The following is a 57,671-nucleotide window of genomic DNA, read 5'->3' as shown; positions in this document are numbered from 1 at the left end:
CGCCATCCCCAAGCTGCCCATCTCCCGCTATCCCTCGGTGGCGCCGGTGTCGGTGACCCTCTATGCCACCTATCCGGGCGCCACGCCGCAGACCCTGAACGATGCGGTGGTGAGCCTTATCGAGCGCGAGCTGTCTGGGGTGAAGAACCTGCTCTACTTCGAGTCATCGGTAGATGCCTCCGGCAGCGCGCAGATCACCGCCACCTTCAAGCCGGGCACCGATCCGGAGCTGGCCCAGATGGACGTGCAAAACCGCATCAAGGCGGTCGAGCCTCGCTTGCCACAGGCGGTGCGGCAAACCGGCCTGCAGGTGGAGTCCGCCTCGTCCGGCTTTCTGATGATGGTCGGCATGACTTCACCGGATGGCCGCTTCGATGAGGTCGCGCTGAACGACTACATGGCCCGCAATATCGTGCAGGAGCTGCGCCGCATCGACGGCGTGGGGCGAGTGCAGCTGTTCGGCGCCGAGCAGGCCATGCGCATCTGGGTGGATCCGGGCAAGCTCGCCGCCTACGGGTTGACCATCAGCGAGGTGGCGCAGGCCATCGAGCAGCAGAACGTGCAGATTGCACCGGGGCGCCTCGGCGACGAACCCGCCCTGCCTGGCCAGCGACTGACGGTTCCCCTCACGGTACAGGGGCAGCTGACCACTCCCGAGGCGTTCGCCGCCATCGTGCTGCGGGCCGGTAGTGATGGCGCCAAGCTGGTGCTGGGTGACGTGGCCCGGGTCGAGCTGGGGGCGCAATCCTACGCCTTTTCCAACCGCGAGAACGGGGTGGCTGCCACCAGCGCCGCCATCCAGCTCTCCCCCGGCGCCAACGCCGTGCGCACCGCCGATGCGGTACGCACTCGCCTTGCCCAGCTCTCGCCAACCCTGCCGGCGGGCATGGCTTACTCCATCCCGTTCGACTCGGCCCCCTTCGTCAAGGTCTCCATCGACAAGGTGATCCACACCCTGCTGGAAGCCATGGTGCTGGTGTTTCTGGTGATGTTCCTCTTCCTGCAGAACCTGCGCTACACCCTGATCCCGGCCATCGTCGCCCCCATCGCCCTGCTTGGCACCTTCGCGGTGATGCTGCTGGCCGGTTTTTCGATCAACTCCCTGACCATGTTCGGCATGGTGCTGGCCATCGGCATCATCGTCGACGACGCCATCGTGGTGGTGGAGAACGTCGAGCGCCTGATGGCCACCCAGGGGCTATCGCCCCGAGAGGCGACATCGCGGGCCATGAAGGAGATCACCGGGGCGGTGATCGGCATCACTCTGGTGCTCACGGCGGTGTTCATCCCCATGGCGTTCGGCAGCGGCTCCGTGGGGGTCATCTACCAGCAGTTCACCCTGTCGATGGCGGTGTCGATCCTGATTTCCGCCTTCCTCGCCCTGACCCTGACGCCGGCGCTCTGCGCCACCCTGCTGCGTCCGGTCAGCCCGGATCACCATGAGAAGCGCGGCTTCTTCGGCGCCTTCAACCGGGGCGTCGAGCGGCTCACGGTGGGCTACAGCGTTCGGGTCACCCGGCTGGTCGGGCGCAGCGGACGCGTGATGGTCACCTTCGCCGCCCTCTGCGCCGTGCTGGCCATCGCCGCCACCCAGCTGCCCTCCTCTTTCCTGCCGGACGAGGATCAGGGCTACTTCATGACCTCCATCCAGTTGCCGACCGGTGCCACCAGCGAGCGCACCCTGGCCGTCATCAAGGAGTTCGAGGCCCATGTAGCCTCTCGCGAGGCGCTCGACACCAACCTGGTGGTGCAGGGCTTCAGCTTCTCCGGCGCCGGCCCCAATGCGGCCATGGCCTTCACCATGCTCAAAGAGTGGGATCAGCGCCATGGTGCCACGGCTGCCGAAGAGGCGGAGCTGGCACAGGCCGCCATGGCCAACAGCAAGGAAGGCACTGTGATGAGCCTGTTGCCGCCCGCCATCGACGAACTGGGCACCTCTTCGGGTTTCACGCTCTTCCTGCAAGACAGGGCCAACCAGGGGGAAGCCGCGCTGCAGGCCGCCCAGGCGCAGCTGCTGGCACTGGCCGCCCAAAGCGAGCTGGTGAGCGATGTCTATCCCGACAGCCTGCCCCCCGGCGAGAGCATTCACCTCGAGATCAACCGGCAGAAAGCCGAGGCCATGGGACTCTCGTTCACCAGCGTGAGCAGCACCCTGTCGGCGGCGATGGGATCGCTCTACATCAACGACTTCCCCAACGGCGGGCACATGCAGCAGGTCATTCTGCAGGCCGACGCCAAGGCGCGCATGCAGCTCGATGACGTGCTCGGCCTGCGGGTGCGCAATGCCAGCGGCGGCATGGTGCCCCTGCGGGAGGTGGTGACGCCGACCTGGCGCCAGTCGCCGCAACAGATGATGCGCTTCGAGGGCTTCCCCGCCGTGCGTCTCTCCGGGAGTGCCGCCCCCGGGGTTTCCAGTGGCGCCGCGATGGCGGAAATGGATCGCCTGGTGGCGCAATTGCCGCCAGGCTTCGCCCTGGCCTGGACGGGACAGTCGCTGCAGGAGCGCCAGTCGGCGGCCGAGGCCCCCCTGCTGATGCTGCTGTCGGGGCTGGTGGTCTTCCTGGTGTTGGCCGCGCTCTACGAGAGCTGGTCCATTCCGCTCTCCGTGATGCTGGTGGTCCCCCTGGGCCTGCTCGGCGCCGTGGCGGCGGTGATGCTGCGCGGCATGCCCAACGACGTCTTCTTCAAGGTGGGCATGATCACCATCATCGGTCTGTCGGCCAAGAACGCCATCCTCATCGTGGAGTTTGCCCGCCAGTTGCACGGCGAAGGACGCTCGCTGCTTGACGCTGCGGTGACCGCCGCACGCCTGCGTCTGCGCCCCATCCTGATGACATCGCTCGCCTTCACCCTTGGCGTGGTGCCGCTGATGCTCGCCAGCGGTGCCAGCGCGGAGACCCAGCATGCCATCAGCACCGGCGTGTTCGGCGGCATGATCAGCGGCACCCTGCTGGCCATCTTCTTCGTGCCGGTCTTTTTTGTCTTCGTCATCGGCACCCAGACGCGCATTCAGGCCTGGCGGGCACAGCGAGCACAGCACCGATCATGCTGACCGCTGCGCGGGTTTGCTGGCCCTGAGGAGGCGATGATCATGCAATGCATGCCTGGCACCATTTTGCGTTCCTTCGAAGAGGATGAGCGCGCCATGGTGCCGGGCCTGTGGTTCATGGCCGGTGCTGCGGGGCGACCCTATCGCGGGTTGCCTCTCCAGGATTTGTGACCAGCCCTCCGTCGCCGGTGCATCCTTGGTCTTCTCCAAGATGGCGATCTGCTATCTGGCACAGGGGGCTTGCACCATCCCGGGTCGGTACCGACCCAGCAGGAACCCGGCCTCAGCATCGCTCTGACGACCGACGCCATTGGCCTCATCGACTGCATGCTGTCTGCCATCACCAGTCAAGGCTGGACACTCCTGGTGCCTGAACCGCTGGAGAGGCCCCCGCAAGGTTGATGACAGCCTGAGTCTCATTCAACACACCATGAAATCGAAGTCAATTTAAGTGTTACTCAGAAATCGACACATCGCAATCACCTCCGATACATTGCAGATCTACTCCGATACTTTCCCTCTGATCGTCAGTCTCAAGATAAAAATAAAATAAACCATTAAAAACAACATCATGAGCTCTTTTTATTTAAAGATAACTCTTTCTTGCACATCCCATCAGCTGGTCATCAGGACACGTTTTCTGTGATTTGAAACACAAACTTTGATCATCACGGGGGATAAGCATTGCATTGGAAATCGATTTCAAGAAAATGAAGTCAGCATGATTTGTCTTGGCATCGATTGCATAGCGTCTGTTTGAGTCTTGACGGTTCATCGCGGTGGATATTTTTCCCATTGATTGGAGTGGTCAGTATGAATGCATCAAAAAAAGGACTTTTGGCGTCGTTGATCGCCGCTGCCCTGCTTGGCGGGTGTGGTGGGGCCGATAATATCGACTCGAATAGTGGCAACACCGGTGGTAATAACGGTGGCGACAACGGTGGCACCACGCCCCCTGGCGACAGCACCCTGATCCTGTTCGGGGTCGGTGCCAATGGGGGTACAACCCCCAGCATCCAGTCAGAGAAGGACAACTGGAGCTTGCAACCGGTCACCGCTTCTCCCGTCGCCATGACCAGCATCAGCGCCGTGCTCATCAACAATGCCGGTACCGATGACACCGCCGATGTGCAGGTAGCCGGTGACGGAGATGGCACCTTCATGCTCAAATCCGCCACCCCTCTGAACCTGAGCAAATACGCCTCCGGTTTCATCGAGTTCCAGTTGCGGACCAAGAGCAAGGTGCCGGAAGTGCTCAATGCCTCCATCGACAACGAGTATCCCAACCGCAGCAGCCTGCCCATTGCCAGCGCCCTGACCGGTTCGGGCGACTGGGAAACGCTCACGCTGCCCATCAACTGCATGAAGCCCTTCCCCGGTGCCACGGCCATCAACCTCGCCACTGTGGGCACACCGTTCCACCTGGCCACCAAAGAAGCCTTCAACTACGAAATCACCAACATCAAGTACCTGCTCACCACCTCGGCAAAGCCCGTTGTCGACCCGGTCACCTGTGAAGCGCCTGGCGGCGCTACCGACCCGGGCACAGACCCAGGCACAGACCCGGGAACCGATCCCGGTACCGATCCTGGCACCAATCCGGACACAGGCTCCGGCGTCAACAATGCCCCCGCGCTGGTGGCCACCGATGCCGCACTCTACTACTCCGGTGACAAGAGCCAGGCCTTGGACCGCAGCGCCGATTACCCGGCAGCCAGCTTCGGCGGCACCCTGACCGATGAAAACCAGGTCATCACCATGGACCTGCCAGGCAATGGCGCCGCCTTCCTCGGGACCGACAGCGCCAATGGGGATCTCTCCGCCTATCAGGACGGCGCCATGCTGCTCGACCTGAAAGTCTCCAGCTACGGTGACTCCCCCAACATCCAGATCCGCATGGACGGTACCGCAGGCCCGGACTTTGGCACCTTCTTCACCATGGACAGCAACATCGTGCCCGATGACGACACCTGGTACCGCTGCATCCTGCCGGTCGCCTCTCTCATTCCGGCGGCCAACACAGGCTCGGTGCAAAAGGCGCTCTACCTGAGCGGGGCCTGGGACTCCATGGCCGGTCTGCGCTTCGCCTTCACCAACGTGGCCCTGAAAACAGCCATCCCGGCAGACTTTGACAGCAATCAGCCCTGCCAGCAGATCAAGTGACAAGGCATTGAATCTTCGAGAAATCGATTGAAAATAATTTTCTACGGATTGGAGCAATAAGATGAAATTGAAGTCACTCGCCTTGTTTGTCGGGGCATGTTGCGGGCTGGCAGCGCCCGCAGTATCGAATGCCGCCGAGAGTTTTGGCTTCCACGGTTATATTCGTGCCGGCTCAATGTTTGACGCCAAGGACAACTTTGCCAAGGCGGGGTACGAATATGAGATGGACAAGACCATGGGGCGCCTGGGCTCCGAGCTGGACAACAGCTGGGAAGCGGGCCTGAACAAGTTGTGGGATCTGGGCAGCAACAAGTCGGTCAACATCCACTTCAAGGTGGAGTCCGATGCCGACGGCCTGCAAACCCGTGCCGCGCCTCGCGAAAGCGGTGTGTCAGAAACCTATGTGGAGCTGGGTGGCATCACCCCGACCGGGACCATGTGGGGTGGCCTGCGCTATTACGACCGCGAGAACTACATCTGGACCACCGACTATTTCTACACGGACTACTCGGGAACCGGCGTCGGCATCAAAGCCATGGAGATGGCGGGTGGCAAGTGGGACTTTGCCTATATCAACAGCAACGACACCAGCCACTCCGACCGCGCCAATGGCACTGAAGCCACCATGCACACCCTCCACACCAGCGCCCTCTACGGTGCCTGGGACATGGAGATCGCACTCAAGCAGATGCCCAGCAACGAGTTCACCGGCGACAACAAGCAATATGCGACCAAGGGGGCAGAAGGAACCGTCATCTATTCCCGCGACGACTTCTTCTTCATGCCGGGCGGCTTCTCCAAGTTCATCGCCCAGGCAGGACGTGGGCTGGGTTCAGGGGACTTGCTGGGTGCCAACCTGACCAATACCGCCATGTATCGCAAGGGCTCCCTGTATCAGAAGACACTGCAGGACAAGGCGGATGGCTATAAACCCTACCAGTCCAAGGTGATGGAAGGCGATCAATCCTACCGCCTCTTCCTCTGGGGTGGCTGGTATGGCGCCAATATTCATCTGCTGCCGACCCTCTCCTACCAGTACAACGATTACGAGCTGGGTGGCCATGACTCCTGGTATGCCGCATCTCTGCGCCCGGTATTCCCGATCAATGAGTTCTTCTCCATCCAGACGGAAGTCGGATATGTGAAAAACAACCTGATCATCGACAACGTCGAACGGGGTGGCACCTCTCACAAGGTCAGCATAGTGCCGACCTTCACCGTCAATACCGGCATGGGGCCCTCACCGGAGATCCGCATTCTGACGACCTATGTCGATCACAACAACGAGACCCCCTGGCAGGAGGACCGGGAAGATTTCCTGGTCGGTGTACAGGCGGACATGTGGTGGTAGGTTAGGTCGCGATACTTATCTGCACTATAATCTCGGGTCCCTTGGGGGACCCGCATTGCATACGAGGAAACACGATGAAGGGAACGAAGCAGTGTCTGCCTTTCCTGGTCAGTCTGCTGATGGCCGGATGCGCCGGCATGGGCCCGGAGCATTCGCCAGGATCGGCAGTCTCCGCCCTGCAGCAACAGGTTGAGCAAGGTCGGGAACAATTGTCGAACAAGGTGGCGGTCGAGTCGTTCAAGGAACTTCGCTTCCAGTCCCTCGGGCAGGAGAGCCGCTGGGTCGATGTGAGCACCGACAGCCAGGTCTATGCATTTGATTCAGGCAAAAGCTATGTAATGGCCTTCTCGCTGCCCGAAGTCAGCCAGGCAACTCGCGTCAAAATAACCATTCCGGTCGACTATACCGTCTTCCTGCCCAGCATCCTGTTGCTGGACGAGCAATACAACGCCGTTCAAACCATTCCCGGTTCCACATTCAGTTATGACGGTCGTTCGTTAATTTCAGGGCAGAACATTCAGGGGGAATTCACCATTCCGGCCCCCATCGGCAGCGCTCGGGCCGCCTATATGGTGATCTATTCCACGGCGAAGGACATGCAGGGCAGTACCCGGCTCAACCCGGACGATCTCCAGCGCGCCATGCAATATGATCGCACCACGGATGTCGCCCGCCTCATCAATGTGGAAGTGCCTCACTCTGCTACCGGACGCCTATATTTGACGCTGGACGCAGAGCCTGCTGCGAATGCGACACAGATCGCAAAAACCATATCGCCCGTGATGGCCTCACCAGATAAATCGTTGGGTGAACTGGATTATTATCAGCATATTCGAACTGCCGTTCAGAACAAAAACTATGAGCAGGCACTCGCCTGGGTCAAAGCCGCCGAGCAAGCCGGTTTTACCAAGGCAAAAGAGGTCTTTTTTGCCGTCCAGCAGTAGCATTCCCTCCCCTGGCAAGGCGCATCATCGCTTGTCACCACCAGGGGAAACGGGTATCCTAACTTGCTGATTTATTAAGAAGATATTCATATAACACTGGCCATGACCAGGGGTTTTCACAGTCGAGTACGGAGGGGGGATGTCGAAGTCAGCTCAGGAGAAAAAAGCCACTGTCTATGATATCGCCCGCCGAGCCGGTGTCTCGGCAAGCACTGTATCCCGGATATTGAACGGCTCGGCCAAAGTGGCCGCAGATAAACGTCAGGCGGTGGAAGATGCCATTCAGGAATTGAATTTTCGTCCCAACCTGATGGCGCAATATTTGAAAACGGGTCAGTCCATGACCCTGGGTGTTTTGACCCAACATGTGGAGAGTCCATTTTCCAACGAAATGTTGCGGGGTGTTGAACACACTCTTCAGGGCATGGAGTATGTGCCGCTGATTGTCAGTGGTCACTGGAATGCGGAAGAAGAAGTTGAGCGGTTGCGCCTGCTGGTAGCCCGGCGGGTTGATGGCCTTATTATTTTGACCGGCCACGTCAATCAGCAAACACTGCTCGAGTTTTCCCAGCAAATACCGATTGTGGCCACAGGTCACAATATCATGACCGAGCGGGTACACTCCTTCAGCATCAATAACCGGCTGGGTGGCTACATGGCGACTCGCTATTTATTGGATCTGGGTCATCGTGACATCGCCCATATCGTCGGTTTGCCGGATCATAACGATGCCATCGAGCGTCATCATGGCTATCGCCAGGCCCTGGTGAGCGCAGGTATCGAATATGACCCCTCCCTGGTCATCCAGGGGGATTTCGCCGAGGTCGGCGGGCTCAATGCCGTCAAGAAGCTGGTGGAGAGCGGCCGGAAATTCTCCGCCATCTTCTGCGCCAACGATCAGACCTGTTACGGGGCCATTCTGGGGCTCAAGCAGTGCGGCTTGCGGGTGCCTGAGGATGTCTCTCTCATCGGTTTTGACGACCTGCCCTTCTCTACTTATTCCAACCCGCCATTGACCACGGTACGCCAGCCCATCTACGAGATGGGGGTCAAGATGGTCAAGACTCTGTTGGGTTTGATCGAGAACACGGAGCTGAACTCGGACGAACTGCCCGAATTGAGCATTGTGGTGCGTGATACCACACTGCCCTACAAGGGGTGAACACAGACCGGGGCAGTTCCCTGCGCAGCATCAGATCCCTGCACAGCATCAGCGTAAAGCGGCCTTCGGGCCGCTTTTCTTTTGTCAGCCACCTGTCCAGCGAGCGACGAGTCCCTGCCGCCACTTCCACCTTGACTCTCTGACATAGCACAGAGACCACACACAACCTGGCGTCCCTCTTCTGCCGGCCCCCAATCCGGCCTGGCCCCATGACACCAGCCAAAGCCTGGCAATGGCAATGGCAATGGCAACCCGATGGACCCGGTCGACCTGAATGAAACAAGGCGCCTGAAGGCGCCTTGGGGTGTGTGCAGATCCCTGCGGGAGCGTGGCCACCGTCAAGGCGCTGCGAAGGGGGATTCCGTCCCGGTGGCCGCGCTGGTTGCCGGCGTGGGGAGAGGCTCGTCCGCTTCACACAGACTGGCTCTTCTCGTGGCCGCCTTCTGGGGGGGATACCAGCTTGCCAACCCCTGCTGGATGCGCGCGGCGGCCGCTTCCGGCGTCATGGTGCCGAGCACCACGGATTGCGATACCTCCGCAAGCTCTGTGGTAAGCGATGGCTCACCCCGGGTGAGGAACTGCGCCCCCAAACGCAAGGTGGAATCGCAGGTATCCCGCCAGCCCATCATGGTGCTCGCCACCGGATCCTTGAGCTCGAAGAAGTGGTTGGAGAGGGAGAAAAAGCCGGGCACCGAATTGGAGAAACGCTCGGCAAAGTCGGCGTTTGCCATCCACTCCACCAGTTTCAGAGCGGCCTCCTTGTTCGGGCTGGCGGCATTGATGCCGATCCCCATGTCGGTGTGATCGGTGAAATAGCAGGTGTCCCCCTCCCGTGCAACGGGGGGCGGGAAGGCACCAAAATTGACCTTGCCGGTGAACTGGGCCAGCGACCAGGAGCCCGCCACTATCATGGCGGCCTTGCCCGCGGCAAAGACACCCACCGCCTGTGCTTCGGTGGCATCGGCCGGATGATCCCCTATGTAGGGCCGCCAGCTCGCCAGCTCACGAAACGCCGCCACATAAGGGGTATCGGTCACTCGCGCCTGACCGTTGATCAGCGCCAGGCGGCCATCTTCCCCATGCCAGTAATTGGGACCGATATTCTGATAACCAAGCTCGGAGACCACCCAGCTGTCGTGAGCCGCCAGTGCCAGCGGCAGATAGCGGCCATCCTGCTTCACCTTCTCCAGCACGGCGAAGAAGTCGGCACGGGTTCGCGGCGGTGTCAGCCCAAGGGCGTTGAAGATATCGACATTGAAGTAGAAACCCTGGATCACGGAGGCAATGGGCAGGCAGAAGGTCTGGGCCCCGGAGTCGGTCTGCCAGGCGGCCTTGGCAAAGCTCGGGAAGTTCTCCATCCCGGGCAGGTCCGTCAGATCCAGCAGATGCCCCTGCTGGAACAGCCGCAGGGACTGATCATAAGGACGGCAAGTGATGAGATCCCCTGCCTTCCCCGCCGCCAGCCGCTCGGCAAGCTCCCGATCGTAATCCGCCGAGCGCTGCGAATGCAGCTTAAGGGTGATCTCGGGATGGATCGCCTGAAAACGGGGCAGAAACTGCTCCTTCCAGAGCGCCTCGTCATCCACGCGCCAGGTTTCCAGCACCAGCTCCTGGGATACCGCCGCCGTACTCAGCCCCCAGACCAGCAGGGCACTCACAGATTTCCACATCGCCTCTCTCCTACACCTTGAAACGGGCCACCAGACTCTGCTGCTGGCTGGCCAGCCCCGACAACACCTCACCACTGCTCGCCGATACCCGGGACGCCTGCTCGGTCTCGTGAGCCACGTCTGCGATGGCCGCCACGTGCTGGGCCACTCCCTGACTCACCGAAATCTGCTCCGCTGCGGCATAAGCCATGTGATCCGCAATCTCCTTGATGGCCTCCATGCGCGAGGCGATCCCCCCCAGGGCACTCTCGACATCCCGGGTCTGCTGCACACTCTGCTGGGTCTGCTCATGGCTCTGGGCCATCACGCTCGCCACATCGCGGGCGCATCCCTGCAGGTTGTCGATCATCACCTGGATCTCCTGGGTCGCCCCTTGTGAACGGGTAGCCAGCGCCCGCACCTCCTCGGCCACCACGGCAAAGCCCCGCCCGGCCTCCCCGGCACGGGCCGCTTCGATGGCCGCATTGAGGGCCAGCAGGTTGGTCTGTTCAGCCATGCCACGGATCACCTCGAGAATGTTGCCAATGTTGCTGCTGTAGCCTTCGAGCTTGCGGGTGATCGCCATGGCCCCGGCGATGTCGGTCGCCAGTTGCTCGATGCCATCCCGATTGGCCTGCATCAGATGACGTCCGCGCCGGCTCTCGTCATTGGCCTCCCCCACCTCCCGACGAACATGATCGCTCGAGCGCGCCACTTCGGTCGCACTGGTCTCCAGCTCGAAGATGGCGGCCGCCACCTGATCGGTCTGGGCCTTCTGCGCCTGCACCTGCGACATCACCTGCTCGCCGATCTCCGCGGTCTTGCGCGTCTCGCTCACCAGGTACTCAGAGCCGGTCTGGACCTCCATCAGAAGCGTCTTAGTGTGGTGGGCCAGCTGGTCGATGGAGTTCGCGACCTCACCAAGCTCGTTCCTGGCGGGGTAGCGAACCCGCAGCGTCATGTCCCCTTGTGCCATCAGACCGAGAACCCGATTGATCCGCACCAGCGGCACCTGGATGCTGCGGGCCGTACTCCAGGCAACAATGAGGGCGATGAGCACGGAACACAGGGCCACCATCACGATCCAGGTGCGGGCGCTGTCAACCGCGACGTCGGCACTCAGCCTGTCCTCCTGCATGCTCTGGTTGCTGATGGCGATAAGCCTGTCCAGGACCTCCCCCAGTTGCTGGCTCTGCGCCTCCTGCTGTTCACGCAAGCCATGGAGTTGCTGGCTGATTTGCTGACGGCGCACCAGGGTGGCAATCAGCCCCTTGTCGCCAAATACCAGCTGGGGAATGCGCGCCACATGGCGGGTGAACCTGGCCTTGACGTCATCGGGGACAACAATCCGCTCCAGACGCTGGTTCGCAATGTCGATGTCTTTGGCCAGCACCCCCTGTAGCGCCACCAGATCCGTGTTGCCGTCGGCACGCAGGATCAGCTTGAGATCCCGTGCAATACCGCTGGTGATGAGCTCCGCCTTGTTCTGCAAAGAGCGCCGACCCGCCGTGTAACGCACCAGCAGGTCTGCCGCCGAACGGTAGTTGTCGTCCAGGTGCAGCAGCTCGCTCCGCATCCGTGCGAGCACCCGCTCCAGCTCGACCGACTCTTCGTGCAGGCTCATCAACTGCTCAGAGATGGTAAACAGCCGGGGGGCCTGGTCGGTGACCCGGGCGAGTTGCCGCTCACTCTCGGTATCGAGTGTCAGGGCCGCGAATGCCTTGATGTGCTGCTCATAGCGGACCTTGTCATGGGCAACACGCTGACGGGACTCGGGGAACGCCGACGTCTCCCGGATGGCGAGATGCGCCAGGCTGTCCCTGTCAGCCATCAGCAACGCGGCGCGCAGCCGGCTGGCGGTCAGGGCCTGAGGCGTCGCCTCCTCGGTCACCTGCTGGAAACGACCGTGAATGGAGGTCGTCTTCAGGTAACTGATGGCCCCGAGCAATAGCAACAGGGCCAGCAGCAGCGTAAAGCCCAATCTGATCCGCTGTACGATCGACATCCTTCTCTCCCACCTCTCCCTCCGCATCGGGGCGGAGCCGGTTATCAAGGCACCAGGAGCCCGACAGGCATCCTGGTGCATCTGGCTGACGGCTTATCGACTCAACCTGCCCTGGCAATCGAGCCTGACCACTTCCCCTGAGGCCCCCAGCAGAGAAGCCGGTACCCAGCGTACGGTCGCCATGTCGATGCGTGCCTGTCCACTGGTGCCCAGGATGAAGGGGGTATTGACCTTCGCGAAGTCCATGCCCTCTTCGAGGCAGCGCAGGGGCAGACTCAGGGTCACCCACTTCTGCGGGGGCAACTGGCGCAAGGCCGGAGCAATCTCGATAGACTTGCCGCAGGGCCAGCCACACTGCAGCCCCAGCGTCATGTCCCCCGCTGGCGCCTGCTGCACCCGCAGCGTCACCTGCAGCTCGCTCTCTCCCTTCAGGTAGGTGCGACGATCCGCCCCCTTGACCTGGGTGGTCTGCAACTGGATCGTGGCCCCGGAGTCGACACCCGGCTTGTTCGCCCCGAGGAAGGTGACCGCTCGCGCATCCTGCTGGCGCAGGTAGTCGATGGGCTGAACCTTGATGAAGGTCATCTCGGTCACGCTGTTGCCGGAGACTTCAGTCCCCGTCCAGTTGCTGGCATCCCCCATGCGCAGACGGTGTTCTTCACCCGCCTTTGGCCCGAACAGCTCGAGCACCTTGTCAGCGGCGCTCAGTTTGGCGGGGTCGCTCTCGTTGCAGCCGAAGGTACGATTATCCAGGGTCAGGGTATTGAGGTTGCTGACCCGGGCCGCCACAGGGGAAGGCTTGCCGTAGCTGAGCCCGTAGCCATAGGGGAAGAGCGGTGCGTACTCACCCGCAGGATCCTGCTCGAAGGCTGGGCGCTGCCAGCCCGGGATATGGGTGGGCGTGCGATTGATGGTGGTGGCGCACTTGCTGAAGGGCCATGAGAAGGAGAGGCGTCCCTGGAAGTCATGGGCCACCTTGCCCTTGGCATCCTTGAACAGCAGATCGGTGATCCCCTCCCCCTCGGTGCCCGGCAGCCAGGCGGCGACAAAGGCGGAAGAGAGATTGAGCTCCTCATTGACGTAGAGCGGACGTCCGGAGAAAAGCACGGTCACCACGGGGATGCCGGCCGCCTTCAGCCGCTTGAGGGTCAACAGGTCCTCGTGATAGCTGCTCTTGAGATCCCCATAGGCAAGGGTCTTGTTGTCAGGAATGTCGCCGAACCACTCGGCATAGGGATCCTCCCCCATGACCAGGATGGCGACATCGGGCTTGGCTCCCGCAAACTCACCGGATCCCGTGCTCACCTGCACATGATCCGCACCGACGGTGGCGGTCACCGCATCCAGCACGCTCTGGGCACCGGGGAAATCACCGCGCCCGTTCTCGCTGCCTTGCCAGGTCAGGCTCCAGCCCCCCACCTGCTTGCCCAGATCGTTGGCGGCGCTCCCAGCCACCAGCACCCGGCTCTGCCGGCTCAGGGGCAGGATCCTGCCCTCGTTCTTGAGCAGCACCAGCGACTTGCGTACCGCCTCCCGGGCCAGCGCCTTGTGCGTCACGGCACCAAGTTCACCCTGCTTGCCCGCCAGCTCACGGGCCGACGGCATGGGTTTCTCCCACAGCCCGGCCCGCATCTTGACCCGCAGGATACGCGTCACGGCATCGTCGATCCGGCTTATCGGGATCTGCCGGCTCGCCACGCCATCGAGCAGGCTCTGGCGAAACTCCATCCAGTCCTTGCGCGCCGTGACCATGAAGATGTCGACCCCGGCCAGCACCGCAGGCAGGCAGCTCCCCATGGTGCAACCGGCGATCTCGCTGTGACCGTTCCAATCAGAGACGACAAGGCCATCAAAGCCCATCTTGCCCTTGAGCACGTCGGTCAGCAGATAGCGGCTGCCGTGCAGCTTGCCGTTGTACTCAACCCCGTCTTCTGGCAGCACGTCGCGGTTGAGCTCGTTGTGCCAGCTGTTGAACGAAGCCATGACCACCTGGGCACCGGCATCCAGCCCCGAGAAGTAGCCCACCGCGTGCAGGTTGCGCAGGTCCTCTTCCGAATAGAAGTTCTGACCCCGGTCGACCCCGTTCAGGGTACCGCCGTCCCCCACGAAGTGTTTCACGTTCGAGATGACATGGCGCTGGCCGCGCAGATCCGTCGCGGAACCTTGCAGGCCACGCACCATCTCGCCAGCATAGTGATAGACGATGGCGGGATCTTCGGAATAGCCCTCATAGGTCCGGCCCCAGCGATCATCCCTCGGCACCGCCACCGTCGGGGCGAAGGTCCAATCCAGCCCGGTGGCGGCCACTTCCCGCGCCGTCACCTGGCCGATACGGTAGATGAGATCCGGATCCCGCGCCGCCCCCAGGCCGATATTGTGCGGGAACAGGGTCGCCGCGAAGACGTTGTTGTGGCCGTGCACCGCATCGGTCGCCCACATGAAGGGGATGCGATACCCCCTGCCCTCAAAGCCCGCTTCTGCCGCCTGCCAATAGGTGTCGGCCTGGTGTGCCCAGTCCTGGGCCGACGCGTGTTTGTTGTTGCCGGGCCAGCCACCCCCCCCGTTGAGGACGGAGCCAATCTTGTAGCGCGTCACCTCCTCAGGTGTCACTTCACGAAAGTCGGGCTGGATCATCTGGCCCACCTTCTCCTCCAGGGTCATCCGGGAGAGCAGAGCCTGGATCTGGCGCTCCATCCCCTCGTCCCTGGCTATGGCGCTGTGGATCTGCGGCCAGGTGGAAAAATAGGGCATGGTCGACAACTCATCCGCCATCCCGGCACTCCAGATGCCGCACCCCACGAATAGGCAGGTCATAGACCTGGTGAGACCTGTAGTTTTACGCATTTTCCTTATGACTCTCCGGATGTTCTCGTTCATCGCCTGGACTCATCGTTCATGGCGAGTCGTCTTGAAAAACAGTCAAATTTGAAATCGATTGCAAGAATATTAAATGGTAAACAGAAATCTCTTCGTCATTCCAGCAGTATCTTTGTCATGCCATGACAAAGATCCCGCTGAAAGAGAAAATAGTGATGCAACTCACAAACTCGGGGGCGTGCCTCATCAGCAGAATACCCAGGAAGGAACAGAGAGAACGGGTAGACTCATGTCAGAAAAATCAACAAAATAAAATTAAAACAATAATTTAAATGCAATCCACCACATTGATTTGCCGCATGATCTGCCTGGAACGACACCGATATGGCCAAACGGCTGGGGAGTCAGAGGAATGTTGAAAGGATTCAATGGAATTCAATTCAAGTGCATGAATATATCAATAAACGAAAATTTGCCGTCTCCATCACATTTCATAAAAGCAAACTTGATCTGCCAAAAAATTTACTGTTACCTGAATCATGAAATCGATTTCCACTCAAGGATTGTGTGTGAATCTTGACAGTGAAATGCGGGCCGCAGGATGACTCGGTCATTTTCTGCGTGAGTGCGAAAATCGACGCCATTATTTCCGTCTGTGATCAAAGGGGTAACAATGAAAACATCTCGGCTTAGTGCCCTGACGCTTGCCATGTCTTGCGTCATTGGCTTGCATGGCTGCTCCCTGCCCAGCGCAGGAGCATCTGGTTCAGCTACCTCCTCGGCATCTGCCGGACCTGTGGGTGAATTGCTGACCAATGGGGGCTTCCAGGGAACCGATGGATGGTGGACGGCCGGGGGGACCCTGAACGCCGAGAACCAGATGGGCTGTATCACCTTCACCGAGTCGGGCTCCAATCCCTGGGATGTCATCCTGGGTCAGTCCAATCTCGGCCTGGTGCAGGGGCAAACCTACAAACTCCATTTCACTGCCATGGCCAAGAGCGACATCAACGTCAAGGCCCTGATCCAGCATGATGGCGCCCCTTACACCAACTACATGGTGCAGGACCTCGCCCTCGGCAGCACGCCCAAACCGTTCGATATCCAGTTCACACCTTCTGCCACTGACGAGAAGACCCAGTTCCAACTTCAGATGGGCACCCAGACACCGACCACTGTCTGTATCGGTGAAGCGACGCTATCGGGCCCCTCCTTGATCAAGAAATCGGAGCTGGGCAGCGTGCGCGTCAACCAGGTCGGCTATCTGAGCAAGGCTCTGAAACGGGCGACCATCGCCACCGACAGCAAGGACGCGCTCCCCTGGACCCTGCGCAATGCCCAGGGTGAGACCATCGCGGAAGGCAAGACCACGCCCTTTGGCCTGAATGCCGCATCCGGCGAGAACGTACAGATTGCCGACTTCAGTCAGGTCACCACCCCGGGCACCGGCCTGGTACTGGAGGTCGCCGGCCAGAAGAGTCATCCGTTCAGCATCGGCGATGACATCTATCACACCATGAAATTCGATGCCCTCTCCTTCTTCTATCAGCAGCGTAGCGGCATCGACATCGAAGCCAAATATGTCCAGCGCCCCGACCTTGCTCGCCCGGCAGGACACAAGCCCGAGAACGTAACCTGCTTCAACAAGCAGGACGCCAAGGGCAACCAGTGGCCTGGCTGTGGCTTCACGCTGGATGTGACCGGCGGCTGGTACGACGCCGGCGATCAGGGTAAGTACGTGGTCAACGGGGGGATCTCGGTATGGACTTTGATGAACCTTTATGAACGGGAGCAGCTGGCGAAAGAGGGTGACAAGAGCGCCTTTGCCGACGGCAAGGTCAAGATCCCGGAACAGCACAACGGCTACAACGATCTGCTGGACGAGTCCCGCTGGATGATGGAGTTCTTCCTCGCCATGCAGGTGCCCGAAGGCAAGAAGGCCTGGGTGCCGGTAGGCGATCAGTCCAAGCAGCTCGACAGCCTGAAACTGACCGAGATCGATGCCTCCGGCATGGTCTTCCACAAGGTCGCCGACGAAGCCTGGACCGGGATGCCGCTCCCGCCCCACAAGGATCCACAACCCCGTTTCCTGAGCCACCCCAGCACGGCTGCGACTCTGAACCTGGCGGCCACCGCCGCCCAGTCCGCTCGCGTATGGAAGGAGCTGGATCCGGCCTTCGCACAGCGCAGCCTGCAGGCAGCGGAACGAGCCTGGAAGGCGGCCAACCGCCATCCGGACGTCTATGCCTATGACAACTTTGTGGGATCCGGTCCCTATGATGACACCAACCTGAAGGACGAATTCTACTGGGCTGCCGCCGAGCTGTTTGCCACCACCGGCAAAGCCGAGTACAAGCAGGCCGTCCAGCAGTCCCCTCTCTATCTGGCCGCCCCCAAGGGGGATCGCAGCGCAAGCGGTGATCTCTACTGGCAGGATCTCAGCAGCGCAGGGACCATCACGCTGGCCATGGTGCCCAACAAACTGGGCAAACAGGAAGTGGAGAAGGCGCGCGCCGCTATCATCGCCGCAGCTGACGGCTACCAGAAGAGCGTGGCGACGGAGGGTTACCTTATCCCCTATCAGGCGACCGAATACCCCTGGGGCTCCAACTCCAACCTGATGAACCGCAGCATCTTCCTCGGGTTGGCCCATGACTTCACGGGAGAGCGCAAATACCTGCAGGCCATGTCCGATGCCATGGACTATGTGCTCGGCCGCAACCCCCTCGACCAGTCCTATGTGTCGGGCTACGGCAGCCGTCCGCTGAAGAATCCGCACCACAGGTTCTGGGCTCACCCCATCGACCCCGCGTCTCCCCTGGTACCACCAGGTGTACTCTCGGGCGGGCCGAACTCCATCAACTTCAGCGATCCCGTTGCCTCCACCCTCAAGGGCAAGTGTACCGGCCAGACCTGCTGGAAAGATGAGATTGGTGCCTGGACGCTGAACGAGGTCACCGTCAACTGGAATGCCCCCTTCTTCTGGACGGTCAGCGTACTGGATGAAGGTGGATTGACCCGCTGATCACCCTTCCAATGCTCCGTCCCCGTGACGGAGCATTGTTTTACTCCCCTGCCGACCTTCCCCAGGACAGCTCCCGCACCGGTCGCCGCCCTCCGCTTTACGTTTTCCATTCCCCTTTTCCGTCATCATTCAGAGGCTGACGGCAGCAGAACCCTCTCTTATCGATCATTTCATTGCATCTGACCGCACCTTCGCAACCCTGCCTTTTACATGTCCGTCTCTTGGCCACCTTATTTGCGCATCCACTTGATCCCTCATTTGCCATCAGATCTGCTGACGCCATCTGGGCATCACCCGCTCCCCGCCTCTTCTACAGTGCCCCGCGCGCGAAGCAGGCGGGAAAGCAGGATACCCGGCTCCTGAATCGGGTTTCGTGACCCTCAGCGAGAACCACAAGGCAACCCCAGGCTGAGCCCGCCATCTGAGCAAGACACTGTACAGAGCCCCTTAGCCGCCACCATGACCCCCTGCCACAAGAGGGTGAAGGAGCACGGCGATGGGCTCGGTTACCCGGGGTTGCTGGCATGGGCGCCGGATCGACACCATGCCGGAAGCGCCCCCTGCATCATGCAGGGGTGCAGGAGTGCAGGAGTGCAGGAGTGCAGGAGTGCAGGAGTGCAGGAGTGCAGGAGTGCAGGAGTGCAGGAGTGCAGGAGTGCAGGAGCAGCATGAAAACCACGACAGATTTGAAATCGATATTTCAAAATGCCAAGTCGAATAAACATGGCGCAAACCACATCATAAAAACAATTACAATTAACTGATAAATAACGATATTTTACTTTATCGACCTTATACCAGATATCCATCAAGTGATCGCGATCACAATTACAAAACCCTACTCGTGAAATCGATTTCCCACTTTGTTGCATCGATCTATAGTGAGCCCAGCTTAATAACTGAGGAATGATCATGAAAAAAATCATGTTGTGCTGCTCTGCCGGGATGTCCACCAGCCTGCTGGTGAAAAAAATGCTGGTAGAAGCCGAAAAACGGGGCCTGGCTGCCGAGATCAAGGCTTTTGGCGCATCGGAGTTCGATGACCAGATGCCCCATTACCAGGTGGTCTTGCTGGGACCGCAGATCAAGTACATGCAACCGGAGTTGCAAGCCAAGGCGGCGGCTCACGGCATCAAGGTACAACCTATCGACATGATGGATTACGGCATGCAGCGCGGCGACAAGGTGCTGGACTACGCCCTGTCCCTGATTGGTTAAGCGTGCTCACAAGGAAGGACACACACTATGAGTTCACTCTATGGGATGCTGGTCAAGTTGATCGAACAACGGATCGGCCCATTGGCAGGAAAACTGGGCCAGCAACGCTATGTTCTGGCCATCCGTGACGGTTTTATTGCCGCGCTGCCGTTCATGATCGTCGGCAGCTTCATGCTGGTCTTCATTTTCCCACCCATCTCCAGCGAAACCACCTGGGGCTTTGCCAGAGCCTGGCTGGACTTCTCCAACACCTATCGTGCCGAACTCATGTTGCCCTTCAACATGAGCATGGGGCTGATGACGGTCTTCATTTCGGTGGGCGTCGCATCCAGCCTGGCCAAGCAATACTCCCTGGACCCCATCACCACAGGTCTACTCTCCCTGATGTCGTTCATGCTGGTGGCGGCGCAATATAAAGACGGCACCATCTCCACCCAGTATTTCTCCGGTCAGGGCATCTTTACCGCACTCATTTGTGCCATCTATTCGACCGAGGTCTACGCCTGGCTCAAGCGCAACAACATCACCATCCGTCTGCCCGAGCAGGTTCCGATGGGAGTGGCGCGGTCCTTCGAGGTGCTGATCCCGGTCCTGGCGATTATCCTGACCCTGCACCCCTTCAACATGCTGCTGCAGGAAACCACTGGCATGATCCTGCCCGAGGCGATCATGTCCATGCTCAAACCGCTGGTGGCGGCTTCCGACAGCCTGCCTGCCGTCTTGCTGGCGGTGCTGTTGTGCCAGATCCTCTGGTTTGCCGGTATCCACGGCACCATGATCGTCACCGGCATCATGAACCCCTTCTGGATGGCAAACCTGGCCAGCAACCAGGCCGCATTGGCCGCAGGTCAGGCCATTCCCCACACCTTCCTGCCCGGTTTCTGGGATCATTTCCTCTTTATCGGCGGCGTGGGCTCCACCTTGCCACTGGCATTCCTGCTGATGCGCAGTCGTGCCGTGCACCTGCGCACCATAGGGCGAATGGGCGTGGTCCCCGGGTTCTTCAACATCAACGAGCCGATCCTGTTTGGTGCTCCCATCATCATGAACCCGGTCTTCTTCCTGCCCTTTATCCTGGTGCCGGTGATCAACGCCATCCTGGCCTGGTTCGCGGTGGATCTGGGTCTGGTTGAGAAGGTCGTGATGCTGACCGCATGGACCACACCGGCCCCCATCGGCGCCTCCTGGGCGACCAACTGGGCCTTCAGTCCGGTCATCATGTGCTTCATCTGCATGGGGATCTCCGCCCTGATGTATTACCCCTTCGTGCGGGCTTACGAACGCACCCTGCTCAAGCAGGAAGCCGAGACGGCTGAAGCGGAAGAAGCCGCCAGATCAGAAAAAGCAGACACAATCACACCGATTCAGAGTCAGGCGTAAGCGCCAGGCGTGCGGGCGCCACGCCGCCTGCACGCCGGTCATCAAGAGGAAACTGCAATGCAATATACATTCCCCGAAGGCTTCTGGTGGGGTAGCGCCTCGTCGGCCGCACAATCGGAAGGGGCTGCCAATGTGGGCGGCAAGGCACCGACTATCTGGGATCACTGGTTCGAGACGGAGCCACACCGTTTCCACGGTCAGGTTGGCCCGGCCAACACCTCCACCTTCTACGATCGTTATCGTGAAGACATCGCATTGATGGAACAGATTGGCCACAACAGCTTCCGCACATCCATCTCCTGGGCCCGGTTGCTGCCGGATGGTCACACCGTCAATCAGGAGGCCGTCGACTTCTACAACAAGGTTATCGATGAGCTGCTGGCCAAGGGGATCAAACCCTTCATCGGCCTGTTCCACTTCGACATGCCGATGTACTGGCAGGAGCAGGGGGGCTGGGAGAGCCGCGAAACCGTGGCGGCCTATGCCGAGTACGCAGCGCTCTGCTTCAAACTGTTCGGTGATCGCGTCGCCTGCTGGATGACCTTCAATGAGCCCGTTGTGGTAGTGGAAGGAGGGTATCTGTATGACTTCCATTACCCGAACCAAATGGACTTCAAACGGGCAGCCCAGGTGGCCTATCACATGATGCTGGCCCACAGTCTGGCGGTGAAGCGTTATCGCACACTCTCCCTGCCCGGCCAGATCGGCATCGTCCTGAACCTGACCCCCTCCTATCCGCGCTCTTCAAACCCGGCAGACTTGAAGGCCTCGTTCATTGCCGACCTGTTCTTCAACCGCGCCTTCCTCGATCCTGCGGTAAAGGGGGTTTATCCCCAGGAGCTGATCGATATCCTGCGCGAGCACGATCAGATGCCCGTGGTGCAAAGCGGCGACTGCGAACTGCTGGCCGCCGGCAAGATCGATCTGCTCGGCATCAACTACTACCAGCCGCGGCGAGTGAAGGCACGCATGACGGCCATCAACCCGGACTCCCCTTTCCTGCCTGACTGGTTCTTCGAGAATTACGAGATGCCAGGCCGCAAAATGAACCCTTATCGCGGTTGGGAAATATATGAGCGCGGTATTTATGACATATTGATCAACCTGCGCGACAACTATGGAAATATCCCAAGCTATATCTCCGAAAACGGTATGGGTGTCGAAGGGGAGCACAGATTTATTGGTGAAGATGGTCAAGTAAAAGACGATTATCGTATCGACTTCATTCGCGGCCACCTCCAGTGGATTCATACCGCCATTGCCGAAGGAAGTAATTGCCGTGGTTATCACCTGTGGACCTTTATTGACAACTGGTCCTGGATGAATGCCTACAAGAACCGTTATGGATTCATCAGCCTTGATTTGGAAAGCCAGCAGCGCACCGTCAAGAAAAGTGGTGAATGGTTCGCCAGCGTCTCTCGTAATAATGGATTTTAAGGAGTCATAAATGATGGATCTTGAAGAAGCAGTCATGGGCATCATCGTCAATGCCGGCCAATCTCGCAGTCTCTGTTTCGAAGCCCTGCGTCAGGCTCGTGCTGGCCAGTTCAGCGAAGCGGATGCCTTGCTGCTCCAGGCCACCGACGCGGGGAAGGCTGCCCATGCCGTACAAACCAAACTGATTGAAGCCGATGAGGGCGAAGGCAAGACCAAGATGACACTGGTCATGGTACATGCCCAGGATCACCTGATGACCTCCATTCTGTGCCGCGAACTGGCCACCGAACTGGTCGAGATCTATCGCCGCCAAGCCAGCTGATTTTAACTCATCGGATCGGGAGTCCGTGCTTTTGCCACCGTTATATACGGTGGCTTTTTTATTCTGGTTATACCAGCCAGCCGTCATGTCTTTCATACCTTTTTCAGGCAATTTCAAAAATATGAAACTGTCATGACGCGATACCAGTATAAGTTTCAACATCTGTTTATGGCTATTCTGATGCTGCTTGTAGTCATCAATAAAACACTCATTAATAAACACACAGGAATGTGGATAATATGCGTAAACTTGGACTGATGTCAGTATTGCTGATGGCGGGAGGATTATATTCCACTCAGGCATCGGCATGGTGGTGGAGCAATCAGGATTGGCAGGTCTCTGATGGTTGGCGCAATGGCGGGTCAGAATTTGACTGCACCTGGCGCGCCGCCAACGTCTGGATGGAGTCCGGCACGGCCATCCTCCATGCGAAATCCGACAAAGGAAACAAGAGCTGCGCTGAGCTGCGAACCTACAACTACACCCGCAAGGGTCGTTATGAGGTGCAGATGCAGGCAGGATCGGTGCCCGGCACCATCAGCTCCTTCTTTACCTATACCGGAGATGCAGGCACCAGCTCTCACTATGAAGTCGACATCGAGCTGATGGGGGGCACCAACCTGCTCCATACCAACGTCTGGATCCAGGGGCGTCAGTATCCCCAGGACATCGACCTGGGCAAGTACGGTATCTCCATCTGGAACATGGAGCGCTACGCCTTCAACATCGACGAGGCGGGAGTCACCTGGCAGGTCTTCAGCCGCACCCAGAACAAATGGGTGAGCGTGCGCCGCGAGAGCCGCCCCGTCACCAGCTGGATGCAGACGTTTGTGAATAACTGGATCAGCGCCAACCCGAGCTTCCCGCCCAGCTCCTACAACGGCCAGCCCGTCTACGCCAAATACAAGTACGCCAATGTGACGCCCTGGGAGTGATCGCGATGGTCAACTAAATCCGGGCACACGGTGGCATACCCAAAACCGAAGACACAAAAAAGCCCAACTGAATAAATCAGTTGGGCTATATGGATGGCGGAGGAGGTGGGATTTGAACCCACGGATGGTCGCCCATCGCCGGTTTTCAAGACCGGTGCATTCAGCCGCTCTGCCACCCCTCCGCAGCAGTGCGACGCATATTACCCATGCCTCCAGCCCTTGTAAATCCCCACTCCGTTTGTTTGCCCATTTATTGGGCTATCTGGCGCACAAAACCGGCAAAACCGCTGCAAACCGTGCTTTTTCAAGCGGATGGCTTGACTTGAAAACAGACTCACCCACTATAGGGGCCACTACCACATCCCCAGCAAGATGGACTTATGAGAATCAAACATGCCCTGTTCGCCGCCCTGACCGGCGCGACCCTGCTTGCGGCGCCCGTGCAGGCGAGCGAGCTGACCAAGAGCGATGTCGAGCAGATCGTGCGCGACTATCTGGTCAAGAATCCGGAGATCCTGGTCGAGATGTCCAACGCCCTGCGTGCCAAGCAGGAGAGCCAGCAGGCCGAGAACGACAAGACGCTGATAGAAGCCCATGCCAAGCAGCTCTTCGCCAACCAGGATCCCGAGAGCGGCAATCCCAAGGGCAGCCTGACGGTGGTGGAGTTCTTCGACTACAACTGCGGCTACTGCAAGCGCGCTCATCCCCTCATTCAGCAACTGCTCTCTGAGGACAAGGAGATCCGCTACATCTACAAGCAGTTCCCCATCCTGAGCGAAACCTCCTACTACGCCGCCCGCGCGGCGCTGGCGGTGAAGCTCGGCCAGCCCGACAAATACCAGACCTTCCACGACAAGCTGTACGCCCATCAGGGGCCCCTCTCCGACGAAGCCCAGGTGAAAGACGTCGCCAGGGCCGCCGGCGTGGACTGGAGCAAGGTAGAGGCGAAGATCAAGGACGGCAGCATCGATCAGAATCTGGGTACCAACCGGGCGCTGGCCGAAGCCATGGCCATTTCCGGCACCCCGGCCTTCATCATCGGCGATCAGATCCTGCGCGGCGCACCGCGGGATCTGGCCAGCCTCAAGGCCATCATCAAGGATGTCCGCGCCGGCAAGAGCATTCAGTAACCCGCGCGTTGTTCATGAAAAAACGCCCCGGCATGCCGGGGCGTTTTGCTATTCAGGCTGCAAACCATCAGGCCTGATGGGCCGTCGCGAGAAGCTGTCAGCAAGGCGAAGAGCAGTACAGGGACCCGAGTTTATATGAATAAATGAGGTTCCTGAGCAGCCCATGACCCTTGATCACGGCTTCGCAGCAGGGCCATAACCGTTCGGGTTCTGGCTTTGCCAGCGCCAGGTATCCACCATCATCTGCTCCAGACCCCGCTCAGCCTGCCAGCCCAGCTCGTCACGGGCCAGGGCCGGTTCAGCCCAGCACTCGGCAATGTCGCCGGGGCGACGGGGCTTGATCTGGTAGGGAATTGCACGGCCACTGGCTGCCTCGAACGCCTTGACCATCTCCAGCACGGAATAGCCCTGACCGGTGCCGAGGTTATAGGTGAAGACGCCGGTATCACTCTTGATGCGGGCCAACGCTTTGAGGTGACCGATGGCGAGATCCACCACGTGGATATAGTCGCGCACCCCGGTACCGTCCGGCGTCGGGTAGTCGTTGCCAAAGACCCCCAGCTCCTTGAGCTTGCCCACGCCGACCTGACTGATGTAAGGCAGCAGGTTGTTGGGGATGCCGTTGGGATCTTCACCGATGAGGCCGCTCTCGTGAGCCCCCACCGGGTTGAAGTAGCGCAGCAGCACGATGGCCCAGCGAGGATCGGATTTGGAGAGGTCACGCAGGATCTCTTCGACCATCAGCTTGGAGCGGCCATATGGGTTGGTGGCGCTGGTGGGGAAATCTTCCCGCAGGGGTACCGAGGCCGGATCCCCATAAACGGTGGCCGAGGAGCTGAACACCAGCCGGAACACGCCGGCCCTGGCCATCTCTTCGCACAGCACCAGGGTGCCGGTCACGTTGTTCTGATAGTAGGTGAGCGGGATCTGGCCGGATTCCCCCACCGCCTTGAGGCCGGCGAAGTGGATCACGGATGCTATCCTGTGCTCGGCAAACAGCCGCTGCAGGCAGGCTCTGTCCAGAATGTCCCCTTCCACGAAGGTGACCGGCTTGCCGGTGATCCGCTCGACCCGTTTGAGCGATTCGGGGGAAGCGTTGGAGAGGTTGTCCAGTACTACGACCTGCTGCCCGGTACCAAGCAGCTCGACCAGGGTGTGGGAACCGATGTAACCGGCTCCCCCCGTCACCAGAATTGTCATTTTTTATCCCGTACTTTGCTGAAACTGGGGTTGAGTCTACCCGCACGACCCGCCTGGGAAAAGCTCGGGATACCAATGACGCCCGTCAGTACTCCAGACTCACATCCCCTCTGGCGGTGCAGGAACAGGCCAGCGCCACCCCGTTCTCGAGGTCCTGCGCGCTCAAGGTCATCACGCTCTGGCGCTCGATTTCGCCTTCCGTGGTGCAGCGACAGGCGCCGCACACCCCGGCGCGGCAAGCGGCCATCATGGTCTCCCCCGCCCCCTCCAGTGCCGCCAGCAGGGTCTGGCCAGGCAGGATCTTCACCTTCTTGCCGCTCTTTTTGAGGGTCAGCCAGAAGTGGTCGCTGCCGGCCGCAACTGGCGCCGCACTCGATGCTCCAGCAGGCAGGCCGAACGACTCCTGGTGCAACTGCTCGGGGGGCAGCCCGAGCCCGGCCAGCATCTCGCTCACCACCGCCATATAGGGGGCTGGCCCGCACAGATAGACATGGCGGCTCAAGAGATCCGGCGCCAATTCCTTGAGCATCCCCGGTGTGAGCCGGCCAACCCAGGGATGAGCCGTTGGCGCCTCTTCCCCTACTTTCTCCAGCACTAAAGCATGGCGCACACCGGCATGAGCCTCGGCCAGTGAAGCCAGTTCCCTCGCGAAGATCACATCCCCGGGGGTTCTGGCGCTGTGAATAAAGCGGATATCGGCGTCCGGTCGCTTGGCGAGCTCGTCCCGCAGCATGGCCCACATGGGGGTGATGCCGGAGCCGGCGCTGAGCAGCAGCGGCCGCTCGCAGGGGAACGCGGTCAGGTGGAAATCGCCGAAGGGGCCGTCTACCCGGATCTCGTCCCCCACTTGCAGGCTCTGGTGCAGATGGTGAGAGACCAGCCCCACATCCTTGATGGTGACCTGCCAGAAAGGATCCTGCGGGCTGGAGGAGAGGGTGTAGGCGCGGCAGTGAGGCTTGCCGTCAATCATCGTGTGCAGGGTGACGCACTGGCCGGCCAGCACGGAGGGCAGGTCGCCAGCCAGGGGTTCAAATTGCCAGCTCGCCACGTCGTGGGTCTCTGCCCGGCGGGCTATACAGCGCAGGCTCAAAGAGGTGGAGGTCATCGCAAGGCTCCTCTTGCTCGGAAATAGCGTTGAAAAAAGGCGAGCCATCAGGCTCGCCAAAGGCTTACAACATGCTGAGCGTGTAAGGCTGTATCTTTGCTCAGGCCGCCAGGATCTCGGCGAGATCCGCGTCTGCCGTGGTGGTTCCTTTCAGGCCGAACTGCTCCTCCAGCACCTTGAGCAGGGCAGGGGTGAGGAAGGCCGGGGCGGTCGGGCCGGTGCGGATGTCCTTCACACCGAGCGCCAGCAGGGTGAGCAAAATGACGATGGCTTTTTGCTCGAACCAGGAGAGCACCAGGGTCAGGGGCAGATCGTTGACGCCGCACTCGAACGCGTCGGCGAGCGCCAGCGCCAGCTGGATGGCGGAGTAGGCATCATTGCACTGACCCACGTCCAGCAGGCGCGGAATGCCGCCGATATCGCCGAAATCGAGCTTGTTGAACTTGTACTTGCCGCAGCCCAGGGTCAGCAGCAGGCTGTCCTGCGGGATCGCCTTGGCAAACTCGGTGTAGTAAGCGCGCTCGGCACGGTCACCGTCACATCCCCCCACCAGGAAGAAGTGGCTGATTTCGCCAGCCTTGACCTTGTCGATCACTGCTGGAGCGGCCTGCATCAGGGCGTTGCGGGCAAAACCGATGGTGATGAAGTGCTCGAGCTCAGCGTGCTTGAAGCCTTCCAGCGCTTGTGCCTTGGCGATAACGGCGGAGAAATCTTCCCCTTCCAGGTGGGTCACACCGGGCCAGCCGACGATGGAGCGGGTGAAGATGCGATCCGAGTAGTTGCCCACGTTCGGGTCGATGATGCAGTTGGAGGTCATCACCACGGCGCCCGGGAAATTGGCAAACTCCTTCTGCTGGTTCTGCCAGGCGGAGCCGTAGTTGCCCACCAGGTGCGGGTACTGCTTGAAGAAGGGGTAGGCCAGGGCCGGCAGCATCTCGCCATGGGTGTAGACGTTGATGCCAGTGCCCCTGGTCTGCTCCAGGATGAGCTTGAGATCCACCATGTCGTGACCGGAGACCAGAATGCACTTGCCCGGTACCGGAGTGACGCGTACCTGGGTCGGCTCGGGGTGGCCGAAGGCGGTGGTTTCACCGAGATCCAGCATCTCCATGATCTTGAAGTTCAGCAGGCCAATATCCATGGCGCACTTGAACAGCGGATCCAGATCGCAGGGATCCGTGCCGAGCCAGCTCATGATGCGATGGAATTCGGCGGCGACCCCGGCATCCTGCTGATCCAGCACCCGGGCGTGTTCCATGTAGGCGGCGGCACCCTTGAGGCCGTAGAGGCAGAGCAGGCGCAGCCCCATGATGTCTTCGTTGACCTCGTTCTTGCCCCGGTTGACCGCGGTCTGCGGCGCCTGGGCAAGCTGGGCCAGCAGATCGGCACCCGGCTCGAAGCTGGCCGCGGCGGGCAGTGTGTCGGCCTGCACCGCCAGCGGTGCCAGCTTGGCGGCCAGTTGCTGGCGATAGGCCAGCGCCTGGTTGACGTAGGCGACGATGCGAGCGGAGTCGAAGTTGACGTTGGTGAGGGTGGCAAAGAACGCCTTGGGCACGAAAGCGTCTATTTCGCTGTCGACGATGCCGTGCTCGCGGGCCGCCAGGGCCCAGGCGCTGAGCCCTTGCAGGGTATAGATCAGCACATCCTGCAGATCAGAAGTTTCAGCCGTCTTGCCGCACATGCCTTGTGCATAGGCGCAGCCGTTGCCTGCCGGGGTACGAATAGTCTGTTCACATTGCACACAAAACATCATGTCTCTCCTAATTGGACATTTCAGTTATCTGTTTTGTGGCGATTCTATTCCCCTCCTGGAAAACTTAATAGGCATTCAATTTACCAATTAACATTTCATTGATGCAGATCAAATAGAAAAAAGCCGCCCAAATCGGGCGGCAAGCGGGTGGGAAATCAAGGAGAGACAACTCGGGTTTGCAACAACAGGGGCAATGATACGGGCCGGAGCATGGGCAGCCGGCCCCAGATTCATCAGGCCAGATAGGCGCGCAGCATCCAGACCAGTTTCTCCTGCTGCTGCACATAGTCGGAGAGGATGGACGCAGTCCCTTCATCACCGGCATCGGCGGCCTGACCCAGGATGCGGCGCTGGGCAACCAGCAGTTCGCGGAAGCTCGCCAGCAGGGATTCCACGCAGGCACGACCGTCATGCAGCCCCTTCTGCTCGGGGATGGCTGACACCTGGATGTAGTCGCTGAAACTGTGCAGGGGCACCCCATCCAGGGTCAGAATGCGTTCGGCCAGGGCATCGACTTTCAGCAGCAGGTCGTTGTAGATCTCTTCGAATTTCAGGTGCAGCTCGAAGAACTGGTTGCCGCGGATGTTCCAGTGGAAGCCACGGACGTTCATGTAGAGGATCTGGTAGCTGGCCAGCAGCTTGTTGAGCTCGGCGGCCAGGGCTTGTGATTGAACGGTATCAAGACCAATGGGGCTCTTCATGATTCACCTCCAGGTGGTAAGCATTATCGGGAACGGAGTCAGCTTATCCAGAAGCAGACTCAAAGGACAATCGTCCGTGCCTTACCGATCAATAGCCAATGGCTATCGTCGGCAAAAAATGCACCGGCTTTCATTGCTCAAGCCGTTCGATGTAGAGGATCACCTCGCCGAGGTGAATGCCGAACTTGCTGATCTTCGCGCGGTTGATCAGGCGATCGTCATCCAGCAGATACATCCAGTCATCAAAGCTCACCCTCACCACGCTCTCATCCGGCAGAGCCAGATCGAGTTGATAACGCCAGTTGAGGGCGAAACCCTCTGTCTTGCCTACCGCCTCCCCCACCACGTCTGAAGCCGTGCCGCGCCAGTGGCCATCCGCCCCCTTGCTCAAAAACCAGGTGCGGGTCTGCCGACGGCCATCATCGAAGTAGAACTGCTCGAACAGCTCCCCCCTGTCCTCTCGCCAGTGCCCCTGCATCTCAACCCGAAAGCGACTGGTCACTTCGCCGCTGCGGTCCGTCACCAGGCCGTGGGCCACCAGCTTGCCATTGAAGAAACGGGCGAGATCCCAGCCCGGCCGGGAGCCGCGATAATCGTCAAGACCCGCGCCGCAACCAGAGAGCCACAGCAGGGGCAGCAACCAGGCAAGACGCCACCAGGAAGAGAACTTCATGGAATACTCCATCAGTATTGGCCGCGCAGGCGGCGGGTCAGGGCGGGATCCCGGCTGTCGTCAGTCAGCCAGATGGCAAGAAACGCGGGGGCGAAGGCGGGATCATCGAGAGAGCCAAGGAGGCGATCTCGCAACCAGAAGTGGCCCGCTCCCTGCTCGTCCACATAAAAAACCAGCTTGTCGCCGGGGGCGACATCCGGCCAGAGCGTGGCCAGTCGAGCCAGCCAGCGTTGGCGCTCACTCTCGCTGCCAAGGCCGAGCCGCTGCCACTCGGCGGCGGTCGCCTCCAGCAAATCCTGGCGCTCGATGGCCCTCGCGTAGGTAATGCTGAGGGCCTGCGGGTAGCGCCCCGGCTGATAGCGGCCGCTCTCGCTGTAGAGGGTGGCGTCATAGAGCTTGAACCAGAGCCAGCGCATCTCCCCCTGTCCCACGATGCGCAGCCCCTGCCAAGGGGCGGCAACGCTCTGGGCGGTCGCAAACAGTGGCAGGCTCAAGGCCGCCAGCAGCAGGCTAGTTCCACCCCATGTGCCAACGGGCGGGATCCTCCAGTTCATGCCAGTCCATCTCCTGTTCCTGCAGGGTGTTGATATCCTGCATCACCACGCTCGCCAGATGCCCCTGGGCATCGCGCTGGCAGGCCACCACCAGGTAGAAACGCTCGGCCAGCTCGCACTGGCCATCCCTGGTCCACTTGGAAAACAACAAGGTGTCGGTCGAAAAGGTGTTCATCTCGTCTCACCCTCCAGCTTGACCGTTACCCACAGGAGTACGGGTAACCACCACATCCAGATCACCGCCAGCAGCACTGCGCTTGTCCAGATGCCCCAGGGTAAGTTTACTGCCCCCATGGCGGCCCCCGCCATATAGGAGAAGGCCCCCCCCACCATGCCGAACAGCCCCTGTTGCCAGCGCGGCAAGGGGCGAAGCCAGCGAAGGCCGTGGGAGAGGGTCAGGGCGAAACCGCACCAGAGCAGCAACAGCCAGAGCGGAAAACCGGACGGAAAGTGAAACAGGCCGAGGCGCCAGAGCAGGATGTCGAGCAGGCAGCCTGCCAGGGCGACCGGGATGAGGCGCCAGTCCTGCCCACGGCAGGGGGAGAAGATGAAATGGAGCAGCAGCATCCCGAGCAGCGGGCCCGGTTGCTGCCATGTCACCGCCAGCAACCAGTAGAGGTTGAACCCCAGCAGGTGGGCCCACTGCCACATGATCAGCGACCGCTTGCCGGCAAGTCCCCGGACCAGCCATGGGGCCCCGGCTTGGCAGCCTCCAGTTGCACCAGGCTGATGGCCCGCTCCCAGAATCCCCCTTCACAGTAGGCGAAGTAGAAGTGCCAGAGCCGGATGAAATCCTGGCTGTAACCGAGTTTGGGCAGCTCCGGGGCCAGCGTCAGGAAGCGTTCGCACCAGTGGGCCAGGGTACGGGCATAGTGGTGGCCGTGATCGTGCAGCCGTACCAGCTGCATGTCGGTCTCCCGCGCCAGCAGACCCGCCATCTGGGAGACGCAGGGCAGGCAGCCTCCCGGGAAGATGTAGCGCTGGATGAAGTCCACCCCGCGCAGATACTGGGCGTGGCGCTGATCGGCGATGGTGATGGCCTGGATCAGCAGGCGTCCGCCGGGCTTGAGCAGGCGTGACAACTGGCGGAAATAGTCGGGCAGGAAGGCGTGCCCCACCGCCTCGATCATCTCGATGGAGACCAGCTTGTCATAGCGTCCCTCCAGCTTGCGGTAATCCTCCAGCAGCAAGGTGATGCGATCTCCCAGCCCCTCCCGCTCGATCCACGCCTTGGCATAGTCGTGCTGGGCCCGGGAGATGGTAGTGGTGGTGACCCGGCAGCCGTAGTGACGGGCCGCATAGACGGCGAGACCGCCCCAGCCGGTGCCTATCTCCAGCAGATGGTCGTCCGGCCCAAGCTCAAGCCGCTCGCAGATGGTGCGCAGCTTGGCCTGCTGCCCCTCCTCCAGGGTGGCATCCGGGTGGGGATAGATGGCGCTCGAATACTGCATGTGATCGTCGAGAAAGCCCTGATAGAGGGTGTTGCCAAGGTCATAGTGGGCGGCGATGTTGGCGCGCGAACCGGTCAGGGTATTGCGATTGAACCAGTGGCGCACCTTGTTGAACGGGAAGCTGAGCCAGCCGAGGCGCCGTTCCAGGGCGTCGAGCAGCGGTAGATTGCGGGCCAGCAGGCGCACCAGTGCCACCGGCTCCGGGCTGGTCCAGAGACCCTCCACCCAGGTCTCTCCTGCGGCGATGCTGCCCCCCAGCAGCAGGCGGCGATAAAACGCCGGATCCTGCACCACCAGCTCGGCATGCAGGTCGCTGCCCGCCTTGCCGAAACGGTGGCACTCGCTGCCGTCGTGGAGCACCAGCTGGCCCTGCTCAAGGCGCGCCAGCAATTTGAGCAGCAGTTGCTTGGCCCCCTTGTCGATGAAAGAGGCAGAGAGGGTTGATTGAGCAAGTTCCATTAGCGGCTCTCCGAATGGGTCAAGATTGGGGTCGTTCGGTTGGGATGAACCCGCACCATAGGCTGCTGACAACACCAGGAAGCGGAGTTAAACGGGTGTGTCAGCGTCACGGGCGGCTCTCCGGATGGGTGAAGACGGGGGTGCGTTTGATAAAAAGGCGCAGGGCCTGCCAGTAGATCCCGAGCAGCACCTTCAGGGTCATCCAGGGCCAGCGAGCCAGCAGCGCCGCCAGCCCCTTGCGCGACAGCGGCGCGCGGCGCAGGGCCAGGGTGGCGTCAAACAGCTTGCTCTCACCGGATACGGGGTGGCTCTCGATATGGATCAGCGCCTCCTCTTTCGGCGCCCGGATGCGCCAGTGGTAGCGCATCCCCAGTCCCATGAAGGGGGAGACATGAAAATCCTTGTCATGGGGGGAGAGCGCCGCCAGATCCAGCAGGTAGTAGTGGCGCTCGTTCCAGGGGGTATTGGAGACCTCCGCCAGCAGGTAGCGGGTCTCCCCCGCCCGATCGCAGAAGTAGAAATTGACCGGGCTGAAATAAAACCCGAGGCAGCGCACGTTGCCAAGAAGCAGCACCCGCCCGCCGGGCTCCGCATCCCCCCCAAGAGCCGCCACCTTGTCCCAGACCGCCTGCTTGAGGGGCCCTTCGCTGCCCCGCAGATAGTCCTCGCGGCGAAACGAGAGCAGTCCGGCCCGCTCCACGGCAAACCAGCGCCCCTGCTCAAGCCCGGGCAGTTCGTCCAGATCCAGCCCCAGCATGAAGAGGCTGTAGGAAAAGGCGTGGGGACGCGGCGCGAAGCGGCGATGGCGCACCGAGCCTTGCCAGATGGCGCTGATCCCCTCCCCCATTCCCTCGTCCCCCTGCGTCAAGGCCGCGGCGCCGCTCATAGCTCGGCCCCGAAGCGTCTGGCCACGTCCAGGGCGCTGCGCACCCCGTCCTCGTGAAAACCGTTGTACCAATAGGCCCCGCAGAAGTGGGTATGCTGATGGCCACAGATCTCGCCCCGTCGCTGCTGGGCGGCGATGGAGCCCTGATTGAATACCGGATGATGATAGACGAAACGGCGTAATACCTTGCTCTCGTCCACCCGTCCACGGGGATTGAGGCTGACGCAGAAGGGCGCGGGGGAGCTCACCCCCTGCAGGATGTTCATGTTGTAGCTCACCAGGGGGCGCGCCCCATCATCCTCACCGAGCTGGTAGTTCCAGCTCGCCCACGCCTTGCGGCGCATCGGCAGGCAGGAGGCGTCGGTGTGCAGCCAGACGTCGTTGGCCTGATAGGGCATGTTCCCGAGGATGGCCCTCTCTCCGTCGCTCGCATCCGCCAGCAGGGCCAGGGCCTGATCGCTGTGGCAGGCGAAGATCACCTCGTCAAAATGGGCCTCCTGCCCCTGGCTGGTGACCACGACGCCATCCGCCACCCGGCGCACCGCCTCCACCGGGGTAGCGAGGCGGATGCGCGACTGCCAGCCCGCCGTGAGCGGCCCTATGTACTCTCGCGAGCCACCCGGGATCACATACCACTGGGGCCGGTTCGCCACCTCCAGCAGCCCGTGGTTGGCGAAAAAACGCAGAAAGAAGCTCAAGGGGAAGGCACGCATGTCCGCCAGGGTGGAGGACCAGATGGCCGCCCCCATGGGCAGGATGTAGTGGCGGGCGAAGTAGTCGCTGAATTTCCCCGCCTGCAGGAAGTCCCCCAGGGTCAGCTCGGGGGTCAGCTCCCGCTGGCGATGCGCGGCCAGCCAGGCCCGCGCCTCCCGGTTGAAGCGCAGTATCTCGGCGACGAAGCGATAGAAGCGCGGGCTCAGCAGATTGCGGCGCCGGGCGAACAGGGTATCGAGGTTGTGGCCGTTGTACTCCATCCCCTCGGGACTCTTGACCGAGAAGCTCATCTCGGCGGGTTGGCGCCCCACCCCGATGCGCTCCAGCAATTTGAGGAAGTTGGGATAGGTGCGGTCATTGAAGACGATGAAGCCGGTGTCGATGGCATAGTGGCGCCCAGCCTGTTCCACCTCCACGGTGGCGGTGTGGCCTCCCAGGGTCGGCGCCGCCTCGAACAGGGTAATGTCATGCAGCTTGTGGAGCAGAAAACCGGCGGTGAGACCGGAGATACCGGAGCCGACGATGGCGATCTTTTTCTTCATGAAGGGCGTCCTTTCGAAACGAGTGTGCGGCCAAGGCGCAGCCAGAGCCCCGTCGGCAGTGCGCCGAGCAGGCGCAGCAGCCAGATGAAGCGACGGGGAAAGTGGATCTGGTGGCGACCGGCGGCAAGCCCCGTCATGATGGCGCGGGAAGCCTCTTCCACCGTCACTAGGCAGGGCATGGGAAAATCATTCTTGTCGGTGAGCGGCGTCTGCACGAAGCCCGGGCGGATCAGGGTCACCCCGATGCCCTTGCTGGCCAGATCCAGGCGCAACGTATCCGCCAGATAATCGAGGGCCGCCTTGGAGGCGCCATAGGCCTCCGCCCGTGGCAGGGGCAGCCAGCTCACCGAGGAGCTGACGATGGCAAGCCGTCCACCCGCCCCCAGTCGCGGCAACAAGGCGGCCAGGGCGTTGCCGGTGGCGATGAGGTTGGTCTCGATGACCCGGGCAAACAGGGCGCCGTCAAAGCCTTCTGCCGGATCCATGTATTCACAGTTGCCCGCATTGAGAATGAGCAGGTCGAGGGCGGGCAGGCTCGCGGCCACCCCGGCCATGGCGGCGCTGTCGCGCGCATCGAATCGCAAAGGGGTGATCCCAAGATCGGCCAGTGCCTGCAAGCGCACCTCGTCCCGGCCACAACCCCACACCTGCCAGCCGGCGCGCCGATAATCCAGCGCCAGCTGGCGGCCGATGCCCGAGGTGGCCCCGGTGATCAGCACCCGGCCGCTCATGTCCCCAGCCTCCCCTTGATGGCCCGTACCACGGGCCCCAACAGCGGCAACTGCTCGTAGAGCATGGCCCCGAGATCGAAGTAGTCCCGGTGCAGGCACACCTTGCCCCAGGAGTCGAACGTCAGCCGGGTGGCCCCCTCGACCCTGACGGCCCGGCCACCGGCAATCCTGGGGTGGGAGAAGGTCATGACCCAGGCGAGCCAGGCTTCGTTGCCCGACTGCTGCTGACTCGTTATCTCGAAACTGCACTGGGCAAGGCGCTCATAAAGGGAGGAAAAGTAGCGGGTGAGCGCGGCCAGCCCCTCTATCCGGTGCGCAGGATCGATGAAGAGCACCTCATCGGCATAGACCTCCGGCAAGCGGTGCAACTGATGCTTGTCCAATTGCAGGTAGAGGATGACAAAGCGGGCCAGCGCGTCATTCATGCTAGTTTTTCTCCAGTTCGCGGAACATCTCGATGGCCCTCACCCGTGCAACGGCATGATCCACCATGGGGGCCGGATAATCCTGCCGCCCCTTGAGCCGCAACCAGTCGTGGGGCTCGTGAAGATAGGCAGCAGGCACATCCGCCAGCTCAGTGACCCAGGTACGAATGAACTCCCCTTGTGGATCAAATCGTTGCCCCTGGGTGGTGGGGTTGAAGACCCGGAAATAGGGCGCCGCATCGGCCCCTGTCCCCGCCGCCCACTGCCAGCCGCCATTGTTGGCCGCCAGATCCCCGTCGATGAGCCGGCTCATGAAATAGTCCTCCCCGAGCCGCCAGTGGATATGGAGATCCTTGGTGAGGAAGCTCGCCACTATCATCCGCAGCCGGTTGTGCATCCAGCCGGTGGCGTTGAGGCAACGCATGGCCGCATCGACCACGGGGTAGCCGGTGCGCCCCTCGCACCAGGCGGCGAAGGCATCCGGATCCCAGCTCCACGGCAGGGCCGCCGTCTCCGGCTTGAAGGGGCGGTTCATGGAGAGGCTCGGGATCAGCACCAGCAAGTGGCGGTAGAACTCGCGCCAGATGAGCTCGTTGAGCCAGACGAAACCGGGTTGGGCCTTCGACTGGGGCCGGTAGCCGAGACGCTGCTGCAGCGCCCCCACGCACTGGCGGGCACTGATGATGCCCGCCGCCAGATAGGGGGAGAGCACGGAGGTGCCCGCCAGCGCCGGAAAGTCCCGGGTCTCGCCGTAATCGAGCACAGCCTGATCCAGAAAAGCGTGCAACCGGCGGCTCGCCTCGGCCTCCCCCACCGGCCAGCGGGTGTCCGGCGTCAGATCCCCCAGCCCGTCGTCCACCCACTCCCGCTCGGCCAGGGGCCGCCACGGCAACCGCTCGCCGCGTGGTGCGGGGGCACGGTGAATGACGAAGCCATCCTCCTCGAGAGCCTTGAGCCAGGCGCGGCTGAAGGGGGTGAAGACCTTGAACATCTCCCCCGACCCGGTCAGCACCCGACCGGGCGGCAGCACGCAGCAGCCGTTGAACCAGTGGCTGGTCATGCCCTGCTCCCCCAGCGAGGCGCTGACGGCGTGGTCGCGGCGCAGTTCGTCGATCTCGATGGCCTGGTTGGCGTAGAGCTGGCTCACCCCGAGCTCCCGGCAAAGCGCCGTCAGCGCCGTCGGCACCTCGGCAAAGGTCTCGACCCGCAGCAAATGAAGCGGAATGCCGAGGGCCGCCAGCTCGCGGCCCATGGCATCCACCTGTGCCAGCATGAAGCGCTGGCGGACCGGGGCCAGCTTGTGCTGCTGCCACTGGGTCGGCGAGACGATGAAGAGTGCGGCGACCGGTTCATCTCCGGCGCAGGCGTGGCGCAGGGCCGGGTTGTCGGCCAGACGCAGATCGTTGCGAAACCAGACCAGCCTCATGACGGTGTTCTCCCGCCCTTGCCCTTCGCCTTGGCAGTGCGGGTCGTCGCACTGACCTCTGCCAGGGTGGCGTGCCAGTTGCGGGCACGCCGCCACGGCTCATCGTAGAGGCGTCCCAGCTCGCCAAAGAAGCGGGTGCCCGCTGGCCATTCGGCGGCCTGGTCCTGCTTGCCGAGCCCGGCCCCCAGCAGGATCAGCCAGGGGGGAGTGGCGCGCCCCTCCAGCAGGGTGGCATGGCGGGGCTCCACCGCCCCCAGCAGTTGCACCTCATAACCCTGACCGATGAGCTCATACGCAGCCCAGACCAGATCCAGCGGCCCCACCTGCCCCCAGCTTGCCAGGGTGACGGGGACGCCCTTCTCCTGCTCGATGAGGTGGCGGGCGAAGCGGGTATGCAGCCAGCCGAGCCACACCTGTTGCAGCAGCTCGCCATCGGGACGCTCGCGCCACAGCCCCAGCAGCCGCTCCACCAGGGGCTGTAGCACCCGGCTGCGCACCAGCTCGAAGGGGTAGCTCGCCAGCAGATCGCCAAGCTCGGCCTCCGCCTTGCGCTGGTTGAAGGCGAGCAGCGCCTGGCTGAACTGCTCCAGGGTCTGCTGCCAGTGATCGCTCACTGGCGCACTCTGGGGCTCGCTCAACAGCCCCTTCACCTGACCTATGCTCACCCCCCGCTCCAGCCAGCTCAGGATCTCGCCTATCTGGCGGATGTCCTGCTCGCTGTAGAGGCGATGGCCCTTCTCGGTTCGGGCCGGTTGCACCAGCCCGTAGCGGCGCTGCCAGGCGCGCAGGGTGACGGCGTTGACGCCGGTGAGGCGGGAGACCTCGCGAATGGGGTAGACGCCCTCGTCGGGGAGAGGCGCGGCTGCTTGTGATTCATCAGACATGAGAGAGTCCATCAGACGTTGGGAAGAGGCCCCGGTGATCCGCCGGGGCCTGCACAGGGTGTTCAGAGCCCGTAGCGCAGCTTGAGCGTGTCGGGATGAAGGTCGAGGTAGGCCTGATCGGCCAAATCCAGCCACACCTTCACAGCCCGTAACGCAATTTCAGCGTGTCGGGATGGGGATTGAGGTACACCTGCTCGGCGAGATAGGGGTTCGGGTACTCGCGCAGGTAGTGGCGGATCAGGGTAAGGGGCACCAGCAACGGGAAGACCCCGGTGCGGTACTTGTCGATGGTGTCGCACAGCTCCTGCTTCTGGGCCGGGGTCAGCACCCGCTTGAAGTAGCCCTGCAGGTGCATCAGCACATTGGTGTGGCTGCGGCGGTTGGCCCGCAGGGTCAGCGCCGCCATCAACCCCTGGATGTAGCTGTCGGCCACCTCCTGCAGGTTGGCCTTGCCAAGGTTGGCGAGCAGGCGCCCCAGCGCCCGGTAGTGGGTGGTGGCGTGGGAGAGCACCAGGTACTTGTAGCGTGAATGGAAGCGGATCAGGGCTGAGGCGGTGATCCCCCGGGCGCAGAGCTGCTGCCAGTCGTGGTAGGCGAAGACCCGCAGCACGAAGTTCTCCCGCAGGATGGGGTCGCACAGGCGGCCATCTTCCTCCACCGGCAGCAGGGGGTTGGCCTCCATCAGCGCCTTGGCGAAAAGGCCGACACCCTCCTTGGCGCTCCCCTCGTTGTTGGCGCCATAGATGCGCACCCGCTCCATGCCGCAGCTGGGGGACTTGGCGCAGAGGATGTAGCCGGATAGGAAGTCGAGCTGGCGTGCCTTCTGCTCGCTGAAGGCAATCAGCTTGTCGGTGACGTCGAAGCTGCCGTTGCTTGCCTCGGCCCGCACCTCGCCCTGGCGCTTCACCAGCCGGATGGCGGCGCGGGGTGCACCCAGGCCAATGGCCATCTCGGGGCAGACGGGGTGATAGTCGAAATGGGCGCCCAGATCCCGTTCGCAGAAACTGGATCGTTTGTGGCCCCCGTCGAAGCGCACTTCCTGGCCGAGCAGACAGGCACTGATACCGACCTTGATCTTGTACATGATGAAGCCCCTTGTATAAGCCTTGAGTAAGTTATAGCAGTTATACAAAAAATTGGAAGCTGTATAACTATTGCGAACTGATACGGCCAGGGGACGGCGGGCGGATCAGCCCCCATAAAAAAAACCCATGACCGAAGTCATGGGTAAAGGTGAAGACCCTGCAGGAAGGATGATCAGAAGCTGTATTTCACACCCAGGCTGGAGATGGAGCCTTTTTGCAGATCCCAGTTGCGATAGGTGTAGTCGGCGGTGAGGGCCAGGTTCTGGGTCAGCTTGTAGGCCGCCCCCGCCTTGAAGTCGTGCATGTCGTCGGTCATGTTGGCGTAGCGATAGCCGGTGGAGAGCTCGACGGCGCCGATGTCGTAGCGCAGGCCCACTTCTCCGTAGAGGCTGCCGCTCTTCTTGCGGGCCAGGGTATCCCAACCGGAGTGGTTCACGTCGGAGGCCAGCTCCCGTTCCAGGCTGTAGCCCATCAGGCCGGTTTCACCGTAGAGGTTCAGGCCGGTGCTGAGGGGGGTGTAGACACCCATCCCCAGGCTGGAGATGGCCATGCTGTCGTTGCCGCTGCTGCGGGAGGTGTATTCGCTGCCGATCCGACCATAGACATTGCTGGTGAAGCTCTTGGAGAGATCCAGGCTCAGGCCGCCGAAGTCGCGGTTCTCCCCATCCTTGCCACCGATGTAGTCAGACTTGGTGTGGGCCCAGGTGGCAGAGCCCTTGGCATAGCTGAAGGCATCTTGCGCCAGGACGGAGGTGGAAGAGAGACCGGCCAGAACCAGAACAGACAGTGCGATCTTTTGCATTTTGTTGACTCCATGGGTTGAGTTAGGCGGACCTAACTGGAATGGAGCCATTGTGACGGGCAAAGGGGGCAACGCCGAGGAGCAAGCTGTTGCCAAACCATGTCAGATGTAAGCGAATATTGCTGGCAGTTACCGGTGCAACACTCTGCGGGGGAGCGAGGGCTCCCCCGCCGTCATCCTAGCGGAACTCCACCTCGTCGATCTGCACCCGCACCAGCGGCTTGCCGGTGAGGCCGGCGGGTCGTGCCAGCTCGATGGCCCGGGAGGCGCGAGCCTCCCCCTTGCGCAGGTAGGAGTCAGGCAGGCGGTTCTCCCCGACCCAGAAGCGCACGGGCTCGCTCGAGAGCTGCACCCCGTCGGCGCTGAACAGGGTCAGGCTGCCGTTGACGCGCACCACGTTGCGACTGCCGGTGTTGCTCACCACGAACTGCAGGCTGAGGGGATCGTCCCCCGCCACCTGGTCCAGCTTCACCGTGATGCCGTCCCGGGTCGCCTGGGAGAGCAAGTCGGGATGGGCCATGGCCTGCTCGGTCAGCACCGGGGCCGCGACACTCGCCGTCACTGCCTGACCGGCTACCGTGGCTGCCGGCTTGACCAGCAGGTATTCCCAGGTGAAATCGTCATTGAGTTGCACCTGGCGACCATCCGGCAAGGTGATCTGGTGCAGGGGAGCCGCCTCGGCCAGCAGAGGGCACAGACAGAGGGCGACCAGCAGTCGGGAGAGGGGTTTCATGGGCAGGCACTCGATAAAGGATGCGAAGGGGGCAGTATAAAGAGTCGCGCCCTCCTTGCCTATGACCCCCCTCACGTTACGCCCCGGCTCAGATGACCAGGGGGTGGGGATCCTCCAGCGTGGCCAGATCCAGGGTCACCAGATCGAACTGGGCACTCCTGAGGGCCTTCTGGATGGTGGGCTGCATGTCGAACACCAGGGCCCGCAGCCGTTCGGGCACCCGGATCCTCGCAAGGGTGGTGACCCTGTCACCCAGGGTATGGAAGAAGACCTGGGCTCCCCCCAGCCCCATGTCCACCAGCATCTGCTCGGCCATGTCGACCATCCGCAGGTGCCGCCTGTCCAGGGAGGCCATATCGACAAACCGCCGGCTCAGGCAGGCCTCCCCCACGTCTCCCCAGAGCGCCAGTTGCCGCTTGTGAAAGCCGTAGCGAAAATCCCGGTTGGTCATCCCCTGCTCGGCAAAGATCCAGAGGGTGTTGGCGGGCAGGCTGTGAAAGCGGCGCAGGTACTCCCGCTTCTCCTCCACCGAGGCCGACATCAGCAGCGGCGGGCCCTCTTCATGTTCGAGCTGCTGGCAGAGGTAGCGCACCGGGTCGGTCACCTCGGCGAGGTGGCCCAGGTGGGCGCTGAAGATCATCTCGTCGGTCTTGAGCACCTGATGGGGGATGCCGTAGTGCCGGCAGTAGCGCTGGGCCCTGGCCACCGACTGGCGGCTGAGGGTGGGGTTGTCCAGGGTGATGGCGCGAAATCGCACCCCGCTGGCCCGGCACAGATCCATGCTGTAGCAAGATTCCAGTCGACCGGAGAAGGAGACAAGCAGTTCGCTGTAACCGGCCAGGGTGTTGATGAGCCTCTGTTCCCTGGCTTGAAAGGTCTGATCGTATCCCCGATGCAGCGCAACGACATTGGCATCCATAACAACAACTCCGGATGATGAACTGGATACCATTTTGCCCGCACCAAGCTGAATATACACTTAAAGAGCATGGATAAAGCTGTACGTTATTTGCCCTCAATCAAGGTTTTGCACACTTTTTTCGCTGCGAAGCGAAACTGGCTCTCCTCAGGCAGGCAACAACCCCTGAGCGATCAGATGCGCCCGGCACCGGGCCGGATCGGTGAAGATCAGCCCCCGCAGACCGAGCGCCTCGGCCGCCGCCACGTTGGCCGGGCTGTCGTCGATAAAGAGGCACTCCCCAGCCTTGAGGCCGAACGACACCAGCAGATAGCGGTAGATGTCGGGCTCGGGCTTGAGCATCCGCACCCGGGCTGACACCACCTTACCGCTGAAGAAGCGCCAGAAGGACTGATGCTGCTCCAGCCAGTCGATGCTGGCGTGCCCCATGTTGGAGAGGGCATAGAGGGTGTGGCCTGCACCGTGCAATTCTTCGATGAGCGCCACCATGGCAGGATCCGGCACAAGGGAGGACGGCACCGCCTGCAAGATGGCCAGATTCTCCGCCATCGACAGGCCGGTGCGCCCCTGCGCCTGACGGGCCATGGTGTGCAGGGAGAGCGTCCCCCTGTCCACCTCCAGCCAGTCCGAGTGGTTGAACAGCTGCTCCGCGATCGCAGTCGCCCCCTCGGGTCCGCGCACCGCACTCACTATGGCCACCGGATCCCAGCGCACCACCACCCTGCCCAGATCGAAAATCACCGCCATCGTCTCGTCCCCTCTATGTGTTGTTGCCACGGATGTGGTCACGGCGGTTGCCACAAACAGGGACCAGAACGACGCTCACTCTCCCCCGGCAACCCGAGCCACCACCCTGCCCCGTTCAACGCCCCCGGGCAAGTTTTACTTGCATCGCACCGCCAAATCCCTTAATGGTTATGGCGTTACATTCAGGACACGCCCATGAACACACCATTCTTCTTTGTTTTCTCGTTTACCCGGCCCACATGAGGGAAGGCCCGTCGTCACGTGAACCATTCGCGTAAACAGAAACCAAAGACGAATCGAGCCTCCCCAGCGGAGGCTTTTTTTTGCACCACACACCACAGAATCACTGGATAGGGAACCACCATGGCAACGCTCGACGAGATCAGACACGACATCACCCAGTTGGATCAGGAGCTGCTCGCCCTGCTGGCCAAACGCAAGACCCTCAGCATCGAGGTCGCCCGCGCCAAGCAGGCCAATCCCCGTCCCATCCGTGACCACCAGCGGGAGCAGGACCTGCTGGTCGCCCTGATCCAGAAAGGGCGTGCCCTCGGACTGGATGCCCAGTACATCACCCGCATCTACCACACCATCATCGAAGACTCCGTGCTCTCCCAGCAGGCCTACCTGCAGAGCCTGCTCAACCCCCAGCAGCAGGAGCCCATGACCAGCGTCGCCTACCTGGGACCGCGCGGCTCCTACTCGAGCCTGGCCGCCCGCAAGTACCTGGCCCGCTACAAGGATCAGGTGATCGAGGTGAACTGCCAGAACTTCCGCGAGGTGCTGGACACCGTGGAGTCGGGCCGTGCCGCCTTCGGGGTGCTGCCCATCGAGAACACCAGCTCGGGCTCCATCAACGAGGTGTACGACGTGATGCAGCACACCACCCTCTCCATCGTGGGTGAGCTCACCTATCCCATCGAGCACTGCATCCTCACCGCCGTGCCCACCGAACTCTCACGCATCAAGACCTTCTACGCCCATCCTCAGGTGTTCCAGCAGTGCTCCCATTACCTCAGCAAGCTGGAAGGGGCGCGCCACGAGATCTGCGACTCCTCCTCCAGCGCCATGATGAAGGTCAAGGAGCTGGCAAGCCCGGAGGCGGCGGCCATCGGCAGCGCCGCCGGCGGCGAGCTCTACGGCCTGGACGTGCTGGCCGAGCAGCTCGCCAACCAGAAGGAGAACTACAGCCGCTTCATCGTGGTGGCGCGCAAGCCCATCGACGTGGCGCCCCAGATCCCGGCCAAGACCACCCTCATCATGTCCACCTCCCAGAAGCCGGGCTCCCTGGTGGAGGCGCTGCTGGTGCTGCGCAGTCACGAGATCAACATGACCAAGCTGGAATCCCGTCCGGTGCAGGGCAACCCCTGGGAGGAGATGTTCTACCTGGATGTCTCCGCCAACCTGCAGACCCCGGCCATGCAGGCCGCCCTGCTGGAGCTGACCAAGATCACCCGCTACATCAAGGTGCTGGGCTGCTACCCGAGCGAAGACGTCAAGCCGACCGCCGTGCCGCCCGTCTTGATGGGAAGCTGATGGGGAGCAGATCCCGCCCCTGCCACACAAAGGCGAGCCCCGGCTCGCCTTTGTGCTCTCTGCGCCCTCCCCGTGAGACGCGGCCCAGTCCCGCCCTTCTCTTCCGGCATTAAACCGCCCTCCACCGCCTTCCTCGCGGACCCGGGATCCTGGCGCGGCTGTCTTTCCACTCACCATCAGGCCATCTTCCTCCCGTGGCGGCCCCCTTTTGCCGCCTGCCGGGCCTTTCTATCGTTTGGCTTTATTTAACGACATGGTGATATCGTTAGATTTACCTAAACAAAAAAGGCCGCCATTCCGGCGCCCGGGCACCTCTTGTTCGGCCTCAGCGCCGTTTTTCCTCGCCACAGGCCGGATCCCGCCCGGCCATCAAGTCCGTTTCTCCTGCCGAAGACCAGATCCCCCCCAAGACGCCAACCCCGGTTATCCTCACCGCAGGCCAGTTATCCCCCAAGACGCCAACCCCGTTTATCCTCCCCAGGCCCTATGCAGTCCAAGGCACCAACCCGGTTATTCCCCGCAGATCCGAGCCCTTTCCCGACCAAACAAAAAGGCGAGCCTGCGCTCGCCTTTGTCTGTGCCGTGATGATCGCCGGGCTCATGCCGGCGCCCCCCAGACCCGCCCTAGAACTGGCCCGCCATCAGCTGATTCAGGTGATAGAGGTTGCGGGTGTCGAGCTCCAGCTCGGTGGCATAGGTGTTGCCACGGGGATAGGTCGCCACCACCCGGGCACCGCGCACCATGCCCGCCACCGACACATCCAGGGAGTTGGAGGTCTGGGTCAGGTCCTTGTAGCTGCTCTGGCCGCGCACCTGCTGGCCGTTGAGCTGCTCCGCCAGCTCCCGGTAGGCGTCCATCTTGGAGGCGCGGATCGCCTGCAACATCTTCTCGGACTGGGAGGGACCGGGCTGGATGTCGATCACCGCATACCCCACCGCCTTGAGCACCGGGAAGTCATCGGGCTTCTCGCCCACGTCATAATTCACCACCCGGTTGCCACTGCACGCCGTCAGCAACATGGCCATCAGACAACCCAACAAGATTTTCATCGCTGTTTCCCCGTTTTCCTGTTCACCATACCCGATGTGTCACGGCTCAATGTCAGCCAGTCCGCTTCACGCTTCATGACGCGCCACCTCAAGGGGTCAGGTTGACCAGATGGCCGGACGGGCTCTGGCCCCCCCGCATCAGGTAACCGCGATTGATGGAGGCCCGGCCAAAGGAGTTGCTGGCACCGGACAAATATTGTTTCGGGATCAGGCTCTGGGCCGTGGTCTCCACCATCTTGGTGCGCAGATCGATGATGCGGGCGTTGACCAGGATCCCCTGCTGATTGCGGCTGAAGGTGCCGGTCAGGATGCGGGAGATGGGCAGCCGGGACGAGAGATCCTTGTAGTTGCGGCTCATCACGAAATCCCCCTGCGGGGTCACCTGGATGTTGCCCGTGGTCTTGAAGTCCACCACCACCTCACCGCGCCGGTTCAGCTCGTAGATGAAGCTCTCCTCGATCTGCTGCCCCATCCAGTTGGTGTCCTTCAGGGTGTCGAGATCGACAAAGGAGGCGACCGCAATGGGCTCGGTCAGGGTCGTGAGAGACTTGCGCTCCATCAGCTGATCCGTCATGCGGGCCACCAGCCAGTTGAGCTCCATCCCCTTCGCCGCCTGGCGAGGGTCTCCCAGCTCCCGATTGATGGGGTCGGCCGACCCGCAACCGACCAATGCCAGCGCCACCGCCAGCACCGTGATAACTCTCTTCATGGATACCTTTCCTGTATCTGCACCTGACCTGTTATCGGTCGCAACCGCCAACACTTGAGGCAGGAATGCGCGCAGGATCCTCGATGATCCCAGGGCAAAGTCGCGCACTGTGCCACCGGAGCCCACCGCGCGAGCTCCGGCCAGGGAAGAAGGCATGGTTCTTGCTTTTATTTGGTCACCCGCTCCGGTGCAGACCGGATCTGTGTCCAGGATCCCTGACCCGCCCCACCGGCGGCAGCGGGGTCGCCCACTCAAGGTGTTTGTTATGAAAGTTTCGCTGCTGTTCACCCTGCTGCTGGCCAGCCTGTCGGCCAGGGCCGAACTTATCGAGGCCCAGGGCAGTGCCGCCATTCTGGGGGGCGACGAGGTCTATGCCCGCGAGCAGGCGACCCGGGATGCCCTGCGCCAGGCGCTGCTGGCCAGCGGCGCCTCCGTCTCCAGCATCCAGCGCCTGGAAAACGGCAGCCTGCGCTCCGAGCAGATCCAGATCCGCTCCGGCGGCGACATCCGCCAGTATCGCCTCAAGCGCGAAGAGGTGCGCAACGGCCGCATGTACATCACCCTCGTGGCCGACATCCAGGCGGAGCGGCAGATCTGTCAGACCCAGCACTACGCCAAGGATTTGACGCTGGTGCGCCTGCGCATGCGCTACCCGGACCAGGCGAGCACCGGTGCCCTGGACGACATGCCCGCCGATCTCTCCCGCCGGCTGTTTGAAACCCTGGCGACGACGCCCCAGGTGGTCGCACGCCAGTGGCTGGACGAGAACCTGCGCATCGACCCTCTCCATCTGCAACAGGGGGATCGCAGCGCCCTCGAGGAGATCAAGGCCCTGAGCCTGCGCACCGACAGCCAGTATCTGGTGCTCGGCAGCATCGACGACCTCTCCCTCGAGCCCCAGGGCAACGCCCTCACCAGCTGGTATGAGGATCCCGTGCGCAACTTCTCCATGCAGCTCTACCTGTTCGACGGCATCAACGGCAGCCTGCTTGGCCGCAAGGAGTACAAGGGCCGCGCCAACTGGACCTTCTCCAAGCGGGAACAGGTGGGCAGCAGCGGCGGCCAGTTCTGGCAGTCGAGCTTTGGCCAGGAGGTGGGCTACCAGTTGAAGGAGGCGGCCCAGGACATTGCCGCCGAACTCGCCTGTGCCCCCGTCACCGCCCGGATCGTGGCCCAGCACGAGCGCGGCCCCCACATCAACCTGGGCCGTCGCAACGGGGTCAAGCTCGGGGACCAGTTCCGGGTCCAGCACAGCGCCGACTTCGTCGACCCCTATGGCAAGTCCAGGGTGATGCGCAACCCCGCTGACGGTCTGTTCGAGGTGGTGCAGGTGTTCGAGGATGGCGCCATCATCAGCAGTCAGAACAAATATTCGCCGTTCAATGTCCAAATCGGTGACCTGGCCGTATTGGAATAGGAATCAAGGGTTTAAAAGCACAATGCTTCTTGTATAATGCCCGCCACAAGGTTCCCGTAGCTCAGCAGGATAGAGCGGTCCCCTCCTAAGGGACAGGCCACTGGTTCGACTCCAGTCGGGAACGCCATACACAGCAAGGGGCTGGCATCGTCATGATGCCAGCCCCTTGTGCGTTTCTGCGCCATTTCCCCCTCATCCCGGGCGCCACATGGCGGGCCTCGGGGGGCGAGAACCCTCGCCACGGCCTGTGCGCCATGCCCGCCAGATCAGGCAGGCATCAGCTCGGGGACGAGGTCAGGTCCCCTCAATCCCATCTAGCGCTCTCCGAATGACTCGCTCAGGGTCTTGCGCAGGGGCTTGAGCAGGTAGTCCATCACGGTACGATCACCGGTGCGGATATCCACCTGGGCCGTCATCCCCGGCAACACGTCGATCTCCCTGCCCGTCGTGGAGGTCACGGGATAGCTGGCAGGCTTGATCCGCACGCGATAATAGATGTCCATGCCGCGACTGGTCTCTTCCTTGAGGCTGTCAGCACTGACATAGGCCACCTCCCCCTTCACGCCGCCAAAGATGGTGTAGTCAAAGGTGTCGAAACGGATCGTCGCTTCCAGACCCGGCACCACACGGGCAATGTCCGCGGTGCTCACCTTGGCCTCAATCATCAGATCGTCGTCGACCGGGATGATCTGCATCAGCTCCTCCCCGGCCCTGAGCACACCGCCCACCGTGGTGACCCGGATGTTCTTGACGATGCCAGGCACCATGGCGGTAAACATGCTGTCCTGCTGCTCCTGCTTGCGCAGGGTCAGGGTCTGCGCGCCCTGCGCCATGTCATCCTCCGCCTTGGCCAGCTCCAGTCTGGCCTCCTCAAGGAACTGGTTGCGCCGGTTCACCAGCCGGGCCTCGGCCTCGTTGAGCCCACGCTGCACCCGCAGCAGCTCGGAGCCGCTGGCATCGCCATCAGCATAGAGCTGCTCCACCAGACGCAGCTCCTTCTGGGCCAGTGACACCGCCACTCGCATGGTTCTCAGCTCTTCCCTGAGGCCGGTCTGGCGCTGCTTGAACAGCGCCTCCTCGACACGGGCCGTCTCGGGAGAGCGTGCCAGCAGGTCAGGTGAGAAGGTGAGTCGCGGTTCACCGATGACTTCCGCCCGCAGCCGGGTGGCCCTCGCCTCCAGCGCAAACAGGCGGGCCTCCACTTCTCCAACCGACGCCCCCACTCTGGTCTGCTCCAGACGGGCGAGCAACTGACCGGGGGCCACCCTGTCCCCCTCCTTGACCAGCAACTGCTCCAGCACGCCGCCATCCACCGACTGGATGATCTGCACCCGGCTGCTGGCAATGACCTCGCCCGTGGCACGGGCGACTTCGTCCACCCGAAACCATGAGGCCCAGGCAACAAAGATCGCCATCAGGAGCGCCGTCATCCACAACCAGCCCTGACGGCCCCGGTGAGAGTTCTGCAACTTGCGGATCCGAGCCTGGGTACGCGCATCATCGTCTTGCAGGAAACGATCAGACCACATCAAGCATTCCTCCTTTGCCAGGGTGCGAAGATGCCGCCGGTCGGGCGAGCATCTGTGTCAGCACCCGATCCGGCGTGCCATCTTTGACTACCCGCCCCTGTTGCATGGCGATGACCCTCGTCGCCAGCCGGGCGGCCGCCATGGGCCTGTGGGTCGCCACGATCACGATATCCTCGGGCTGTATCGCCCCTTGCAAGGCCGTCCAGACACGCTGCTCGGATTCGCCGTCAAGGGCCGCAGTCGGTTCGTCCAGCAGCCATACCCTGGGCTGGTTGATCAGGACGCGAGCAAGCGCAACCAGCTGCCTCTGGCCGCCAGAGAGCCCCTCTCCTCCCTCGCTGATCACGAGATCCATCCCCTGAGGGCTGGATGCCGCAATGCCGTCGATGCCGAGCTCGCGGGTGATCTGCAGCAGGCGAGAGTCGCTGGTCACGCCGGTCAGGGCCAGATTGCTGCGCAGGGTGCCCTTGAACAGCTGTACGGCTTGCGGCAGATACCCCACCTGGCTGGCCACCAGTTGGGGATCGATTTCCCACAGATCGGCGTCTCCCAGACGGATGCGGCCTTCACTGGGGCAATACAGGCCGGCCAGCATCTTGAGCAGCGTCGACTTGCCACACCCGATCGGCCCGACCAGCAATACCCGCTCACCGGATTTGAACTGCAGGCGATCGATGTCGAGCTGGCAGATGGGCGATTCGGGATAAGCGAAACGCACGCGCTCCAGGGCCACCTCCCTGGGGAGTTCGTCCGGCAGCAGCAGTTGCTGCTCCGGGCGCCGATCCCGCGACAGGGACAAGACCTGGTGCACCATCTGCAACGCCTGTCTGACTTGCTGCCACTGCGCAAGATACTGGACGCTCTGGGCGATGGGGGCGATCACCCGCCCCCCCAGGATGCTGCACGCGATCATCCCCCCCATCGTCAGGAGGCCAGCCTCGATCTGCCATACCCCGACAACCACGGCGGCCACATAGGCCAGGGTTGACAGGCTGCTGGTGCTGACGCTGGAGAAACTGCTGACCGCCTTCTGCTGGATGTTGTAGCCATCGATGGTCGCCGTCACGTCTTGCCACTCCTGTGCAAAACGCCAGCCGGCATTGTTGGCACGAATCGTCTCTGCGCCCCGGATCGTGTCGACCAGCAACCCCTGGCGCTCGTTGCTGCGCAGCATCTGCTGTGACAGCAAGGCGCGAAGGCGCCACTGGCTGACATATCCCAGCAGCAATGCCACTGGCAGCAGCAGGGTGTACACCCAGCCCACCGCGCCGCCGATGATGGCGATAAATGCCAGAAACAGGGCGGCAAAGGGCAGATCCACCAGTGCAAACACCACGCCGGCACTGAAGAACTGACGCACGGCATCCAGCCCGCCAACCTGGGCCGCCAGAGTGCCCAGGCTGCGCGGCTGCTGATCCAGGCGCAGATGCAGTACATGCTCGAAGACCTGCTGCGAAACCCGCTTGTCGACGGCACAGGAGAGGCTGTCCAGGATCCTGGCCCGGGTGATCTTCAGCATCCAGTCCAGCAGGATGATCAATCCCATGCCGGTTACCAGGGTGGTCAGGGTCGAATAGGCCAGGGTCGGCACCACACGGTCATAGACCTGCATGGCGAAAATGGACGTGCCGACGGCCAGCAGGTTCACCAGCACGGTGGCCACGATGACTTTCCACAGCCAGCCCCGCTCTCGAAAGAGTTCTCGCCACACCAGGCGAGACGCCAGGTTGCCGGAGAAGACACTGTCGGCATCGGCACGTCTGCTCACCGGTGCCCGCAGCCAGACCACCAGGGCATCCTGCAGCTCGCTCTCATCGGCCTCACGGCGCATCCCTGCCCCATCGAGCAGGGTCAGGCGGCCCGTGGCATCCCGCTCCGCCAGCACCCACTCCCCCTTGGAACAGACCAGTGCCGGCAAGCGGCGCTGATCAAGACGACGCCAGGCGAGTTGCACGGGTGCAAGGTTCTTCAATCCGGCCTGGATCAGTACCTGCCTCAACCACTGCGCGGGCCCGAGGGTGGCAGTGGCTGGCGCCGCCTGCTCCCACGCCTGTGCCAGTGCATCGCGGTCGAACGGGATCTGTAACGTAGCCAACAAGTGTGTCACCAACGCAGATGACATGCCGTGCGGCGCCTGCTCGGCGGTTTGCCTATCCATGGGGTTGTAACTCCTCACCGTTCAAGGTCACCAGGGGATCCAGCCCCCCTGTCAGGGCAGCCAATTGCAAGGAGTAAATCTCCCAGTCACTCTTTGCCTGGACCAGTTGCAACTGCTGTTCACTGAATTCGCGCTGGATATTCAGCACATCGAGCCAGCTCTTGGTCCCTGCCACATACTGGCGTTGATAGGATCCCAGCACGGCCCCCAACTCCGCCAGTGACTCAGTCTGTACCCGCACCAGCCCGGCCTGCAGCTCACGGCTGCGTTGCAGGCGACGCACGCTGCGCTCCAGCTCGCTGACGGCGTAGGCCAGGTCATCTTCGGCCGCGCTCTGCTGCGCCACCGCCGCGTCTGTCCTGCCACGGGTCGCAAAGCCCATCCCCTCCAGCGTGCCCTCCAGCACCAAACTGACCCGGGTATCATCCCGGTAGGATGGCTGATCGTAATCCTGCTCTGCTTGCAGGTAGAGCGTGGGCATGGAGGCTGTTCTGACCTGCTCCACACTCGCCCTGGCCCGCTCGATCTCCTGCTTCTTGTAACGCACTTCGGCGCTGCCCTGCAGGGCGGCCTGGTGCAATGCCTCGCCCTCGCTGACCTGCAGCAGCTCCGGTGTCACCGGTTGTCGGGCCGGTACGGGCGTCTGGGTCAGGGCCAGCAGATCGCTTCTCGCAATGGCCAGCTCCCCTTCGTATCGCTCCACCCTCGCCCTGGCTTGCGCGAGGCGAGTGGCCGCCAGGCGAACATCCGCCGTCGATGCCAGCTGACCCTGCTCCCGGCGGCTGATCTGCTCGAACAGCGACTGATGGGCAGCCAGACTGGCTTGAACCACCTCCAGGCGCTGACGGCTGCCAAGGACATTGGAGTAGGCCACGGCGGTCTGCTCCAGCAGCTGGCGCCGCACTCGCAGCAGGTCGACACGCTCGACCTCTGTGTCGGCATCGGCAAACGCAATGCTGTTGTCAATTCGCCCGAATGCCCACAACGGTTGGCGAGCGCGCAACGTCACCGGCGTGGCGCGATCCTCCCCCGTGGTGGCTTCAGCATCCTGCTGCACCTGGGCAGTCACGCTGGGGTAGCGCTGACTGCGGGCTGCATCGGCAGAGTATTCCCTTGCCTCGATCTGTGCCCGTTTGCCACTCACGGCAGGGTGCTGGCTCAGGGCCGCCTGCAACGCCGCCTGCAAGCCATCGGCCTGTTGTGCATTCGCGGGCAAGGTCAACACGGCCAGGCTCAGGAGCAGCAGGCCATGCCGCCTCAACTGCGGCAAGCTAGTTACCATGAACATTCTTCGTCGATTTCCTGTTCGTTGTGGGGCAAGGCTGTCTGTGCCACAGGCGGCGCCTTGCGCATCAGCTGCGCCGCCTTTTCCGGCTCGCCCGATAGCGTATATGCCTGCGCCAGATCCTCGCGCCATTGCCCATGCCAGGGGCACTGTTCGTGGGCCTTGTGCATCAGGGCGATGCCCTCGGCCAGATGGCCCTTGCGCACATAGACAAGCCCCACCATGAAGGTGGCGGCAGCGTGCTCGGGCAGGTGATGCAGCAACTGCTTGAAGCAGTGCTCGGCTTCGTCCAGCTTCTCTTCCCGGTAGCGCGCCACGCCCGTTTCCAGCAAGCCGGGCACGGGTAGCGCCACCATGTCGTCGATCGGTTGCCATTGGATGCGCCCATTGGTGCCGCGCAGCAGCGGGGCAAGATGGGCTTCGTAACGCGCCCATCTGGCCATGGAGCTCTTGTACAGCGGCTGGCGCACCTGCCAGACGCTGGCTGTTTTCACCGGCCGTTGCAACTCGCTGAAATTGAGGACCTGAGGCTCCCAGACCACCCCGACGTAATCCAGCATGCGCCGCGCCTCGCGTTCGGGGTCCGCCAGCACATCCTCGTAGCTCACCTCCAGGATCTCCCCGGGGAAAAGCTGGTTCCAGTGGTGCATCAGCAGGTTATGGTCGGCGAGCTGTTCCCCTATCCAGGTCAGGTCATAGGCAAAGCCCATGCCGCCGTGTTTGGCCGCGTAATCGGTAAAGTAGTTGGAGATGGCGATATCGCGGGGATCCCGCCGCACCGAGATGATCCGCGCATGGGGGAAGAGCAGCTTGATGAGGCCGATGTTCTCGAAGTTGTGGGGCAGCTTGTCCACCACATGCCGCGCCCCGGGAGCATACTCCTGCAGCTCTTTGAGAAGATTGCCCGTGATGCCCGCGATCACCCTGGCGTCCAGATCGTCCACACAGTCGGGGTAATGTCGGCCGGAACCGACCCGGCGCTCCCACCGTTCAAGGCCCGCAATCACGCCGGGGATGAGCCCCAGCTCGCCCGCACCGTGCACCTGGCTGTGGCTGGCCAGCATCTGCTCGATCAACGTGGTGCCGGAGCGCGGCATGCCCAGCACGAACACCGGCAGCGTCGAGTCATTGCCAATACCCCGGCGATGTTCATAGAGCGATCTGCTGAAGGCATGACGGATGCGCGCGCAAGCTTGCCGGTGCGCCGCCGGGTCATAGCCGAGCAAGGCGCGGCTGGCGCTGTTGGCCTCATCGGCGAGGGCAAAGGCCTTGGCATAGTCCTGGCGTTTCTCCCAGGAGGCCGCCAACTGCAACAGCAGACCGGGTTTCACCAGCCCCTCTGGACCGGGGCGGCGGGCCAGCACCTCCAGATGGTGCAGGGTGGCGTCATCCTCCGGGAAGCGCCGCGCATTGATAAGCGAGGCATATCCGCGCACCGGGTCGAGCACCTTGACCCGTTCAAACAGCGCCACCGCCTCCTCAATTCGTCCCAGTTGCAGGTACAACTGCCCCAGCCCCAGCAAGGCCGGCACCTGTTGCGGATTCGCTTGCAGCACCTGGCTGTAGCGCGCGTCGGCTTCATCATACTGCTGCTCCTGCGCCTCGACCCCGGCCAGCGCCACCTGTGCTTCGGCCAGCCAGTGGGATCGGGAAGCCCCGTCGAGACGCTCTGACGGCGGCAATGCCTGCGCCTCTTCGAGTGCCTTAGTGGCCATCTCTCTGGCCAGCGCCGTCTGCCCCTGGGTCGCGACGGCAACCAGCTTGAGGCGCGAAGCCAGCGCGGGCTGTTGCTGCTGGCCCGCCAGATGGATGGCCCGTTGCAGCAAGGCGATGGCCTGGGACGAGCGCCCTTGCAGCTCAGCCAGCTCGGCGCGATGCTGATGCAAGCCGGGATGGTCGGGATACTCTCTTCCTCCCCGGCACAGGGCATCCTCGGCCTGGGCATGGCGACCTTGCTCGGCCAGCCGCTGGGCGTATCCCCTGATCAGGCCGCAATAATCCTCTTCGCCCAGCAAGCGTTGCTGCTCGTCCAGCCAGGCATCGGCGGCGGCATATTCCTCTGCCGCCAGCCACAACTCCAGACGCAGACCTCGCAGTTGCTGGCCATGCCAAGCCGCCTGTGGCTCGGGCCAGTGCTCCTGCTCCCCCTCCCAGAAGGCCTCGGCCCGAGTCAGCAGTTGCTCGCCCAATGCGATGGCCCCGTCCTGCAAATAGAGGCGCAGCAGTTGTTGGTAGAACAGGATATTGGGCGCCAGGAAAAGGCTTCGCTCATACAGTTGCCGCGCCGCCGCCGTCTGCTGGCGCCTGAGCTGGCAGGTCGCCAGCCGCGCCAACAGCAACGCATGATCCGGTGCGTCATGCCGGGCTGCCTCGAGCAGCGCCTGCGCCATGTCAAGCTCACCCAAGAGCAGTTGGACGGCAGCCAGGTCGACACGTCCGTCGACGTCAAGAGCGGCAAGATCCAGCCCTGCCAGCGCGTGGCGTGCAGCATCCAGCTCGCCAAGCTGGGCACAGGCCAGCGCCAGCAATACCTGTTCGGCGGGGTGTTGTGGGGCGCTGCAAGCCTCCTGCAACAGCACAAATTGTTGCTGCAAGGCCAGCGTGCGCAATAGGGAGAGTGAACTCATGGGAACCGCGGGATCCTGGGGCGTTATCGCCCCTCCATGAGGGGCGATAGGAGTGGAAAAGACGAACGGATCACACCAGTCCCTGAAGACTGTGCGGCAAAGCCGTCAGATAACCGACCTGAAGTCCTTGTGGCAAGGCTCCAGAGTGTCGCCAGAAAGTCGCAACAAAAACATTAGGATGATTGGATTGAGCACTCCGGTAAGCTCCACCAGAGGTGCCGTTTATGCCGAAGCCATACTTGTTGTAATCATGTGCGCCTCCTGCGACACGCCACACAATATCATTGGCTGTCCCATAACCCCACTGAGTCACAGAGCTACCACCAGGCGTCTTCACCGGAGACCCCGTTCCTACCAAGGTGATCTTGTCATCCGAGCCGAGGTTATTTACTCCCGCCCAGGCCACAGCACCAGACCAGTTAAGGCTAAAACTATCCGACGGAACCACGACATAGATGTCGTAGGACTTACTGGCCGAGAACACTCGGCCATCGATATTTGTTGAGTCAGCCTGAGTCATATCGAAAATCACCGCTGTGAGGCTAGGTGCGGATGTATCGATCACGATGGCTTCATTTGCCCCGAGAGAACCGGCCCCGCCCGGGGTCGGCAAGGTCAGGGTGGCGTTGTTGCCAGCAACGTCGCGGATGGTGCCGCCATTGAGGCCGAGCGCCCCCGCGCTCAGGTAATCCAGATCGGCGCTGGTGTCCCCCGCCTGCACCGTATAGTTGAAGGTCAGGGTGTTGGAGCCTGAACCACTGACGTAATTGATGGTCCGATCCGTGGCACCGGTTTCCAGAGTCAGTTGCGGCGTGCCAGAGACGGTGACCGCCTCGCTGAAACTGACCTGGATGCTGATCACACTCCCCACGCCATAGGTGCCCGCCGCCGTGGTACTGCTGACACTGCTCACGGTGGGGGCCGTGGTATCCACCAGGTAGCCGGCGTTGTCGGCCACCACGCCATGAGCCAGATTGGCGGCATTGCCCGCGGCATCGCTCAGGGTGCCACCGTTGTTCTCCAGGCCATTGGCAACGATCGAGATGCCGTTGGCATCGGTCTGACCCGCCAGAATGGTGTATTGGAAGAGCAATGAGGCCGTGCCACTGCCCGAGACGTAATTGGCATAGACGGTGCTGCCCCCGATATTCAGCGCCACACGGGGTGTGCCACCTGAGGTATCGATCACGGTCGCTTCATCCATGGTCACGGTGACGCTGACCACGTCACCGGCATTCAGGGTGTTGCTCTGTGCACCGCTGGCCCCCGTGATACCCACACTGCTGACTGCCGGGGCCGTGGTGTCCACCAGGTAGCTGGCGTTATCACCTACCGCACCATGAGTCAGGGTAGCGGAATTGCCCGCCGCATCGCGCAGGGTGCCGCCGTTTGCTTGCAGTGCATCGGCATCCAGACTGATGCCGTTGGCATCGTTCTGACCCGCCAGAATGGTGTATTGGAACAGCAAGGAGGCCGTACCATTGCCAGAGACGTAATCGGCGTAGACGGTGCTGCCACCGACATTCAGCGCCACACGGGGTGTGCCGCCCGTGGTATCGACCACGGTTGCTTCATCCATGGTCACGGTAACGCTGACCACATCGCCTGCATTCAGGCGCCCGCTCTGTGCACCGCTTGCACCGCTGATGGCGATGCTGCTGACTGTCGGTGCGGTTTCATCCACCAAGTCGTTGATAGCCAGGGTGACGGTTTGCTCGCTGGCATTGCCTGCCGCATCGGTGGCCACCACGGTGAAGCTGTAGCTGGCCTTGGTCTCGTAGTCCGGATTGCCCGTCAGGGTCACGGCACCCGTGGCGGCATTGATGCTGAACAGCGCCGCGTCCGCTCCCGCCTTCAGGCTGTAGCTGGTACTGCCGGTCACTACGTCGTCGGTGTCAGTGCTCGTGACGGTGTAAACGACTTGGCCTGCCCCACTGTTCTCGCTGATAGCTGTTGCGGTAGCAGCGGAGGTAATGGTCGGCGCTGTGTCATCCAGGTTGTTGATCCCCAAGCTGACCACCTGCTCGCTGGCATTGCCCGCCGCATCGGTCGCCACCACGGTGAAGCTGTAGCTGGCCTTGGTTTCGTAGTCCGGGTTGCCCGTCAGGGTCACCGCGCCCGTGCTGGCGTTGATGCTGAATAGCGCAGCATCGGCACCCGCCTTGAGGCTGTAAGTCACGGTGCCTGCATCCGTCGACGCTGCGGTGTAGACAATCTGCGCGGTGCCACTGTTTTCATCAATGGCGGTGGCGCTAGCCCCCGAGGTAAAGCTTGGTGCGGTCGTGTCGACCAGGTAACCGGCGTTATCCGCCACCACGCCATGAGCCAGATTGGCGGCATTGCCCGCTGCATCGCGCAACGTGCCGCCGTTTGCTTGCAGTGCATTGGCATCCAGACTGATGCCGTTGGCATCGTTCTGACCCGCCAGAATGGTGTATTGGAACAGCAAGGAGGCCGTGCCACTGCCCGAGACGTAATCGGCGTAGACGGTGCTGCCACCGACATTCAGCGCCACACGGGGTGTGCCGTCCGTGGTATCGACCACAGTCGCTTCATCCATAGTCACGGTGACGCTGACCACGTCACCGGCATTCAGGGTGCTGTTCTGTGCACCGCTTGCACCGCTGATGGCGATGCTGCTGACTGTCGGTGCGGTTTCATCCACCAAGTCGTTGATAGCCAGGGTGACGGTTTGCTCGCTGGCATTGCCCGCCTCATCGGTGGCCACCACGGTGAAGCTGTAGCTGGCCTTGGTCTCGTAGTCCGGGTTACCAATCAGGGTCACTGCACCTGTGGCGGCATTGATGCTGAACAGCGCAGCATCCGCTCCCGCCTTCAGGCTGTAACTGGTGCTACCGGTCGCGATGTCGCCGCTGTCGGTGCTGGTCACGGTGTAAACGACTTGGCCTGCCCCACTGTTCTCATCGATGGCGCTGGCCGTGGTCCCCGAGGTGATGGTCGGGGCCACTTCGTCCAGGTTGTT

General features: G+C 61.9%; 45 protein-coding genes, 2 tRNA genes and 1 other annotated feature (1 of these 48 running past the window's edge). Of the genes, 16 read left to right on the top strand and 31 right to left on the bottom strand.

Annotated elements, in window-relative coordinates:
* The 6 genes from AB5Y93_RS09045 to AB5Y93_RS09020 all read left to right on the top strand — a co-directional run.
* On the top strand, window positions 1-3,052 hold the 3' portion of the coding sequence (locus AB5Y93_RS09045) for a multidrug efflux RND transporter permease subunit (RefSeq protein ID WP_214005250.1). Its footprint begins 74 nt before the window's first position; 3,052 of the gene's 3,126 nt are visible here — the last part of the coding sequence; its start codon lies off the left edge, out of view; its stop codon occupies window positions 3,050-3,052.
* A 39-nt stretch (window positions 3,053-3,091) separates the two neighbouring features.
* Window positions 3,092-3,220, top strand: a complete 129-nt coding sequence (locus tag AB5Y93_RS09040; protein ID WP_261925305.1) for a hypothetical protein — start codon at window positions 3,092-3,094, stop codon at window positions 3,218-3,220.
* 666 nt (window positions 3,221-3,886) lie between these two features.
* Complete coding sequence (locus AB5Y93_RS09035; protein WP_155397123.1) at window positions 3,887-5,212, top strand: putative glycoside hydrolase; 1,326 nt, start codon at window positions 3,887-3,889, stop codon at window positions 5,210-5,212.
* Window positions 5,213-5,273: 61 nt separating this feature from the next.
* On the top strand, window positions 5,274-6,563 hold the full coding sequence (locus tag AB5Y93_RS09030) for a carbohydrate porin (protein WP_233462984.1): 1,290 nt from the start codon (window positions 5,274-5,276) through the stop codon (window positions 6,561-6,563).
* A gap of 74 nt (window positions 6,564-6,637) precedes the next feature.
* Complete coding sequence (locus AB5Y93_RS09025) at window positions 6,638-7,507, top strand: MalM family protein (RefSeq protein ID WP_368229206.1); 870 nt, start codon at window positions 6,638-6,640, stop codon at window positions 7,505-7,507.
* Between the two features lie 139 nt (window positions 7,508-7,646).
* On the top strand, window positions 7,647-8,669 hold the full coding sequence (locus tag AB5Y93_RS09020; protein WP_041201452.1) for a LacI family DNA-binding transcriptional regulator: 1,023 nt from the start codon (window positions 7,647-7,649) through the stop codon (window positions 8,667-8,669).
* A 338-nt stretch (window positions 8,670-9,007) separates the two neighbouring features.
* On the opposite strand, the gene AB5Y93_RS09015 is transcribed toward AB5Y93_RS09020, so the two are convergent.
* The 3 genes from AB5Y93_RS09015 to AB5Y93_RS09005 all read right to left on the bottom strand — a co-directional run bounded on the left by AB5Y93_RS09015 (window position 9,008) and on the right by AB5Y93_RS09005 (window position 15,137).
* Window positions 9,008-10,339: an ABC transporter substrate-binding protein gene (locus AB5Y93_RS09015; RefSeq protein WP_368229205.1), complete on the bottom strand. Its 1,332-nt coding sequence runs from the start codon at window positions 10,337-10,339 to the stop codon at window positions 9,008-9,010.
* 10 nt (window positions 10,340-10,349) lie between these two features.
* Window positions 10,350-12,323, bottom strand: a complete 1,974-nt coding sequence (locus AB5Y93_RS09010; RefSeq protein ID WP_368229204.1) for a methyl-accepting chemotaxis protein — start codon at window positions 12,321-12,323, stop codon at window positions 10,350-10,352.
* Between the two features lie 93 nt (window positions 12,324-12,416).
* Complete coding sequence (locus AB5Y93_RS09005; RefSeq protein ID WP_368229203.1) at window positions 12,417-15,137, bottom strand: glycoside hydrolase family 3 N-terminal domain-containing protein; 2,721 nt, start codon at window positions 15,135-15,137, stop codon at window positions 12,417-12,419.
* 676 nt (window positions 15,138-15,813) lie between these two features.
* On the opposite strand from AB5Y93_RS09005, the gene AB5Y93_RS09000 reads away from it, so the two are divergent.
* From AB5Y93_RS09000 to AB5Y93_RS08975, 6 genes are all read left to right on the top strand, one after another.
* On the top strand, window positions 15,814-18,165 hold the full coding sequence (locus AB5Y93_RS09000) for a glycoside hydrolase family 9 protein (protein WP_368229202.1): 2,352 nt from the start codon (window positions 15,814-15,816) through the stop codon (window positions 18,163-18,165).
* A 912-nt stretch (window positions 18,166-19,077) separates the two neighbouring features.
* Window positions 19,078-19,383: a PTS sugar transporter subunit IIB gene (locus AB5Y93_RS08995; protein WP_010673339.1), complete on the top strand. Its 306-nt coding sequence runs from the start codon at window positions 19,078-19,080 to the stop codon at window positions 19,381-19,383.
* 27 nt (window positions 19,384-19,410) lie between these two features.
* Window positions 19,411-20,763 carry a PTS cellobiose transporter subunit IIC gene (locus AB5Y93_RS08990; protein ID WP_010673338.1) on the top strand — a complete coding sequence of 451 codons (1,353 nt, stop codon included), beginning with the start codon at window positions 19,411-19,413 and terminating at the stop codon, window positions 20,761-20,763.
* Between the two features lie 57 nt (window positions 20,764-20,820).
* On the top strand, window positions 20,821-22,200 hold the full coding sequence (locus tag AB5Y93_RS08985) for a glycoside hydrolase family 1 protein (protein ID WP_214005495.1): 1,380 nt from the start codon (window positions 20,821-20,823) through the stop codon (window positions 22,198-22,200).
* Between the two features lie 10 nt (window positions 22,201-22,210).
* Window positions 22,211-22,522, top strand: coding sequence for a PTS lactose/cellobiose transporter subunit IIA (locus tag AB5Y93_RS08980; RefSeq protein ID WP_010673336.1), 312 nt, complete (start codon window positions 22,211-22,213; stop codon window positions 22,520-22,522).
* A 239-nt stretch (window positions 22,523-22,761) separates the two neighbouring features.
* Window positions 22,762-23,457, top strand: coding sequence for a family 16 glycosylhydrolase (locus AB5Y93_RS08975; RefSeq protein WP_080560416.1), 696 nt, complete (start codon window positions 22,762-22,764; stop codon window positions 23,455-23,457).
* A gap of 94 nt (window positions 23,458-23,551) precedes the next feature.
* On the opposite strand, the gene AB5Y93_RS08970 is transcribed toward AB5Y93_RS08975, so the two are convergent.
* Window positions 23,552-23,639 (bottom strand) — tRNA-Ser (locus tag AB5Y93_RS08970).
* 198 nt (window positions 23,640-23,837) lie between these two features.
* Here AB5Y93_RS08970 and AB5Y93_RS08965 point away from each other — a divergent pair.
* Window positions 23,838-24,587, top strand: coding sequence for a DsbA family protein (locus AB5Y93_RS08965; RefSeq protein WP_104451745.1), 750 nt, complete (start codon window positions 23,838-23,840; stop codon window positions 24,585-24,587).
* 174 nt (window positions 24,588-24,761) lie between these two features.
* Here the strand turns inward: AB5Y93_RS08965 and galE are convergent, their stop codons facing one another.
* The 20 genes from galE to AB5Y93_RS08865 form a co-directional block, all read right to left on the bottom strand.
* On the bottom strand, window positions 24,762-25,787 hold the full coding sequence (gene galE / locus AB5Y93_RS08960; RefSeq protein WP_042017704.1) for a UDP-glucose 4-epimerase GalE: 1,026 nt from the start codon (window positions 25,785-25,787) through the stop codon (window positions 24,762-24,764).
* Between the two features lie 85 nt (window positions 25,788-25,872).
* The gene (locus AB5Y93_RS08955; protein WP_368229201.1) at window positions 25,873-26,892 is read right to left on the bottom strand and encodes an FAD-binding oxidoreductase; all 1,020 of its coding nucleotides are present in this window, start codon (window positions 26,890-26,892) and stop codon (window positions 25,873-25,875) included.
* A 100-nt stretch (window positions 26,893-26,992) separates the two neighbouring features.
* Window positions 26,993-28,642 carry a hydroxylamine reductase gene (hcp, locus tag AB5Y93_RS08950; RefSeq protein ID WP_113978850.1) on the bottom strand — a complete coding sequence of 550 codons (1,650 nt, stop codon included), beginning with the start codon at window positions 28,640-28,642 and terminating at the stop codon, window positions 26,993-26,995.
* A 236-nt stretch (window positions 28,643-28,878) separates the two neighbouring features.
* Window positions 28,879-29,346, bottom strand: coding sequence for a Dps family protein (locus AB5Y93_RS08945; protein WP_010673329.1), 468 nt, complete (start codon window positions 29,344-29,346; stop codon window positions 28,879-28,881).
* 130 nt (window positions 29,347-29,476) lie between these two features.
* The gene (locus tag AB5Y93_RS08940; protein ID WP_319862045.1) at window positions 29,477-30,019 is read right to left on the bottom strand and encodes a DUF3833 domain-containing protein; all 543 of its coding nucleotides are present in this window, start codon (window positions 30,017-30,019) and stop codon (window positions 29,477-29,479) included.
* 11 nt (window positions 30,020-30,030) lie between these two features.
* Window positions 30,031-30,573 (bottom strand): chalcone isomerase family protein, encoded by a 543-nt coding sequence (locus tag AB5Y93_RS08935; protein WP_368229200.1) that lies wholly within the window; start codon window positions 30,571-30,573, stop codon window positions 30,031-30,033.
* A complete protein-coding gene (locus tag AB5Y93_RS08930) occupies window positions 30,530-30,748 on the bottom strand; it encodes a TIGR02450 family Trp-rich protein (protein ID WP_010673326.1) in 219 nt (72 codons plus the stop codon). The genes AB5Y93_RS08935 and AB5Y93_RS08930 overlap by 44 nt, the downstream gene beginning before the upstream one ends.
* The gene (locus tag AB5Y93_RS08925; protein WP_368229199.1) at window positions 30,745-31,224 is read right to left on the bottom strand and encodes a DUF2878 domain-containing protein; all 480 of its coding nucleotides are present in this window, start codon (window positions 31,222-31,224) and stop codon (window positions 30,745-30,747) included. The genes AB5Y93_RS08930 and AB5Y93_RS08925 overlap by 4 nt, the downstream gene beginning before the upstream one ends.
* Before the next feature lie 2 nt (window positions 31,225-31,226).
* On the bottom strand, window positions 31,227-32,483 hold the full coding sequence (locus AB5Y93_RS08920; RefSeq protein WP_045523635.1) for a cyclopropane-fatty-acyl-phospholipid synthase family protein: 1,257 nt from the start codon (window positions 32,481-32,483) through the stop codon (window positions 31,227-31,229).
* Window positions 32,484-32,589: 106 nt separating this feature from the next.
* Window positions 32,590-33,369, bottom strand: coding sequence for a DUF1365 domain-containing protein (locus AB5Y93_RS08915; protein ID WP_203764401.1), 780 nt, complete (start codon window positions 33,367-33,369; stop codon window positions 32,590-32,592).
* The gene (locus tag AB5Y93_RS08910; protein ID WP_049637022.1) at window positions 33,366-34,625 is read right to left on the bottom strand and encodes an NAD(P)/FAD-dependent oxidoreductase; all 1,260 of its coding nucleotides are present in this window, start codon (window positions 34,623-34,625) and stop codon (window positions 33,366-33,368) included. Before AB5Y93_RS08910 ends, AB5Y93_RS08915 begins: the two co-directional genes overlap by 4 nt.
* A complete protein-coding gene (locus tag AB5Y93_RS08905; RefSeq protein WP_010673321.1) occupies window positions 34,622-35,356 on the bottom strand; it encodes an SDR family NAD(P)-dependent oxidoreductase in 735 nt (244 codons plus the stop codon). Before AB5Y93_RS08905 ends, AB5Y93_RS08910 begins: the two co-directional genes overlap by 4 nt.
* Window positions 35,353-35,781, bottom strand: coding sequence for a nuclear transport factor 2 family protein (locus AB5Y93_RS08900; RefSeq protein WP_010673320.1), 429 nt, complete (start codon window positions 35,779-35,781; stop codon window positions 35,353-35,355). The genes AB5Y93_RS08905 and AB5Y93_RS08900 overlap by 4 nt, the downstream gene beginning before the upstream one ends.
* A 1-nt stretch (window position 35,782) precedes the next feature.
* Window positions 35,783-37,207, bottom strand: coding sequence for a deoxyribodipyrimidine photo-lyase (gene phrB / locus AB5Y93_RS08895; protein WP_368229198.1), 1,425 nt, complete (start codon window positions 37,205-37,207; stop codon window positions 35,783-35,785).
* A complete protein-coding gene (locus AB5Y93_RS08890; protein WP_039041375.1) occupies window positions 37,204-38,091 on the bottom strand; it encodes a MerR family transcriptional regulator in 888 nt (295 codons plus the stop codon). Before AB5Y93_RS08890 ends, phrB begins: the two co-directional genes overlap by 4 nt.
* Window positions 38,092-38,230: 139 nt before the next feature.
* Window positions 38,231-39,175, bottom strand: a complete 945-nt coding sequence (locus AB5Y93_RS08885) for a DUF523 and DUF1722 domain-containing protein (RefSeq protein WP_010673317.1) — start codon at window positions 39,173-39,175, stop codon at window positions 38,231-38,233.
* Window positions 39,176-39,348: 173 nt separating this feature from the next.
* The gene (locus AB5Y93_RS08880) at window positions 39,349-39,978 is read right to left on the bottom strand and encodes an outer membrane beta-barrel protein (protein ID WP_039041374.1); all 630 of its coding nucleotides are present in this window, start codon (window positions 39,976-39,978) and stop codon (window positions 39,349-39,351) included.
* Window positions 39,979-40,156: 178 nt separating this feature from the next.
* A complete protein-coding gene (locus tag AB5Y93_RS08875; protein WP_039041373.1) occupies window positions 40,157-40,711 on the bottom strand; it encodes a DUF3157 family protein in 555 nt (184 codons plus the stop codon).
* 88 nt (window positions 40,712-40,799) lie between these two features.
* Complete coding sequence (locus AB5Y93_RS08870) at window positions 40,800-41,663, bottom strand: hypothetical protein (RefSeq protein ID WP_161646646.1); 864 nt, start codon at window positions 41,661-41,663, stop codon at window positions 40,800-40,802.
* 114 nt (window positions 41,664-41,777) lie between these two features.
* A complete protein-coding gene (locus AB5Y93_RS08865) occupies window positions 41,778-42,377 on the bottom strand; it encodes an HAD family hydrolase (protein WP_368229197.1) in 600 nt (199 codons plus the stop codon).
* Between the two features lie 191 nt (window positions 42,378-42,568).
* Window positions 42,569-42,702, top strand: a sequence feature (Phe leader region).
* A 38-nt stretch (window positions 42,703-42,740) separates the two neighbouring features.
* On the opposite strand from AB5Y93_RS08865, the gene pheA reads away from it, so the two are divergent.
* Window positions 42,741-43,913: a prephenate dehydratase gene (gene pheA / locus AB5Y93_RS08860; protein ID WP_103244400.1), complete on the top strand. Its 1,173-nt coding sequence runs from the start codon at window positions 42,741-42,743 to the stop codon at window positions 43,911-43,913.
* 624 nt (window positions 43,914-44,537) lie between these two features.
* Here pheA and AB5Y93_RS08855 read toward each other — a convergent pair.
* Complete coding sequence (locus tag AB5Y93_RS08855) at window positions 44,538-44,963, bottom strand: LPP20 family lipoprotein (RefSeq protein ID WP_010673311.1); 426 nt, start codon at window positions 44,961-44,963, stop codon at window positions 44,538-44,540.
* An 88-nt stretch (window positions 44,964-45,051) separates the two neighbouring features.
* Entirely contained in the window at window positions 45,052-45,672 is a 621-nt protein-coding gene (locus AB5Y93_RS08850; RefSeq protein WP_010673310.1) for a FlgO family outer membrane protein, read from the bottom strand.
* Window positions 45,673-45,937: 265 nt separating this feature from the next.
* Between AB5Y93_RS08850 and AB5Y93_RS08845 the strand changes: the two genes are divergently transcribed.
* Both AB5Y93_RS08845 and AB5Y93_RS08840 read left to right on the top strand, forming a co-directional pair.
* Entirely contained in the window at window positions 45,938-47,089 is a 1,152-nt protein-coding gene (locus AB5Y93_RS08845) for a flagellar assembly protein FlgT (protein WP_039041370.1), read from the top strand.
* 50 nt (window positions 47,090-47,139) lie between these two features.
* Window positions 47,140-47,216, top strand: a tRNA-Arg gene (locus AB5Y93_RS08840).
* 187 nt (window positions 47,217-47,403) lie between these two features.
* Here the strand turns inward: AB5Y93_RS08840 and AB5Y93_RS08835 are convergent.
* The 5 genes from AB5Y93_RS08835 to AB5Y93_RS08815 form a co-directional block, all read right to left on the bottom strand.
* Complete coding sequence (locus tag AB5Y93_RS08835; protein ID WP_052688010.1) at window positions 47,404-48,618, bottom strand: HlyD family efflux transporter periplasmic adaptor subunit; 1,215 nt, start codon at window positions 48,616-48,618, stop codon at window positions 47,404-47,406.
* Window positions 48,608-50,716: an ATP-binding cassette domain-containing protein gene (locus tag AB5Y93_RS08830; RefSeq protein WP_368229196.1), complete on the bottom strand. Its 2,109-nt coding sequence runs from the start codon at window positions 50,714-50,716 to the stop codon at window positions 48,608-48,610. Before AB5Y93_RS08830 ends, AB5Y93_RS08835 begins: the two co-directional genes overlap by 11 nt.
* Before the next feature lie 52 nt (window positions 50,717-50,768).
* Window positions 50,769-52,064, bottom strand: coding sequence for a TolC family protein (locus AB5Y93_RS08825; RefSeq protein WP_368229195.1), 1,296 nt, complete (start codon window positions 52,062-52,064; stop codon window positions 50,769-50,771).
* Window positions 52,052-54,688: a sulfotransferase gene (locus tag AB5Y93_RS08820; protein ID WP_368229194.1), complete on the bottom strand. Its 2,637-nt coding sequence runs from the start codon at window positions 54,686-54,688 to the stop codon at window positions 52,052-52,054. Before AB5Y93_RS08820 ends, AB5Y93_RS08825 begins: the two co-directional genes overlap by 13 nt.
* A gap of 70 nt (window positions 54,689-54,758) precedes the next feature.
* Window positions 54,759-57,671, bottom strand: a 2,913-nt coding sequence (locus tag AB5Y93_RS08815) for a beta strand repeat-containing protein (RefSeq protein WP_368229193.1), incomplete at its 5' end; no start/stop codon positions are given.

The organism is Aeromonas sp. R10-1 (genome assembly GCF_040908465.1).
GTDB classification, from domain to species: domain Bacteria; phylum Pseudomonadota; class Gammaproteobacteria; order Enterobacterales; family Aeromonadaceae; genus Aeromonas; species Aeromonas caviae.
Note: the sequence above shows the minus strand (reverse complement) of the source record. Positions and strands in the feature narration are given on the sequence as shown.

Excerpts from the sequence above, each read along its gene's own strand:
- AB5Y93_RS09040 (WP_261925305.1), top strand. The coding sequence starts at position 3,092 with ATGCAATGCATGCCTGGCACCATTTTGCGTTCCTTCGAAGAGGATGAG.
- AB5Y93_RS09030 (WP_233462984.1), top strand. The coding sequence starts at position 5,274 with ATGAAATTGAAGTCACTCGCCTTGTTTGTCGGGGCATGTTGCGGGCTG.
- AB5Y93_RS09025 (WP_368229206.1), top strand. The coding sequence starts at position 6,638 with ATGAAGGGAACGAAGCAGTGTCTGCCTTTCCTGGTCAGTCTGCTGATG.
- AB5Y93_RS09020 (WP_041201452.1), top strand. The coding sequence starts at position 7,647 with ATGTCGAAGTCAGCTCAGGAGAAAAAAGCCACTGTCTATGATATCGCC.
- AB5Y93_RS09015 (WP_368229205.1), bottom strand. The coding sequence starts at position 10,339 with ATGTGGAAATCTGTGAGTGCCCTGCTGGTCTGGGGGCTGAGTACGGCG.
- AB5Y93_RS09010 (WP_368229204.1), bottom strand. The coding sequence starts at position 12,323 with ATGTCGATCGTACAGCGGATCAGATTGGGCTTTACGCTGCTGCTGGCC.
- AB5Y93_RS09005 (WP_368229203.1), bottom strand. The coding sequence starts at position 15,137 with ATGACCTGCCTATTCGTGGGGTGCGGCATCTGGAGTGCCGGGATGGCG.
- AB5Y93_RS09000 (WP_368229202.1), top strand. The coding sequence starts at position 15,814 with ATGAAAACATCTCGGCTTAGTGCCCTGACGCTTGCCATGTCTTGCGTC.
- AB5Y93_RS08995 (WP_010673339.1), top strand. The coding sequence starts at position 19,078 with ATGAAAAAAATCATGTTGTGCTGCTCTGCCGGGATGTCCACCAGCCTG.
- AB5Y93_RS08990 (WP_010673338.1), top strand. The coding sequence starts at position 19,411 with ATGAGTTCACTCTATGGGATGCTGGTCAAGTTGATCGAACAACGGATC.
- AB5Y93_RS08985 (WP_214005495.1), top strand. The coding sequence starts at position 20,821 with ATGCAATATACATTCCCCGAAGGCTTCTGGTGGGGTAGCGCCTCGTCG.
- AB5Y93_RS08980 (WP_010673336.1), top strand. The coding sequence starts at position 22,211 with ATGATGGATCTTGAAGAAGCAGTCATGGGCATCATCGTCAATGCCGGC.
- AB5Y93_RS08975 (WP_080560416.1), top strand. The coding sequence starts at position 22,762 with ATGCGTAAACTTGGACTGATGTCAGTATTGCTGATGGCGGGAGGATTA.
- AB5Y93_RS08965 (WP_104451745.1), top strand. The coding sequence starts at position 23,838 with ATGAGAATCAAACATGCCCTGTTCGCCGCCCTGACCGGCGCGACCCTG.
- galE (WP_042017704.1), bottom strand. The coding sequence starts at position 25,787 with ATGACAATTCTGGTGACGGGGGGAGCCGGTTACATCGGTTCCCACACC.
- AB5Y93_RS08955 (WP_368229201.1), bottom strand. The coding sequence starts at position 26,892 with ATGACCTCCACCTCTTTGAGCCTGCGCTGTATAGCCCGCCGGGCAGAG.
- hcp (WP_113978850.1), bottom strand. The coding sequence starts at position 28,642 with ATGTTTTGTGTGCAATGTGAACAGACTATTCGTACCCCGGCAGGCAAC.
- AB5Y93_RS08945 (WP_010673329.1), bottom strand. The coding sequence starts at position 29,346 with ATGAAGAGCCCCATTGGTCTTGATACCGTTCAATCACAAGCCCTGGCC.
- AB5Y93_RS08940 (WP_319862045.1), bottom strand. The coding sequence starts at position 30,019 with ATGAAGTTCTCTTCCTGGTGGCGTCTTGCCTGGTTGCTGCCCCTGCTG.
- AB5Y93_RS08935 (WP_368229200.1), bottom strand. The coding sequence starts at position 30,573 with ATGAACTGGAGGATCCCGCCCGTTGGCACATGGGGTGGAACTAGCCTG.
- AB5Y93_RS08930 (WP_010673326.1), bottom strand. The coding sequence starts at position 30,748 with ATGAACACCTTTTCGACCGACACCTTGTTGTTTTCCAAGTGGACCAGG.
- AB5Y93_RS08925 (WP_368229199.1), bottom strand. The coding sequence starts at position 31,224 with ATGTGGCAGTGGGCCCACCTGCTGGGGTTCAACCTCTACTGGTTGCTG.
- AB5Y93_RS08920 (WP_045523635.1), bottom strand. The coding sequence starts at position 32,483 with ATGGAACTTGCTCAATCAACCCTCTCTGCCTCTTTCATCGACAAGGGG.
- AB5Y93_RS08915 (WP_203764401.1), bottom strand. The coding sequence starts at position 33,369 with ATGAGCGGCGCCGCGGCCTTGACGCAGGGGGACGAGGGAATGGGGGAG.
- AB5Y93_RS08910 (WP_049637022.1), bottom strand. The coding sequence starts at position 34,625 with ATGAAGAAAAAGATCGCCATCGTCGGCTCCGGTATCTCCGGTCTCACC.
- AB5Y93_RS08905 (WP_010673321.1), bottom strand. The coding sequence starts at position 35,356 with ATGAGCGGCCGGGTGCTGATCACCGGGGCCACCTCGGGCATCGGCCGC.
- AB5Y93_RS08900 (WP_010673320.1), bottom strand. The coding sequence starts at position 35,781 with ATGAATGACGCGCTGGCCCGCTTTGTCATCCTCTACCTGCAATTGGAC.
- phrB (WP_368229198.1), bottom strand. The coding sequence starts at position 37,207 with ATGAGGCTGGTCTGGTTTCGCAACGATCTGCGTCTGGCCGACAACCCG.
- AB5Y93_RS08890 (WP_039041375.1), bottom strand. The coding sequence starts at position 38,091 with ATGTCTGATGAATCACAAGCAGCCGCGCCTCTCCCCGACGAGGGCGTC.
- AB5Y93_RS08885 (WP_010673317.1), bottom strand. The coding sequence starts at position 39,175 with ATGTACAAGATCAAGGTCGGTATCAGTGCCTGTCTGCTCGGCCAGGAA.
- AB5Y93_RS08880 (WP_039041374.1), bottom strand. The coding sequence starts at position 39,978 with ATGCAAAAGATCGCACTGTCTGTTCTGGTTCTGGCCGGTCTCTCTTCC.
- AB5Y93_RS08875 (WP_039041373.1), bottom strand. The coding sequence starts at position 40,711 with ATGAAACCCCTCTCCCGACTGCTGGTCGCCCTCTGTCTGTGCCCTCTG.
- AB5Y93_RS08870 (WP_161646646.1), bottom strand. The coding sequence starts at position 41,663 with ATGGTATCCAGTTCATCATCCGGAGTTGTTGTTATGGATGCCAATGTC.
- AB5Y93_RS08865 (WP_368229197.1), bottom strand. The coding sequence starts at position 42,377 with ATGGCGGTGATTTTCGATCTGGGCAGGGTGGTGGTGCGCTGGGATCCG.
- pheA (WP_103244400.1), top strand. The coding sequence starts at position 42,741 with ATGGCAACGCTCGACGAGATCAGACACGACATCACCCAGTTGGATCAG.
- AB5Y93_RS08855 (WP_010673311.1), bottom strand. The coding sequence starts at position 44,963 with ATGAAAATCTTGTTGGGTTGTCTGATGGCCATGTTGCTGACGGCGTGC.
- AB5Y93_RS08850 (WP_010673310.1), bottom strand. The coding sequence starts at position 45,672 with ATGAAGAGAGTTATCACGGTGCTGGCGGTGGCGCTGGCATTGGTCGGT.
- AB5Y93_RS08845 (WP_039041370.1), top strand. The coding sequence starts at position 45,938 with ATGAAAGTTTCGCTGCTGTTCACCCTGCTGCTGGCCAGCCTGTCGGCC.
- AB5Y93_RS08835 (WP_052688010.1), bottom strand. The coding sequence starts at position 48,618 with ATGTGGTCTGATCGTTTCCTGCAAGACGATGATGCGCGTACCCAGGCT.
- AB5Y93_RS08825 (WP_368229195.1), bottom strand. The coding sequence starts at position 52,064 with ATGTTCATGGTAACTAGCTTGCCGCAGTTGAGGCGGCATGGCCTGCTG.
- AB5Y93_RS08820 (WP_368229194.1), bottom strand. The coding sequence starts at position 54,688 with ATGAGTTCACTCTCCCTATTGCGCACGCTGGCCTTGCAGCAACAATTT.